Raw genomic sequence first — 55,584 nt, forward strand, 5'->3', positions numbered from 1 at the left:
AGAAACGCTATTTCCTGAGCTTGGAGAGTGTCTAGGAAACCAGGGGCGATTCACCACTGAGTGTAAGGGTTTATTCATGTCGGACCGGTTGGGCTCTTCTTCTGAAAGACCAACAATATTTGGGTCAATCTGAATAGGGGTGGGGAAGCATTCATAAAAAGCTAACAATGCTTTCTCAACTACAGCATCAAAGGTCTTCAGTTCCATTGTTCACAGTACCGCAGTTCAGTGGGAGTTCGGATGGTAGCATGTGGCTAGCAATAGGTTTAGTCATCATGGCTAATCCCAAGAAAGACAAAGCTGCTGGGCGCGCTTGTACCCTTTCAGCCAGGAGGCCAGCATGGCGGGGTGCTTGTACGGGCAGACGTACACGGGAAGCCCTTTCTCGGCGGCCTCCACCCCTGCTGCCTCCACCGTAGGGTGGGGGTTGTTGAAATGGCGCCTATCCGCTTTTCGCCCCTGGGCAATTCCGCTCTGCATCGAATGGTCCTCACCAACGCCCCTGTTCCTGCCGGGCAAGTCACGCCTCAAACGATCCTGTGTCCGGTAATCCTACGATGATGCGCTTTTTACCGCCGTGGCAGCTCAGTTCGGTACAAGTTAGCAGTTGTAAGGCGGAGATGCCGTCAGGAAATGGTAATTTGCCAATGCAATGATTTCATCGTTGCCCCTGACCTGGGCAAGCGCTGCTTGCAGCGCCCCTTCGGAAACGACTTCCCGACCTGGACTCGGGAGCTTCACGAGGCGGGCCGCCCTGGGCAGCGGAAGTCGCCTTGCATCAGACGCTGCGTCCAGAGTGGGCGGTTGCGACGATCTGTCCTTGCTCCCAGTAACTTCACGAACGGCGCCTGAATAAACGCCTGCCAAGCTGTGGTCAGATGAAATGGAGAGGATTCACCAGAGGGCGGGGAAGCTCGAAGCAACATCCTTGTCACCAGGAGCTTCACGATGTGGCGCGCGAAATTAAGGGGGGGTCACAGGGGAATGTCGTCGTCAAAACTGTCGTAGTGGCGCATGTCTTCGGGGGTCGGCTGAGGAACGCTTTGAGCCTGGGCGCCGCTGGTCTGACTGCGTTGCTGCCCCTGTGGTTGATTGGCCGGGCGCTGACCTCCGCCATTCCCAGACAGCGATACGTGTTCGATCCGGTGCGGAAGAATCGCGACCCGGCTGGCTTCGACCTTGAGCGCTGACACTTCCTGGCCACTCTGCTTATCCGTCCACGTGTCCATGATCGCACGGCCAATCACCAGAACCCGCATGCCCTTCTGGAAGAGAGCGGCGAAACGCTCGGCATCCTGATGCCACCATTCGACGTTTGCCCAGAAACCGCCACGGTCCTTGTAGCCACCCTGGCCGTCAGGGATCGAGTTGTCGAACATTACGTTGAGTCGCAGCATGTGCCGCGGATCTTTGTTGCCGTTGGCGAACGACCGGTGCTCAGCAGCGTTGCCGATGTTGCCTTCCCAAACTACTGGTGTACCCATGGTGTATCTCCGTTCAGTGTTGAGGTGGGTTCATGACCTGCTGCAGTCGAGCTTGATATTCGGCTTCGGCCTGCCCCATCTTTTCTGCGCACTCGGCGGCCTGTTTGCCGATGAAGTGGATAAGGCTGATCTGCATGTTCAGGGTGATTCGGTGTTGCTCCAGGGCGAACAGGTCCTGCAGCAGGCTGACGGGTGTTTTGGGGGCGTGGACCAGTTGCGCCCAGACACCAAACCCCATGCGCCGACCTTGCACGCTTTGCCAGCGAAGAAAGGTTGTGCCAGCCGCTGTGTTTTGCTCGATGAGCCTGACGGGCAGCAGGGCGAATGGATGTTGACGGACCTGGGCCAGCACTTCCTGGGTAATGGCGCGCAACCCTGCCTCCAGCGATGCGCAATGCTCCGCCAACTGGATCAGCTCCCCCTTACCTTTAAAGGGCTTTAAAAGGCCTTTTAGTGAGGCACTCTGTTGCAGCGCCTGATAGGCACCCTGTTGCAGCGGTTTGAAGGCACCCTGTTGCAGGGCCTCCATGGGTTGGGGGTCCAAACGCATCAGGATCAGGCCTCGCCTTCGAGATCGTCATCCAGATCCTCGACCGGGTCTGCGGAACCACGGCGGATGGGCGGGGCAAAGTTCGACCTGCGGGTGCCTTCCAGGATGTCCTGGGGGATGTCGCCGTAGCGCTTGTACATCTCGCGCGCGTTTTCAGCCCGTGCATTGTTGGCGGCGAAGTCGTCACGCGATGCACCGGAGAATCGATGGAGCTGGGCCAGTCCAAAAAGACTGCGCAGCAGGTGAGCACCCTCGTCTATCCAGATCTCGCCATCGCGGCGGCCGATCATGGCGACGTGCTGAGCCAGCAGGATGCGGCGGACGACTTCGTCGTATTGAGTCAGTAGATGGACGCCCTTGAAGCCCAGCGGGTTGGAAATGAAGAGTGGCAGCTTCAGCGGTTGAATGGAGAGGTTCTCACCGATTTCGAGCGCCTTGGGCAACTGGGCCATCACTTCATCCAGGCGGCTGTCGATGGCCTTCAGGGCATCGTCCACTTCCTGAATCTTCTCTTCGATCCTGATCATCCACCAGTCCGAGTATGGGTCGTCCTGGGCCGCTCCACGGTCGATCTGGTTGATCTTGAGGCAGAAGCCCGCCAGCCCGAGGATGCTGTGTTTGTCATCGGTCTTCTGGCGGCCCAGCCAGATTCGGGCAGCATGGTGGGTGTGGAGAGTCAGCTGGACCTGGCTCCTGAGGGAGCCGATGTTGAGCTGATAGTTGTCAGCCATGGACATGGTTTCCTTATATAAGGTGGGTGAACGATGTCCATGCTGCTTTTAGGCTGTTGGGCGCGCAGTAATAAATGAAGAACCCGGGGTGCTGGATTTGTCATAGTCGGCGCACACCATCCTGGTGTTGCGGGCCGCAACACTCCCAGGTGGTGCCGGTGACAACACTCGATCGGGCTCACGGCGGTGCCGGTGCCGGTGAATGATGCGGGCCGCATCACTGTCAGGTGGTTCCAGTGGAACCACTCGACCTGGCTCGCGCCGGTGCCGGTGCCAGTGAATGATGCGGGCCGCATCACTATCAGGGGATTCTGGTGGAACCACTCGACCCGGCCTCGGCGCCGGTGTCGAATCAGGTGAGTGATGCGGGCCGCATCACTATCAGGCGATTCCAGTGGAATCACTCGACCTGGCTCACGGCGGTGCCGGTGCCGGTGAATGATGCGGGCCGCATCACTGTCAGGTGGTTCCAGTGGAACCACTCGACCTGGCTCGCGCCGGTGTCGGTGCCAGTGAATGATGCGGGCCTCACTATCAGGGGATTCCGGTGGAACCACTCGACCTGGCTCGCGCCGGTGTCGATGCCGGTGAATGATGCGGGCCGCATCACTCGACTAATGGTCCATGGGTTATTAATCAATGAGTTAGAATCACAAATGCGCTCCAGCCTGCGGCGGAGATGAACGGACCAAATGGAATTCTTGCGTCGGTAGATCGCTTTCCCAGGAGTATGAGAAGCATTGCGGCTAGACCTGCACCTAGCAGAGAGCAAACTACAGTCCAGCCAAGTACCTGTAGGCCACCCCACGCACCCATCAATGCCAACAGCTTAATGTCGCCTCTACCGATGCTTTCTCGGCCAGTGATTAGTCCGGTTAGTTGACTCACAGACCAGAAGAAGCCAAAGCCAACGACACACCCCCAAAGAGCGTCCTGCAGTACCGTGAACAGTCCGAAGGAGTTGAGGACTAAGCCGGCCCAGAGTCCTGGTATTACCAGCGAATCCGGCAGTAGGTGGTGCTCACTGTCGATCAAGCTCAAAGCCAGAAGCATCCAGGTAAACAGCAGGGCACAGAAGGCCTGCATAGTTGGCCCAAAATGCATTGTCACCACGAGTGACAACGCAGCGCAGCTAATCTGCGCGGTCCAGATTACTCGCGAAGGGGTTCTGGCCGGTTGAAGGTCGGAATGTTTCTCTGAATCCAGCCCCAGCAGTTCCCGTGCATCCCGCTGCCATTGGCGCTTGAGGAGTGCAGGTAGGCAGCAAGCGCCCCAGGTACAAACGCGGCCCGCCAGCATACCAATCACAACAGAGGCAAATCCCAGGGTGATCGTAGAACCCATCCAATCACTCATCGGTGGGCTCCACGCGGCGTCGAGGGTCAAGCAGGGCCTGCAGCGAGGTCAGCGCGGAATTTGCTGTCTGCATCGCAGTCGCTGTCGGTGCCGGCTTGGGAACGGCGGGCTGAGTGGGCCGTGCTACCACGCTGGCCGCTGGCGATGACGTCGGAGTTGCAGCAGGCGCTGTAGGGCTCCACTCTGCGTTGAAGTCACCCCGTATGGCCTTGCCTGCAAGGCTCGTCAGGTACGCGAGGGGCTTGGCGACACTCCCGCTAGTACAGCGATGCTTCCACTGGTTGATCACCGCCTCTCGGAGATTCTCCGGTACCGGCCCCATGATCTCACGTGCCTTCACACGGTCCTCTGGCTTGAGGAGATCTAGGGCAAGTAACCAGTTCACACCTGCACTCTCGCGCGGTTGTACAGAGCTTTTAGATACAGACTTGTCTGTATTTGTATACGTACTAGCTGAGTTCGGAATCCGAACTGAGGGTGAACTCAGTGGTTTCAGGCTGAGTTCGGAATCCGAACTGAGGGGGAGGGCCCCCTGTTTCGCTGAGTTCGTACTGAGTTCGGATTCCGAACTCAGTCCATCCACGGCTAAGTCTTGCTGAGTTCGGATTCCGAACTCAGGCGCAGGCAGTGCATTTTGTTTGGTTTCAACTGCCCAGGTCTGGGCGTTCAGTCGATCGCTAATCGTGTCAATGCGCGAGGGAAGTCGTCGCCCAACGTCTGGATCGCTGGTGAATTCTCTCCAGGTAATTGCCGCGATGTCCTTGATCGCTTTGTTCTGGTGCTCCGTGGACTGCATGAGCAACGTCATGTAGTCCTTGTCGAACTCAAGTGCCTCGGCCGGCGTTACCGGCTCATCGTGGAGGAGGTAGACGTTGCCCTGCACTTGACCGTTGATTTCATTGCGTACGGTCCGGCCCAGGCTCAACCAGCGCGTCAGGCGAAGCACGGTCAAGGCTTTGGCCACGGTTTCTCTGGATGCATGCTTGCCCGGGTTCATGCCCAGGTATGGCCGCAGCTGATCGTAGGTGGGGAAGGCTGTGATGCCATCTTCATTCACAAGCAGCCGGAAGACTTGCCAGCAGTTGCGTTCCAATGGAGTAAGCCGATTGTCGAGCAGGAGCTTACGCGGGACCGTTTCATGCGGATTGCCGCTGAAAATGATCCCGGAATAAGGTGTGGCAGGCCTGGCAGTAGGGGCGGTGTCCTCAGCTCTCTTTTTCTGAACATGGGCCTCGAGTTGCCCCGAGGCCGAATCCAGGAGCGTGGAAATCGGGAACCGTGCGAGCTTCATCGTCTGTGATCGCCTTCTCCAGAGTGGGAAGAGGCGATACAGCTGTCATCGGTACGGCGTGTCCCGCTCTCTTCCCGCAGCGTGAGCTGCCGACGCTCGGCGGTCTGGGGCTTGTCCTTGCTGCCGGGATACAAACCCTGCTCAATCCACAGGGTTATCCGTGACCAGATTTGCGCAAGCGTCAAACCGTCGGTACTCAGTTCTTCTGCCACCAGCATGGCCACGTCAAGCATGGCCAAGCTGTCCTCGAGCTCTACTCGGTTCTCATCCATCAACTTGGTCCAGCGATGCCAAATATGGTGATCCTGATCTTCAGAGAGCTCTGGCCATCGACCGCGTGGGGCACGCACCCCAATGACGGTACGCTGCAAGGCTATCTCTTGAGGTGTGAGCCCGAAGAACTTGCCGAGCAAGCTGGTCGTGGCCCCCAGCCGGATCGCGCGCTCGATAAGCCGAGTTTCCTCTTCTGTACGCGCGGCGCCGGTCAGCAGCTTGAGGATCATTGAGCTGTTGATTGACACGTTGACCCATGAAACAGGGGTATTGCGGAGCAAACTGAGGACTGTTGGGTGCTGGATCTGGCCCAGCACCTCTGGTTCAACTCCCATCTCTACACAGCGCTGAAGTTGACCGTTACGCATGAGGTCAAGCAGCTGTGAGAGAACCGCTTCGTTAAGTGTTGACTTGGACATTGAGACTCCCTCCCATTCATCTCATCTAGGGTTCAGCTGTCCTGGTCTTGAGAGGACCGCTTGAACGCTTCGATTTCCAAGTCGATCAGGCGTCGAGCCAGCCGAATGATGCGGAATAACTTGACCAGCGCACCGTCACTCAAACGACCTTCGTCACCTGGTGCCTGCTCAGCACCCAGAGGTTGGCCCAGCAGCAGTTGGCCCAGGCCGGCAGCAAACTCAAATTCGCCCAATGCACTGGCAGGGTTTGGTTGCTCGTTCAGCATCTTGAGTGCGATAGCCATCGCACCGCTCAATGACTGAAGCAGTGTCAGCGTATGTTGAGCTGTTGCAGTGACTTCAACTTCGGTCTCCGGCTGTTTGTACTTGAACCCGATCCCTCCATCGATTACCTGGATATCGCCAGGGCCGTTGACAGATTCGAGGATCTCCACGGCCAGTTGGGCTACCTGGTTGCGCAACTCGCCAGGTTGGTCAATCTGACGCTCGATGTACCAGAGGTCGGTAATGGGGTGCAGTCCGCCGGCTTGCACGGGGATGGCGACCAGGCAGTTCGAGTTGAAATCGGGCAGCGTTTCCCCGCTGAGGGCGGCAACCTTCGCTTTTGTCTCGATCACCCGCTGGCTGAGGTTCGTTGGGGACGCGATATGCCCTGCAATCCGTTCCTGCTCTTGCTCTGGTGTGAGCGAAGCTCCCGGCATTGGAGCAGCTGGCTGGTGGGGAGGCTGAGAAGGCTTCGGCGAACTCCCAGTAGCTTCAGGTAGCTGTTGCGATGCCGGTACCGGTACCGGTGAAGCTGTACCAGTACCCAAAAGACTGGCGGGATGATTACTGGACTTGCCGGTACTCGGCACTTCTACCACTGGCGTTGAGCGACGGAGCTTATCCTGCTGCTGGGTAATCTCCAGCAGAATGTCCTCGTAGCCGAGCTGCAGCGATTTTTTCATCGTGCCGATGAGCTCGTCCTGGAAGCGCTGGAACAGGAATTCTTCCGCTTCTCCCTCGAACTGGGCAAGGACGTCCTGGAACAGCATTTCGAAGTCAACGCCTTCATTGCTGTAATGCTTGTCCCAGCAAGCCAATGCAGATTTTCTCAGCGCGATTATTTTCGTGATCCGGTCGATACCGAGACCGGAGTAGAGCAAACCAGGCACTGCAGGCAGCAAAAATTGCAGGGTATCCAGCATCCTGCTGATATGGGACTGAGAAATAGGGTACCCATCTTTAGATAGGCGTCGAGCGAGCTCGCGCTGGGAAATGGTCTCGCCGCTTTCCTCCTCATAAAGCGCCTTCGCTCGACCCACCGCGACAGCTCTCTCGATGAATTTGAGCTCACCTTTGAGATCCTCGGCCAGGTGACCGGTGAGCATCACGATCTCGCCTCGGATCTGATCCCATGGGCGGAACAGAACATTAATCCTCTGAAACCTTTCGTCGCCAGTTTCCTGGAACAGCTCCTTCAGAATTGTGATTCGCGTGTTCCCACCGTTGCGGATCCGGTATTTTTCCTCTCCAGGTCTGCGTGTTACAGGCGGAGGGGTGTCGAGGCCACGGTGGCGGATCGACTCCTTGAGTTCATCGTATCGTGGGTTGCGAGTGGTACGAGGGTTATCCTCCCAAGGGAGGACCTGCTCGACAGTCAGCACCAATGGGGTGTCCGCGATAGGGTCACTCATGGCCGCGGTGGTGCCTGTAGGGGTGAAGCCTGGAGCGAGAAGCTTGGCTTTGAGGTCTGTAGCGGCCATCTCAAGCTCCTACCGCAGCAACGTGCGGGTGAGCCAGAGGAGAGTGGCGAACCAGGTGCAGCACTTCCTGAATGTCGTCTTGAGTTGGAACAGCATTTTGCAACAGGCGATCGATGATCCGGTATGCGCGGGTCAGCTCGGATCTCAACTCCTCTGCGTTGGCGCCGTCGCCCTGGGCTTTCTGCGCCGGCTCAAATTGACCGTTGAGTAGCGATTGCTCGAGGCGATCGATGATTTCGCTGTTCATGGAACGATGGTTCTTGCGGGCGACTTCTGCCACTTGTTCACGCATGCCATTCGGCAGGCGAACCACGAACTTGTCAGCGGTACGGGAATTGGTTGCGTTCATGGTGGTTCTCCTTACTGGCGGCGTTTGAGTTGGTCGGTGAGCTGAGTGGGCAGGTTCTTGATCGTCAGCGAGCCGGTGTCGGCGTCGTAGGTGACGTTGGAACCGAGCAGGTGCGCCTCAAAGCTGATCGACAGACCTTCGGCGCGGCCGGTGAAACGGCGGAACTGGTTGAGTGTGCGCTTATCGGCCGGGATCTCAGGGGATAGGCCGTAGTCGCTATTGCGGATGTGGTCGTAAAACGCCTGAGGGCGGTCTTCATCGAGAGTCTGGGACAGCTCTTGAAGAGAGAGGGGCTGCCCCAGCTTCGTTTGGGTGGTGGCATAGTCGAGCAGCGCGTGGGTTTTCTCCCGGGCGCTTTCTTCTGGGAGATCCTCTTTCTCGACGTAGTCGGTGAATGCCTTGAGAAGCGTGCGGGTTTCACCTGGCCCGTCGACGCCTTCTTGGCACCCGATGAAGTCGCGGAAGTAGTCCGAACTCTTCCTGCCGTTTTTGCCTTTAACGAAGGAAATGTACTGCTTCGAGTTAGGGTTGTTGCGCCACTCGCTCAGGTTGATCCGGGCCGCGCAGGAGAAGTTGCTGGTGTCCAGGTAGCGAGAGGCTACAACATTAAGATCACCGTCCAGGCTGACGGTTTCGACCTGCTGGAGGACAGCGATCATCAAGTACTCAGTCAAGCCTTGTTGGTAATGGCTGAAGAACACGTGGCCACCGGTGGACAGGTTGACCTCTTCAAGCAGTTTCTGCAGGTGTTCGACAGACACACGGCTGAAGCTGGTGAAGTCTTGCTGCTCCTCCAGGTACTGTTTCAGCCAACCGCTGAATGGGTACGCACCCGACTCCCCATGGAAGAAGCCCCACGCTTTGCCTTGCTTGGCGTTGTAGCTGTCGTTCAGGTCGCCCTGGAGACTCACGATAGCATCGGACGGTGGGAGCTCAGTGTCACGGGCATGAAGGACGGCGGGGCTGCCGTCGGGCTGCTTGTCGAGCTGGTGAATAATTACGTGTCGGATCGGCATTATTGAATCCCCCGCGAGGAGCTGTTTTGGACTTCCGCACGTCGAAGCAACGCCCGGGTGTTGCGCTCGGAATGGTGGTCGCTAGGTGTGCAGGAAGTGAAAATCGGTGCGAAGCCGGACTTGCTGAACTTCAGGTGGCCGCTATTGGACCTGGAGAGAGTCCAGCCCTCGGAGAGGGCAAACTCAGCAAGCCGGCGGACACTGTCGTGGGCGCCGCGAAGAAGGTTACGCATTGGATCCGGCCTCCTTCGGGCAAAGTGCATCACCCGCTTGGATGGCCACGATTTCCGGGGTGCAGCCCGGATATTGGGTGGCCAGGTCGGTGAGGAACTCACGTGCAGTCTCGCGCGATCCAGGAATCCGGAAGACCACGGTGCAGTGATGAGCCTCGTCCACGGAGCTGGTCAGATGGGGGGTTACTGCAACCTTCAGACCGCAGCTCAGGAGGTGCCTTGGTACCCATACTGACCAGAAGTAATTGGTCAGCAGGGCTGGTTGGCCAAGGAGGGTCGCTGCCAGCGTTCCAGCATCATGGCTTTCCAGCTCGACGTACTGCAGCTGTGCAAGCTCTTGCAGAGCCTCATTCAGCTCAACAGGCACCGTGGTTTCACCGAACTGGGTGAGCCGTGAGACAACCTGGCTGAGAGCATCCAGCCAAACCGCGTTTACGCCAGACTGGTGCGCGAATGCCAAGGCCGATTGGTCGGTGTTTGCGATTGCAGGGATCGAAGGGTAGATCTGCTCAGCCTGCATTGGGCACCTCCGAGAGAGGAACGGGGTCATAGCTGCCGCAGACCGGGCATACCAGAACCTCTGCCTCACCTTCAGGGGTATGCTCAGCAGGATGCACCTGCCGTACCTGATGAAGCGCGAAGTGCCGGCCACAGTTAAGGCAGCCATGCGTAATCAGATGGGATTCTGTGAGCGTCATGCGGCAGCTCCTTGCCAATGGTCAGCAGTGAGGTTTGCGAAGCGAGTTTGGTTGGCGATAAAGGCTGCGCGTACATAGCCCGTAGGCCCTTGGCGTTGTTTGCCGATAATCAGCTCGGCAATCCCCTTGAACTCGGTGTTTTCGTTGTACACCTCGTCTCGGTACACGAAGAGGATGATGTCGGCGTCTTGCTCGATCGCTCCGCTGTCGCGCAGATCGGCGTTGACTGGTCGTTTGTTCTGACGTTGCTCCAGAGCCCGGTTGAGCTGAGAAAGAGCTACGAAGGGGCAGTTGAATTCCTTCGCGATTCCCTTGAGGGAACGAGATATCTCGCTGATCTCATTGGCCCGGTTCTCTTGCCCAGGGCAGCGCATGAGTTGCAGGTAATCCGCCATGATCAAGCAGGGCCTCCCAAAGCGCCGGCTAGCGCGTCGAACCTTGGCGCGCATCGCAGCAGGAGTGAGGTTTGCACTGTCATCGATGACCAGACGGTTGCCGTATGCGCTCATGCGATGCACGGCGGCGGAGAGTTTGGGCCAGTCCTCGTCCTGCAACTGACCGGACAGGAGCCTGCTCAGGTCGATGTGGCCCAAAATTGCCAGCATTCGGTAGATGAGGGCCTCGGTAGGCATCTCCATGCTGAAAACCAGCACGATCTCGTCAGGCTTACTGTTCAGCGCGGCATCTACGATGCTCAAGCAGAACGAGGTCTTGCCCATGGATGGGCGCGCGCCGACGATGATCAGGTCTGCTGGCTGCAGGCCGCGCGTCATTTCATCGAGATCGGTGATGCCTGTTGGCACCCCCGTTACGGTCACATGACCGTTGAAATTCGCGTCGATCTTGTCGACGACAGAGAGCAGTGCCTCGTTCATGTTGGCGAATTCACGTACAACGCGACCTTCGCCCAGCGCGAACAGCTTCTGCTCGAGCGTGTCCTGAACCTCCGCCGCGTCAGCAGCAAGTTCAGCTGCATCCCGTGTCCCCTGGAAACACAGGGACATGATGCGACGAAGGTGTGCGCGATTACGCACGATCTCCGCATACGATTGGATATTCGCTACAGACGGGGTGTTCTTGGCCAGCTCTGCCAGGTAGGAAAGTCCTCCAACCTCCTCGGGGACGGCCATCTGCTCGAAAATCGTGACCACGTCGAAAGGGCTGTTTTTCTCTGACAGTTCTTGGATAGCGGTGAAAATCAGCCTGTGTTCGCCCCGAAAGAAGTCATCTGCCTGCAGTAGGTCACCGACGAGATCCCAGGCTTCGTTGTCCAGCATCAGCCCGCCCAGGACGCCCTGTTCCGCCTCCATGGAGTGAGGAGGTGAATAGCTCAGGTCGGTCATCTGGCACCCCCGTGGGAAATGCCAGGCTGTTCGGTGCGGCCAACTCCGTGGTGGAGCTGAGCATGCCGGCCTTGCCGAATACCTGCGTACAGAGAGCTACGATCGTGGCCTTTGGCTTCGCTTGGCGTGATGTCGCTTTGCTTCAAGTCAGGGTGATGCACGGTCAAGTAGGCCGTGATCTCAGCCTTGATCTCCGGAGCCAGGTCACCCGCGAACTCTCGAACTTTGTAGGCCACTGCTCCAATCCAACCCTCCGCAAACAGTTGGCCGCGGCGTCGTTTGGTCTTCAGCTGGCACCGTTTCTGCTGCGAGACATGCTCGCGACGTGCTTTCTGTAACTGCAGGACGAGGCTGCTGTAGGCATAGGCAGCCAGATCCGGACCGATACCCTTGCCCAGGAACTTGAAGCAGTAACCCTTCAATGGGTGGTAGTAAGAGAGGTGGCTGCAGTCGAATGCGGCTGCACATGTTCCGGCGAGGGCATGCAACCAATCCGCTGGGGATCGACGTGTGCCCGTGGGGATACTTGCTTCAAGAACTTGGCTGGCCCGCAGTTCGTCTGCGTCGATGTTGTACTGGGCCATGAGCGAGCGGGCCTGGCGCAATGCGATTGCTGCCTCGTTCGTGTTTGCCCCTGGGCTGTTGGCCAAGGCCATCAGCTTGGTGACTTTGTCGAGGATCTTCTGCTTGTCCATCAGGAGCCCTCCCCAAGTTGGCGAGGTTGTCCACGCATAGCTGATGCGATCAGCACCAGGAGATTCAGCGTCCCGACCGTGCCGAGCGCATAGGCCGAGTAGACCGAACCCTGCAGAGCGATTTCGGCGAGCGGGGCTTTGAAGATCGAACCCAAGCCATAGGCGGTCGCCAGTGCCACAGAGCAGTTCATGAGGTACAGGCAAAGCGTGCCAGCGAACTGGGAAATAGAGGCAGGATTCATCATGCAGCCTCCGCGCGATGAGCCTTCGAAGCCGCTAAGGCCGCTTTGTAACTGGCCTTGGCGTCTTTCTTGGTCTTGCACCACTCGCCCGTAGCACGGCTTGAGCTCATGCGACAGCCGGACTCTATAGAGATCAGGCTGCCCACTTCGCTGTAGCCGAATGACTTACAACGATGCTCAATCGTGGGTTTTTCGATCCCGAGCCATTCGTGAAACTCAAGCCCGCTGTCTGCATCCAGAAACTCGTCATACCGAGTGAGTTTTGGTAGCGGAGGGAGGCTGGTCTCTGCGAAGTGCTGGCCCTGACTCGTAGCGCGATAAACAACTTCATCCTGGGGACAAAAAGCTGGAGGCTTTCCGCACGACATGAGCCCTGCTGCGACGAGCACGTCGAGCTGTCGTGCATCGCTGCAACCTGGGCTTGTGAGAAAGTAATTGCGGCTAACTGTGCGCCGGTGTCTGTTTTCGGCGGACAGACCCAAGGTGTGCCAGAGAAGGTCGAGCTGCTGTTGGCTGACGTTGTTCATGCTTGGCCCTCCTGCTTCGCCCCATCGGGGGAGAGAGCCTCTTTCCACAGGCGCAGGGTCTCGCGTTCGTCTGCTGTCAAGGCAGCCAGGCCAACAGCTTCGGCCACTTTCTCCTGCAGGAGTCGCAGACGTTCCTCAACCGACGAACCATCGTCATAAGCAAGGTGGCTGGTCAGGTCGCTGATCATGAAGTAACGGAGTGTTTGGATATTCCCGACCCGGTGTTGCTCAGGTGAGGCCCCGTAGAGTCGATCAGGCGTCTTCAGATCGCTCCTGACGTAGAGGTTGAATTCAGATGGGTTGTAGGAGGTATGGAACTGTCGTGCACGATTCAGGATGAGTGCAGCCTTGATCGTCTCGAGCCGTTCTTCATGGGTTTCGGTGGGCAAGGGGAATGTACGCGCAACGAGCTGCTTCGCCAGTGCATCACGGGCATCTTGCCGGCGTTTCGTGTCCTTCTCGGTCCGAACAAGTTTTTCCTTGGCATGAGTAACGTTGTTGCCGATGGATTCAACCAGGCGCGATGCGTCGAGCAGAAGCTGCCGTTGAGCATCGGTCAGGTGCTCTCCGAGTTTTCCGAGTAGCCCAGACTCTTTATTCCAGTGATACCCGAACTTGCGCAGATCACCTGCGATGGAGGTGAGCCGGGTTTGGACGCTGCGAAGGTCCTTGGCGGAGTGCGTTCTCCCGAGTTGCAGAACCAGTTCGGTAGTGATGTCGCTGGCATCGGTGATGACGATGGGTCTCTTGGCCATCTCAGCGCCCTTCTTTGACGATTTGGGCTACACGCTCTTCGGTCATTGCCTCGAAGCGGTCCGTCCACTCAGGGAAGGCCTCGATCGCCAAGCTGCGGATGATGTTCAGCGCCGCCGGCGACTTACGGTTCGAAGGTTGACGATATTCAAGCCGATGCGCCGGCACGCCTTGGCTCGCGGCTTTCTTGAAGATGACGGCATCTGGAATGATCGATTGCAGGACGGTGTAGTCTGGGTTCCCGTCGAAGATTTCACGGACGGTGCGGTGGATCTCGCGCGCGTCAGCAGTTTCATCCAGGCCGTTGATGATGATGTTGATGTGGGGAATGGTGAGGCCGAGACGAGCGTAACTGCGCAGGCCATCCATCATATGGATGGTTCCACGGCTGAATTCGCGCGCGGCCAACATGTTCGGGGGGAGGGGGGAGAGGATGATATCAGATGCAAGAACGACCATCTCCAGCATCGCAGAGCGGGCGCCCTGGGTGTCAAAGAGGATGAGATCGTAATCGGCATCGAAAGCCGACATCAGGTTGGCTAGTCGCAGTCTGCCATCAGGCGCCTGCAGTATGAGGTTGTTGAGCTGGTTGTTGGCATCGTTCGAAATGATGACGTCGAGATTCTTGATCGACGTGCGGGAGATGATCTTGGCCGGGTCGGTCTCGTTGTACGACAGCAGCTCGAAAATGCCGCCCGGGGCAGTGTACTCCAGGGGGAAATAGGAGGATGCGGAAGGCTGGACGGGGTCCAGATCGATGAGGAGGGTGCGCAACCCAGCGTCTGCTGTGAATGCCCCCAGATTGGTGGAGCCGGTGGATTTACCGGTGCCGCCTTTGGTTGAAACCTTACCTGCTCGTTTTGCTTTCTTCGGATGTGTCATTGCCATGCCTCTAATGTGGATTTCATTAGAGGCTGCGTGCCTAGGCGCGGAATGGTGCTGAAAACCCCTCCCTAGGTGGAATTATCGGCCTAGATCCCAATTGTCTTTTAACCAATTGGTCGTAGGTTCGAATCCTACACGACCCACCATATGCAGTACGTCAAAGCCCGCTACCGGCAACGGTGGCGGGCTTTTTCGTTTTCGGCTGCTTGTACTGGCCTCATCGCAGGCAAGGCAGCTCCCACAGGGCTTGCGCATGACTTGAGGCTAATGCGGTCGAGGTGGGAGCTGGCTTGCCGGCGAAAGGGGCGCAAAGCGCCCCCAGCTTACTCAGCCCACTCCGGATCCCCGGTAAACACCACCGTCAGCCAGCGGTCTGGCCCTTCACCACCCACGGCATCACCGATCTCGTTGCGCCACGCATCCCATTCATCGATGGTCTTCGCGGCCATGGCCTTCGGCACGATGAAATACAGTTCGATCTCCCGCGAGCGCCCGACCTTGGCCACATAGGCGCGGTACGACTGCAACCCATGGCGTGCGACGAAGGCCTTGGCGACTTCATCCACGTGCAGCTTGAGGTCGCCAGGGGTCACCAGGAAAATTTCCGACAGGGCCTGGCGCACCACCGACATCGGCAACGGCACGATCACCAGGCAGACCAGCGCCAGCACCGCCGGGTCGATATACGGCGACACCCACTCCAGCGATGTGCCTTGCACCGCATAGCCAAAGCAGAAGGCGATCAGCAGCGCGGCGGTGATGCTGGCCGACATCACCCAGCCCTTGACGTCCATGCGCACGAAGTCCGAGCCCAGCTTGCGGTTGGCGCGGGCCTCGACAACAGCGATGGTCACGCAGGCGATCACGGTCAGCACCGCGTAGACCATGGCGATGCCGAACTCCAGGTGGCGCCCTCCTTGCAGCAGGCTGCTGACGGCGTTGATCAGCGCATAGATGGCCACGCCGCTGAGCAGGATGCCGTTGAGCGCCAGCACCATCGGCTCCAGGTGCCAGAAGCCCATGGTGAAGCGCTCGCGCAACTTGCGTGACATCTGCACGCTGGTGGTATGCGCGGTAATCAGCCTGACCACCACCAGCGACAGCCCGCTCATGCTGGCATCGACCAGCGAATAAACGCCGTCGAACACGATGGAGAACGAGCCGGAGGCCAGGCCGAAGGCGATGCCGATGACGGCGATGAACAGGGTGACGGCGATCGAGGTGCGTAACAGGCCCTGTTCGCTGCTGATGTCGAAGAAGGTGGATCTGGTTGCGGTTTGCATAAGATGTGCTCTAGAAGAAACGGTGATGCTGTGTTGCCTGCCTGGGCCTCTTCGCGGGTAAACCCGCTCCCACAACTTGGTACCGCCTTCGAGATTGGCGCAAAACCCTGTGGGAGCGGGTTCACCCGCGAAGAAGGCGCACTGGTCCTGACAGGTTAGACGCGGAACTGCTCCATCAGCGCCTGCTGCTGGTTGGCCAGCCGGTTCAGGGCCTGGCTGATCCGCGCTGACTCATCGGCCTGGCCTGCCAGCGATTCGGTCACATCGCGAATGCCAGCCACATTGCGGTTCACCTCTTCGGCTACGGCGCTCTGCTCTTCAGCCGCCGAGGCAATCTGCAGGTTCATGTCGCTGATCACTGCCACTGCCTCGCCAATACGTTGTAGCGCCGGCAGCGCCTGTTCCATCCGCGCGGCGCTGTCCTGGGCCTGGCGCTGGCCTTGCTGCATCGCGCCCACCACATCCTGGGTGCCTTGCTGCAAGCCTTCGATGACCTGGCGAATTTCCTCCACCGACAACTGGGTACGCTGGGCCAGACCACGCACTTCATCTGCCACCACGGCAAAACCACGCCCGGCTTCGCCTGCACGGGCGGCTTCGATGGCGGCGTTGAGCGCCAGCAGGTTGGTTTGCTCGGCAATGGTGCGGATCACTTCCAGCACCGATCCGATCTGCCCGCTGCGGCCTTCCAGCGCGCGCGCCTCGTCCATGGCGGTGTTCATGCCAGCGGCCAGGCGGTCGATGCCCTCTCGGGTGCTGTCGATCAACTGCAGGCCCTCGCGGCTGGCTTGGTCGGCAGCGCGTGCGGCCTGGGCCGCCTGCGAGGCGTTATGGGCGACATCCAGGGCGGTGGCGCTCATTTCATTGGCGGCGGTGGCCACCTGTTCGATTTCGCGGTGCTGTTGCTGCATGCCGCTGCTGGTCTGGCTGGCGATGGCTGCCGACTGGTCAGCGGTTCCGCGGGCTTCCTGCAGTGAGCCTTTGACCTGGGCTATGACTGGCTGCAGCTTGTCGAGAAAGCGGTTGAACCAACCGGTAAGCTGGCCCAGTTCGTCCTGGCGGGCATACTCCAGGCGGCGGGTAAGGTCGCCTTCGCCGCTGGCGATGTCTTCCAGGCGCGCGGCCACGGCCAGGATTGGCCGGGTCACCCCGCGTGCAGTCAGCCACACCAGCAGCAAACCGACTACCGCAGCGCCCAGGCCAACCAGCAGGCTGGTTAGGTTGGCGCTGTGGTTATGCGCATCCAGGCGCTGGTTGAGGGCGACGGCAGGCGCCTGCAGCACGCTTTCCGGCAGTTCCAGCAATACCTGCCAAGGGGCTGCATCAGGGATTGGCGTGAACGGGTGGGCAACACGTAGCAGGCCGTCGGCTACCGCCTTGTCCATCGGCTCGCCGAGCTTGCTGTCGTCGCGGCTGTTGCCGGCCAGCAAACCGGCCGCGCTGGCGATACTGACCTGGCCCTGGCCGTCGAACAGCTCCCGGCGGCCGTCCACGCTCAACTGCTGCAGGTTGGCCAGGCCGATGTCCAGACCGACCACGCCGACCACCTTGCCGTGCTCCAGCAGCGGCAGGGCGATGCTGGTCATCAGTACCTGGCGGCCATTCACCTCGTCGAGATATGGCTCGAGCATGCAGGTTCTGGCGGTGTCCAGCGGGCAGGTCAGCCAGCGGTTCTTCGCTACCCCGTTGCTGCCGATGCTGGCGTCTCCGAGCATCGATTCCGGCATGGCTTCAAGCTCCAGGGTGCCGGGGCTGGGTTGTGACCAGTACAGCGAGAAGCGCCCGCTCTCATTGCTGCCCATTGCATCCTGGCCGAGGTACTGGCTGTCCGGGTCCAGGGCGTTGGGCTGGAACACCAGGTACAGGCCGATCACATCCGGGTTGCCGGCCAGGCTGGCGCGGGCCTGGCGCGTCAGTTCGGCGCGCAGGTCGTTGCCGCCACGGGCCTTGAGCACCTGCACCAGGCGGGCAAAGCCATTGCCGTACTGGTAGGCGTCCATGAAATAGCGCTGGATGCGCAGTGCCTGGGTTTCGGCATGGGCCTGCAGGCGCAGGCGTGCGCTGCTGTCGAGCATTTCGGTATTGGCCTGGTTGACCAATGCCGCGCTGCGCCGCGCCTGGGCCAGCGATGTGGTTACCAGCAGGGCGACGATGGCCAGCAGGCACAGGCCGGTGAGCAGGGTGATCTTCCACTGGATGGAGAGGCGACGCAGCGGCATGAGGGCTTTCCTTTTCGAGCAAATGCAACGCCCGCGATCAGGCGCGGGCGTTGTCGGCAGCATGGGTCATTCAGCGATGTAGTTGGGTGGGGAGTCCCTGAAGGCTTTGGTCAGCCAGGCCAGGTACAGCAGGCCGAGCAGTGCCCAGACGCCACCGAACAGCAGCGAATGTGCGTTCAGGTCCAGCCACAGCGAGACGATGATGCAAAAGCCGATGGTCGGGGCCACCAGGTACGTCAGCTGGTTGGCAAGTCCCTGGCGCCTGCCTTCACGCAGATAGCAGTGGTTGATCACCGACAGGTTGACGAAGCTGAACGCGACCAGTGCACCGAAGTTGATGATCGAGGTGGCGGTAACCAGGTCGAAGAAGATCGCCGACAGCGAAATCAGCCCCACCACCGCAATATTCAGCACTGGCGTCTTGTAACGCGAGTGCAGGCGGGCGAACAGGCTGGCCGGGATCACATTGTCGCGGCCCATCACGTACAGCAGGCGCGACACGCTGGTCTGCGAGGCCAGGCCCGAGGCGATGGTGTTGATCACGGTGCAGGCGATGAAGATCGACTGGAACAGCTTGCCGCCGACGTACAGGGCGATTTCCGGCAGTGCCGCTTCCTGGTCGTGGAAGCGGGACATGGTCGGGAAGTAGGCCTGGATGAAGTACGACACGGTGATGAACACCAGGCCGCCAATCAGGGCGGTGAGGAAGATCGCGCGAGGGATGGTCTTGCCCGGGTCGCGGGTTTCTTCGGACAGGCAGGTCACCGCGTCGAAGCCGAGGAACGAGAAGCACAGGATAGTCGCACCGGCGGCCAGGGCGCTGAGCTGGGTCTGATTGTCGGCGAACGGCAGCAGGCTCCAGGCGGTACCTAGCCCTTCACCCTGGTCCAGGCCGCGCACGCACAGGTAGATGAACACGGCGATGATCGCCACCTGCACGGCCACGAACAGCAGGTTGAAGTGCGCCACCAGGTTCACGCTGCGCATGTTGATCAGGCTGATCAGGGTGACGAAGCCAGCCACCCACATCCACTCCGGTACTTCCGGGAACATGGCTGAAAGGTACAGCTTGGCCAGCAAGGCGTTGACCATTGGCAGCAGCAGGTAGTCCAGCAACGACGACCAGCCGACCAGGAAGCCGACGTGCGGGTTGATCGCGCGCTGGGTGTAGGTATAGGCCGAGCCCGACTGCGGGAAGCGCCTTACCAAGGTGCCGTAGCTCACGGCGGTGAACAGGATCCCGGCCAGTGCCAGGATGTAGGCGCTGGGTACGTGGCCGGCAGTAATCCCGGAAACGATACCGAAGGTGTCGAACACGGTCATCGGGGTCAGGTAGGCCAGACCGATGATGATCACGTGCCAGAGACGCAGGGTTTTACGGAGTTGGCCGTTGCCGGAAGCGCTGTGGTCAGGCTGCATGCTGGCATGGCTCCTGCGGCTGGGCGTAAACGGCGGGCACGGTGTACTGCGCATGCGGCAAGGGCGAGCGGGTGGGCTCCATGTTGTTCACCTTTATTGTTGGAGCAGCGGGGGGCGCGGGGAGCGCGCAAAGTGGTGAAAATAAAAAACGATGGGTAGCTTAGTGTCAAGTTAAACATGACAAGATGTTGCTGGATTGAAATATTTATCGATTAAAGTGGGGTTTTGTTCGGTTTTTGCGCGTTTTTTTGCGGTTATGATCAATTCTGGTGTTCGCAAAAATTAACGTGTGCCGGTCTCCCTTGGCAGGTCTGTCAGGCGTTTCCCAAAAACCGGATTTCTCGAGCCTGGCCAGCGCCAGGGCTGGGCGGCAGTGGTACTCTTGGCGTCCTGTGTGGCCCTTGGCCGCCTACGAAGCCCATATGGACAGCAATCGGTTCTATTCATGAAGAAATCAGTTGGCATCCTTTCCGGCCTGGCTATCGCCATCGCCGTCGCAACCACCGCTGGCGCCTGGTACACCGGCAAGCAGCTGCCTGCGGAGCTGGACAACGCCCTGGTCCGCAGCAACGCGGAACTCAAGAAGGCCCTGGTGAGCACCGGTGGCAGCATGAGCATCGAACGGGTGTCGCTGGAGCAGCATTTCTTCAGCAGTACCGCCCAGTACCGGCTCAAGGCCCGCGATATCAACCTGGGCGAAGGCGAAGTGGTGAATTTCGACGTTGGCGTGACCGACCAGATCGAGCACGGCCCGTTCCCCTGGTCGCGGGTAAAGGCACTGAAGCTGATGCCGGTGCTGGCAGTCAGCAACAGCACGCTGCAGAAGGACGACGCCACCGCGCCGTGGTTCGCCGCAGCGGGCGAGCAGGCCCCGGTCAGCGCACAGACCAGCCTGGGCTATGACGGCAATGTGGTCAGCCAGGTGCAGCTGGCCCCGGTCAAGCTCGACGAAGCGGATGGTAACAGCCTCGACTTCTCGGGCATGCAATTGCAAGTCAGTGGTGACCAGAAAGGCAAGGCCTCGAGCTTCCACGGCCAGGCCGATCGGTTCGTGATGAAACTGGTACGCGATGACCAGCCGCCTGCCACCTTCGAGCTCAATGGTCTGAAGGTCGGCGGCCAGCTGGCGGCCACCGCGCACGAGGCCATCTACGTTGGCAACGTCGACCTGGCACTGGCCGAAACCAAGGTCACCCTGGGGCCGAAACAGCAGGTGCTGGTGGTCAAGGGGCTGGAGCAGAACGCCCTGCAAACCCTTGAGGGCCCGGATACCGTGGGTGGCCGCGTGGAGTACAAGGTCGGGGATATCACCTGGGATGGCCGTGCGGTGGGCAAGGCGCAGATGGCGGTGAGCATCACGTCGGTCAACGCGCCGGCGCTACAGGCGTTGTCGACGTGGTACCAGGCGCACCTGCCGGAATTCGAGGCCGCAGCTGCCGCTGGCCAGCCGGTGCCGGAAATCCAGATGGACGATGAGGAGAAGGCCAGGTTCCAGGGCGAGCTGCAGAAACTGCTGGCTGCCAAGCCCCGGGTGGCGGTGGAAAACCTGTCGTTCAGGACTGCCAATGGTGAAAGCCGCTTCGACCTGTCGATGGGCTTCGCCGCCCCGGCCAGCTTCGACCTGCCGCCTGACCAGTTGAGCAAGCAACTGATCACCGAGGTGAAGAGCAAGCTGTCGTTGTCCAAGCCGATGATCGGTGACCTGGCAACCTTGCAGGCACTGCTGGATGGCCAGACCGACGCCCAGGCCATTGCCATGCAATCGAGCCAGGCCGGGGAAATGGTCGGCATGATGGCGCTGCAGAGCGGCATGGCCACGGTGCAGGGCAATGATGTGGTGAGCAGCCTGCACTATGCCGACGGCATGGTCGACTTCAACGGCAAGAAGATGACCGTGGAAGAGTTCGCGATGCTCATGGCCTCGCACCTGGCGGCCCTGTCGCCGCAGGGCTGATCGAAAGCCTGTACCGGCCTCTTCGCGGGTAAACACGCTCCCACAGGAGTTTGGCAGACTCTGTGGGAGCGGGTTCACCCGCGAAAGGGCCAGTGCAGGCAACACAAAAACCACTTTAGAATTCGCTGGATTGTCTGTAGCCTTCGGCCTCCGATAATAATCCGCGCCCGCAGAGGGCCGTGGCGGCCTTTGTGCCGTCCGGCACCCTTAGCCGATCTGTCAGGGCCGGGTGATACACTCGATTTGACGCGCGCACGCGCCTGCAGGTCCAGCGATCATGACCCAGATTTCCGAACGCCTGTTGGTTCAGGCCCACCTCGACGCCAAGCAGCCAAACCCGCTGACAGCCGAGCAGGAGGCCGAATACCGTGCGGCCATCGCTGCCGAGCTCAAGGCCCAGAACGCCGTGCTGGTCGCCCACTATTACTGCGACCCGGTCATCCAGGCGCTGGCCGAAGAAACCGGCGGCTGCGTGTCCGACTCGCTGGAAATGGCCCGCTTCGGCAAGAACCACCCGGCCGAAACCGTAATCGTTGCCGGCGTGCGCTTCATGGGCGAGACGGCGAAAATCCTCACTCCCGAAAAACGCGTGCTGATGCCTACCCTGGAGGCCACCTGCTCGCTCGACCTGGGCTGCCCGGTAGAAGAGTTCTCAGCCTTCTGCGACCAGCACCCCGAGCGCACCGTGGTGGTCTACGCCAACACTTCTGCAGCGGTGAAGGCCCGTGCCGACTGGGTGGTGACCTCGAGCTGCGCGCTGGAAATCGTCGAAAGCCTGATGGACAACGGCGAAACCATCATCTGGGGCCCGGACCAGCACCTGGGGCGCTACATCCAGAAGCAAACCGGTGCCGACATGCTGCTGTGGGACGGTGCCTGCATCGTTCACGAAGAGTTCAAGTCACGCCAGTTGGCCGACATGAAGGCGCTGTACCCGGATGCGGCGATTCTGGTGCACCCCGAGTCGCCTGAAGCGGTGATCGAGCTGGCCGACGCGGTGGGCTCCACCAGCCAGCTGATCAAGGCTGCCCAGACCCTGCCGAACAAGACCTTCATCGTCGCTACCGACCGCGGCATCTTCTACAAGATGCAGCAGCTGTGCCCGGACAAGGAGTTCGTCGAAGCCCCCACCGCCGGTAACGGCGCGGCATGCCGCAGTTGCGCGCACTGCCCGTGGATGGCGATGAACACCCTGGAGCGTGTGCTGGATTGCCTGCGTAATGGCACGAACGAGATCTTTGTCGACCCGGCGCTGGTACCGAAGGCGATCAAGCCGTTGAACCGGATGCTGGACTTTACCCAGGCAGCGCGCCTGAAGTTGTCCGGTAACGCCTGACGCCAGACCGCGTCGCTTTCTTCGCGGGTAAACCCGCTCCCACAGGTACAGCGCAGCGCTCACGGGCGGTGCGGTCCCTGTGGGAGCGGGTTTACCCGCGAAAGGGCTCTCAACGCCCCATCATTTCCTGAACCATGCGCTTCTGCTCCATGATCTCGCGCTGGCGCTGGTCAATCTGTGCTGCCAGCGGGAAGTTCCCGCCCGACCGGCGCTTGGCGTAATCCAGCTGCTGGATGGCCTGGTCGAAATCGCCCACCAGGGTGAAGTACTCGGCCCGTGCCCGGTGCAAGCCAATGGTATTGCCCGAAAGGCCCCGCACTTCGGCCATGTCGTACCACACGTCCGGGTCATCCGGCCGGCTCTTCACCAGTTCGTTCAGCACCTTTTCCGCCTCGGCGGGCTTGTTCAGTTTCACCAGCAGATCGGCACGCACCTGCTTCAGCGGGTAGTTGCCTGGGTACAGCCCCTGCATGCGTTCAGCACGCTGCTGCGCATCCGCCAGGCGGTTGTTGGTGATGTCCAGGTCGATCTGCGCCAGGTTGTAGGTAATGTCGTTGGGGGCCTTGGCCAGCAGCGGCTTGAGCAGCTCGCGCGCCTCGTTCAGCTGGCCGCCCTTGATCTGCGCCAGGGCCAGGCCGTAACGCGCGGCGTCCAGCTTGGGGTCTTCGTCCAGTTGGGCGCGGAAGCGTTTGGCCGCCAGCCCCGGGGTGCCTTCGTAGGTAAGCGCCACCCGGGCACGGATCAACTGGTAGCGCATGCTGTCCTCGACGCCGCCCTTGGGGGCCTGCTCGGCACGGTTGCGGGTGTCGGCGATACGCGACTCGGTTACCGGGTGGGTCAGCAGGAATTCCGGCGGCTTGGCGTCGTAGCGGTACTGCCGGGCCAGGCGCTCGAACATGGTCGGCATGTTGCGCGGGTCGTAGCCGGCCTTTTCCAGGTTCTGGATGCCGATCCGGTCGGCTTCCTGTTCGTTCTGCCGCGAGAAGCGCCGCTGTTCCTGGATCGCCGCCGCCTGGGTGCCGGCGATCACACCGATACCGGCATCACCGCCGCCACCGGCCGCCAGCACGATACCGGCCAGCAGCGCCGCCATCATCGGCAGTTGCATGCGCTGCTGGGCCTCGACGCCGCGGGCGAAGTGGCGCTGCGACAAGTGCGCCAGTTCGTGGGCCAGTACCGAGGCGTACTCGCCTTCGGTCTGGGCGTTGAGGAACAGCCCGCCGTTGACCCCGACGATGCCGCCGGGGGCGGCAAAGGCGTTGAGCTCACGGCTATCGATGAGGATGAATTCCAGGCGGCGGTCCTGCAACTGGCTGGTTTCGGCCAGGCGGTACACGCTGGTCTCGACGTAGTCCTTCAGCTGCGGGTCGTTGAGCTGGTTGACCTGGCCGCGCAGCAGGCTCAGCCAGGCACGGCCGAGCTGGTGCTCCTGTTGCGGCGAGACGATCGCGGAACTGGCATCACCCAGTGATGGCAGGTCGTCAGCATGGCCGGGAAGGGCCAACAGGCAGGCCAGCGTCAGCAGGGTAGGGCGCAGTAGATTCATGCATGAAGCTCGCGTCGGTCAAAGATACCTACTGTAGCGGGCTCACACGTTGGCGACCAGTGGCGCTATCCTAGCCGGCCAAATCCAGATACAGCCTGGCAATGCCTTTGGAGAGTTCCGCAATGAGTGAAACCCTGACCTGTGACGCCGAACTGGACGCCAGCGGGCTGAATTGCCCTTTGCCGCTGCTGAAGGCCAAGATGGAGCTCAACCGCCTGGCCAGCGGCGCGGTGCTCAAGGTAATCGCCACCGACGCCGGCTCCCAGCGCGACTTCCGCACTTTCGCCCAGTTGGCCGGTCATACCCTGCTGCGGGAAACGGCCGAGGCCGGTACCTACACTTACTGGCTACGCAAGGCCTGAGTCTTTCCAAGGATCGTCAATGTTCAAAGTGCTTCGCAACTGGATGCAGCGCTACTTCTCCGATGAGGAAGCGGTGGTGCTGGCGGTCCTGTTGTTCCTGGCTTTTACTGCGGTACTCACCCTGGGTGGCATGCTTGCGCCGGTGCTGGCGGGCATGGTGCTGGCGTTTCTGATGCAGGGGCTGGTCAATGCCCTGGAGCGCTTGCGGGTACCCACCCGGTTGGCGGTGATGCTGGTGTTCGCCCTGTTCATGGGCGCGCTGGCGGTGTTCATGCTGGTGCTGGTGCCACTGCTTTGGCACCAGTTGATCACCCTGTTCAACGAGCTGCCGGGCATGCTCGGCAAGTGGCAGTCGCTGCTGTTGCTGTTGCCCGAGCGCTATCCGCACCTGGTGTCGGACGAGCAGGTGCTGCATGCCATCGAGTCGGTGCGCGGAGAAATCGGCAAATTCGGCCAGTGGGCACTGACCTTCTCGCTATCGAGCCTGCCGCTTCTGGTCAACGCCATGATCTATCTGGTGCTGGTGCCGATCCTGGTGTTTTTCTTTCTCAAGGACCGCGAACTGATCGGCCGTTGGGTCAGCGGCTACCTGCCACGTCAGCGCAGCCTGCTGAACCGGGTGGGCAGCGAGATGAACCGGCAGATCGCAAACTACATCCGCGGCAAGGGCATCGAGATCCTGATCTGCGGCATTGCCACCTACATCGCCTTCATCAGCCTGGGGCTCAACTACGCCGCGTTGCTGGCGCTGCTGGTGGGGCTGTCGGTGGTGGTGCCTTACGTGGGCGCGGTTGTGGTGACCGTGCCGGTGACGTTGATCGCACTGTTCCAGTGGGGCTGGGGTGACCAGTTCATCTACCTGATGACGGTGTACGCGATCATCCAGGCGCTGGACGGCAACGTGCTGGTGCCGCTGCTGTTCTCCGAGGCGGTGAGCCTGCACCCGGTGGCGATCATTTGCGCGGTGTTGCTGTTTGGCGGGTTGTGGGGGTTCTGGGGGATCTTCTTTGCCATCCCGCTGGCGACCTTGATCAAGGCCGTGCTGGATGCCTGGCCACGGCAGGAGCCTAGTGTGTCACCGATGCTGTAATTTTGGGGCTGCTTTGCAGCCCATCGCGACACAAGGCCGCTCCTACAGGGATACGCGATTTCCTGTAGGAGCGGCCTTGTGTCGCGAAAGGGGCGCAAAGCGCCCCCAACGATCTCAAGCCTTGTTCAGGGCCTGGGCGGCAGCCAGTACTGCATCCACATGCCCGGGCACCTTCACCCCGCGCCATTCCTGGCGCAGCACACCGTCCTTGTCGATCAGGAAGGTGCTGCGGTCAACGCCCATGTATTCCTTGCCATACAGCTTCTTCAGCTTGATCACATCGAACAGCTGGCACAGGGCTTCGTCCTTGTCGCTGATCAGTTCGAACGGGAAGCCTTGCTTGGCCTTGAAGTTCTCGTGCGACTTGATGCCATCGCGCGACACGCCGAACACCACGGTGTTGGCTGCGGCAAAGGCATCGTGCTGGTCACGGAAACCCTGGCCCTCGGTGGTGCAGCCCGGGGTGCTGTCCTTCGGGTAGAAGTACACCACCACCTGTCGGCCCTTGAGCTCGGCCAGGCTGACGGTTTGCCCGCTGGTGGCCTGGGCCTGGAAGTCGGCAACGGGTTGGTCGAGTGCTACGGCCATGGTCGGTTTCCTTACATTGGGTTCTGTGGACGCCATGGCTCGATCAGCGCATCGAGGTTCAGGGCATCGGCAAAGTCCAGGAACTGGTCACGCAGCCAGCTGATCTGGGTGCCGGCCGGCAGAATCACGGTGAACTGGGCGTTGAGCATGCTGCTGCCGGTCTGCGGTGCCAGGTAGGTATCGCAGGTCATGGCTTCCAGCTCGACGCGGTGGTCGAGGAAGAACTGGCACAGCTCGTTGATGATGTCCGGCCGGTAGGCGGCGCTGACGTAGGCCACGTAGGGCAGGGCCTGCGGGCGCACTTCCTGGTCGGCGCTGCGCACCACGTCCAGGGTCAGGCCGTGCTTCTTGCCCAGGCCCGGCAGCATGGCTTCGAGGCGCGCCAGGGCGTCCCAGCTGCCACCTACCTGCAGTACCAGGGCGCTGGTCTCGCCGTGGCGGCTCAGGCGCGAGGTGACCACCGCGCAGCGGTTCTCGAACGCAGCGCGGCTGAGGACGTTGGCCAGCTCCATGGGGTTCGGGCCCAAGGCACTGATGACAAGGAATTGTTCGCGGACGGTGGGGGTGGACATGCAGCATTCCTAAAGCGATGAGCGGTCGGCACAGGACGGGCGAAAGCCTCCTGTCGGCAGGGCCCGGGGCTCGCATGCGAGGTCGTGGACGCTGGCGGGGAGCAAGGTCGACGGCCCGGCGGGCCGCGCTGCACCGATCAAAGCATCAAGGGTAGCGAAATAAGGCGCCGAGGGGAATGCTCCGCCCGCCTGCTTCGCTTGTGCAAGGCCGATGCCCCCAGTACCATTACCGCTCTCTTTTTCCGGCAGGAGCAGTTACATGATTGCGGGCAGTATGGTGGCATTGGTCACTCCCATGGATGCACAAGGGCGTCTTGACTGGGACAGCCTCGACAAACTTGTAGACTTCCACCTGGAAAACGGCACCCATGCGATCGTCGCTGTCGGCACCACCGGTGAGTCCGCCACGCTGGATGTCGAAGAACACATCCTGGTCATCAAGCACGTGGTTGAGCGCGTCAAGCGCAGCAGCCGCCGCATCCCGGTCATCGCCGGCACCGGTGCCAACTCCACTGCCGAAGCCGTGCACCTGACCCAGAACGCCAAGAATGCCGGCGCCGACGCCTGCCTGCTGGTGGTACCGTACTACAACAAGCCGACGCAAGAAGGCCTGTACCAGCACTTCAAGCACATCGCCGAAGCCGTCGACATCCCGCAGATTCTCTACAACGTACCCGGCCGCACCTCCTGCGACATGCAGGCCGATACCGTGATCCGCCTGTCGAAGGTCAAGAACATCATCGGCATCAAGGAAGCCACCGGCGACCTCGTACGCGCCAAGGCCATCCTTGATGGCGTCGACAAAGACTTCATCGTCATGTCCGGCGACGACCCGACCGCCGTCGAGCTGATCCTGATGGGCGGCAAAGGCAACATCTCCGTCACCGCCAACGTCGCCCCTCGCGAAATGGCCGACCTGTGCGAGGCCGCCCTTGAGGGCAATGCCGAGAAGGCCCGCGCAATCAACGAAAAACTCATGCCGCTGCACAAAGACCTGTTCTGCGAGTCCAACCCGATCCCGGTGAAATGGGCACTCGTCGAAATGGGCCTGATGCACAAAGGCATTCGCCTGCCGCTGACCTGGCTGAGCGAAGGCTGCCACGAAAAAGTCCGTACTGCCTTGCGCCAGTCCGGCGTACTGGTTTAAGAGGAAGTACACCGCATGAAGCGACTGGCTGGTCTTTCCGCCCTTGCCCTGATCATTTCCAGCACCAGTGGGTGTGGCTGGCTGTGGGGCGAGGATGGCTATTTCCGCGACCGCGGCAGCGATTACCTGCAGGCGCGCCCGACTGCGCCGATGCAGCTGCCGCCGGACGCCAGCAACGTCAAGCGCCTTGACCCGCTGCTGCCGATCCCACGCAACGTCGCCGACGACAGCGCCACCGGCGAATTCGAGGTGCCTCGCCCGCAACCGATGACCGGTGGCGCCGCCCAGGTTACCGACTACAGCCTGCAGCGCAGCGGCAGCAGCCGTTGGGTGCTGGCTCAGCATTCGCCGGCCGAAGTATGGCCGGTGGCTCGCCAGTTCTTCGAGGACAACGGCTTCCGCATCGCCGAAGAGCGTCCGCAGACCGGCGAATTCAACACCACCTGGCAGCGTTTCGACGAACTGTCGGCATCGCTCGGCCAGCGCCTGGCCAGCACTGCCAGCAGCGCTGACAGTGAAGTGCGCGTGCGTGTGCGCATGGAGCCTGGCGTGCAGCGCAACACCTCCGAGGTGTATGTGGTCAGCGTCGAGCGCCCGGCTGGCAGCACTGCCGAGCCCGATTTCCCGTCCACCTCCAGCAACACCGGTGCCGATGCCCTGCTGGTCGACGAAATGCTTGCCAGCATGAACCGCAGCGCCGAGAAGGGCGGTTCGGTATCGCTGCTGGCCGCGCGCGATTTCGACGCGCCAAGCCGGGTCAGCCTGAGCGAAGACGGCAGCGGCAACCCGGTGCTGTACCTGGGCGCCGACCTGGATCGCGCCTGGTCCAGCGTGGGCCGTGCCCTGGAGCAAGGTGGCGAGTGGCGTGTCGAGGACATCAACCGCAGCCTGGGCCTGTACTACATCAACCTGTCTGAAAAGCCTGAAGACAAGCAGAACCAGCCTGGCTTCTTCGGCCGCATGTTCGGCAGCGAGCCGACCAAGGAAGAGCGTGAAGCCCGTGCCGAGCGCTACCAGGTTCGCTTGAGCAAGGTGGGTGAGAGCGTGCAGGTCACGGTCGAGAAGAACATCAACACCGTGGCCCCGGCCGATGTCGCCCGCCGCGTGCTGAGCGCCATTCAGGACCACCTGGGCTAAGTGCGCTTCGCGGTACTCGGAAGCGGCAGCCAGGGAAACGGCACGCTGATCGCCAGTGGTGGCACGTTCATCCTGGTCGATTGCGGGTTCTCCCTGCGCGAGACCGAGCGGCGCCTGGCGCTGCTCGGCGTGTCGGCGGCACAGCTCAGTGCGGTACTGGTCACCCACGAACATGCCGACCACGTGCATGGGGTCGGCTTGCTGTCACGGCGCTACAATGTACCGGTCTACCTCAGCCAGGGGACCTTGCGCGGCATGCGCAAGCCGGTGGAGGTGGCCGGTTTTCTCGCTTGTGGCCAAAGCCTGCGTATCGGCAGCCTGGAAGTGACCGCGGCGCGGGTCGAGCACGACGCCTACGAGCCGCTGCAGTACGTGGTCAGCGACGGCCAGCGGCGCTTCGGCATGCTGACCGACCTGGGCTCGTACGACGCGCTGCTGTTGGAGCGTTACCAGGGCCTGGATGCGCTGCTGATCGAGGCCAACCACTGCCGCGACCTGCTGGCACGCGGTCACTACCCGGCCTTCCTGAAGCAGCGGGTGGGTGGCATGCAAGGACATTTGAACAATCACCAGGCCGCGCGCCTGGTGCACGAGTTGGGCTGGAGCAACCTGCAACACCTGGTGCTGGCCCACCTCAGCAGCAAGAACAACCTGCCACACTTGGCTCGCCAGTGCTTCGTCGACACCCTTGGGTGCGACCCGGACTGGCTCCAGGTGGCGAATCAGGAACACGGGCTCGACTGGCGTGAAATCGCCTAGCCCAACACCTCAAGCAAGCGGAGCCCAATCATGGAAAAACGCGACGAACTCTACCGCGGCAAGGCCAAATCGGTTTACAAGACCGACGACGCCGACCGCTTGATCCTGCTGTTCCGTAACGACACTTCGGCGTTCGACGGCAAGCGCATCGAACAGCTCGACCGCAAAGGCATGGTGAACAACAAGTTCAACGCCTTCATCATGCAGAAACTGGAAGAAGCCGGTGTGCCGACCCAGTTCGACAAGCTGCTGGGCGACAACGAGTGCCTGGTGAAGAAGCTGGACATGATTCCGGTCGAGTGCGTGGTGCGCAACTACGCCGCCGGCAGCCTGGTCAAGCGCCTGGGCGTGGAGGAGGGCATCAAGCTGGAGCCGTCCACCTTCGAGCTGTTCCTGAAGAACGACGAGAAGGGCGACCCCTTCATCAACGAATCCCACGTTGTCGCGTTCGGCTGGGGCACTGCCGAGCAGCTGGCCGAAATGAAAAAGCTGTCGTTGAAAGTCAACGAAGTGCTGAGCAAGCTGTTCGATGACGCCGGCCTGCTGCTGGTCGACTTCAAGCTGGAATTCGGCGTATTCCATGGCCAGATCGTGCTGGGCGACGAGTTCAGCCCGGACGGCTGCCGCCTGTGGGACAAAGAGACCCGCAAGAAGATGGACAAGGACCGCTTCCGTCAGGGGCTGGGCGACGTTATCGAAGCCTACGAAGAAGTTGCCAAGCGCCTGGGCGTGCCGCTGTAAGCGGTGCGTTCACGCAAGCGCCTGATACCACGCGATTTTTTTTAAAAAAAGGTTTGCGTTTTAAAAGAACGCTGGTATGATGCGCGGCATTGGAGAGATGCCGGAGTGGTCGAACGGGACGGATTCGAAATCCGTTGTACTGGCAACAGTACCTAGGGTTCAAATCCCTATCTCTCCGCCATACGCGAAGTAAGCGAAGCCCCCGAAAACGTTAAAGTTTTCGGGGGCTTCGTCGTTTCTGGCCATTGGGTTAGGGCAAATTCAGGCCAGAAATTGAACATGCGAGGCCGTGTCCGGCACAGCTTTCGGCAAAGAGCACCGGCGTTGCTCGAACGTGCGGCTTGGTTACTCGATGGCAAACACCATACCGGCCAGAGGCGCGTTTAAGGCCGCCGCAATGCCCACTGCGCCCCCGGCAAGTATCGAACCCCACTTGCGTGATAGAAGTGGGTCACCAGTCAGGTTTTCTAGGTCATCGAACTTGCTTTGGTCATGGCAGATGCTTTACGGATGCTGTATGCACCCCAGGCCAGGCCAAGCAATGCTGCAATCACCGATGCCGAAAGCACGCCAAGTTTCGCCGCCCCCAGCGCGCCAGGATCGACGAAGGCGAGATTGGCAATGAAGATCGACATGGTGAAACCGATGCCGGCCAGCAGCCCGACCAAGGTGATGCTGCGCCAGCTCACCTCGGCGGGAAGCGCGCACCAGCCCAAGCGGACCATCAGCCAACTGACGCTGACGATGCCCAAGGGTTTGCCAACTACCAGAGCGACAGCGACGGCGATCATCACCCACTGCGGGGCCTCGGCTGACAAATCGACACCCGAAAGATTTACCCCGGCATTGGCCAAGGCAAACACCGGCATGATGCCGAAGGCTACCCAAGGGTGCAGGGTGCCTTGCATGCGCACCACTGGCGGCACCAGTTCGCGCTGGGCCAGGCGCAGGCGCTTCAACGGGTCCATGAGGTCGCTGGCATCGCGCTCGGGCGCCCTGGCGCGTCCCAGCAGCTCTCCGGTGAATCGGCTGATTGCATCCAGTGGTCGCTCGCGCATCGGCATTGCGGCCACTGGCGTCATCAGGCCCAGCACAACGCCTGCGAGGGTGGGGTGGGCTCCGGTCAGCAAGATGCCCAGCCAGGTGACAAAGCCGGGAATGATATACGCGTAGGCCGAACCCACTCCGATCTTCTGCAGCCCGATCACCATCAGCAGGCCGATCAGCGCAACCCCGAAACCGCTGTAATCGAGGCCGCCCGAATAGAAGAACGCGATGATCAGCACCGCGATGATGTCATCGATGATGGCCAGGGCCAGCAGAAACACGCGGACGTTGGACGGGATCGACTTGCCGAGCAGCGCCAGGACACCTACCGCAAAGGCGATATCCGTAGCCGTCGGTACGGCCCAGCCTTGTTGTTCCGCCGCAGCGTGACCAAAACCCAAATAGAAGAGCGCGGGTACGGCTACACCGCCAATGGCGGCCGCCATGGGCAGCATGGCCTGCCGAAGGCTGGACAGTGCGCCCTCGTGGATCTCGCGACGGATCTCCATGCCCACGACAAGGAAGAAGATGGTCATCAAGCCATCATTGATCCAGAAATGCAGCGACTGTGAATAGATCAGCGAACCCACGCCGATCGTCAACGGTGTGTGCCAAAGGGCGTCGTAGCTTTCGGCGGCCGGGGAGTTGGCCCAGATCAGCGCAGCAATAGCTGCAACCAGTAGAACGATGCCGCTGACCGCTTCAATGTGCAGAAAGCGTTCAAGGTTGGCGAAGGCACGCTCGGCCAATTCCTGGGCGCGAGACAATTCCTTTTTTTGCATAGGCGCAAGTACTCCCGCATGGCGGCCCGACCTGCGCTGTTCTTTAACCTGCCCCACTGCACCGTGCAGCTGGCACCCGTGCAGTAGTCTACCGAACAACCGCTACTCACGGCTATGACGTGACCGTGAATGAGCGTGAAGATGGGCGGGTAACCTCTGGCCTAGAATCGCCAGAAAGCTGGAGAGACGAGTACCAGTACGGTCAGGATTTCGAGCCGTCCAAGCAGCATGCCGACAGTCAGCAGCCATTTGGCAGCGTCCGATAACGAGGCGAAATTACCTGCAGGACCGATAAGCGTTCCCAGCCCCGGGCCGACGTTGCACACGGCGGTAGCGGCCCCGCTCAATGCCGTTGTCCAGTCGAGCCCTAGCAGCGAGAGGCCAAGGGCGATGACCGCGATGGTGACTGAGAAGAAGAACGAAAACGTCAGCAGTGAGCGCACGATCTCTTCATCGATCGGGTGCCCATTGTATTTCTTCGAGATCGTTGCCCTTGGATGGATCAACTGTTTCAGGCTGCTGACAAGCAAGGCCGCGGCCACCTGGAAACGGAATATCTTCAGGCCTCCAGCGGTAGACCCCGAGCAGCCACCGACGAACGTCAGGTAAAAGAACAGCATGATGGCGAAGCTGCCCCAGAGCGTGTAGTCGCCCACGGCAATACCCGTGGTGGTCACCACGGAGGTGACGTTGACAGCCACGATACGGAACGCATCCCACCATGACAGATCGCTGTGCAAGCAGAGCCAGGTTCCGACCGTGAGCCAGATGAAGACGAGAAAGCCAATGAAACCGCGGACTTGATGGTCATCGAACAGGATGCGCCGATGGCCACGCAGCGTGGCCACATACAGGGTGAAGGGGAGGCTGCCGAGGATCATGATGACAACGGCTACCCAATGCACCGCAGGCTGCCCCCAGTGGCCCAGCGAGGCATCGGAGGTAGAGAAACCACCGGTTGAAATCAGTGCCATCGAATGATTGATGGCTTCGAACGGGGTCATGCCGGCAGCCCACAACGCCCATGTTCCCAAGACTGTCAGGCCCACATAGATGATCAGGATCATCTTGGCCGCAACATGCGAGCGGGGTGTCACTTTGTCTGACCAATCCGAAGATTCGGTCTGGAACAGGCGCATGCCACCTACGCGCAGCAGGGGCAGGATCGCGACAGCCATGCCGATAAAGCCGATGCCTCCCAGCCAGTGCAGCAAAGACCGCCAGATAAGCAACCCGGGCGATGCATTGTCCAGCCCGGTCAGTACCGTCGAGCCGGTGGTGGTGATCCCTGACATGGTTTCGAAGAACGCGTCCGTGTAACTGATGTGCCGGATGAACACCATCGGCAAGGCCGCAAATGCGCAAACGATGACCCAGCTTGCCGTTGTGAGCAGGTACATGTCCCTGGCGCGCAGTTGCGGTGCGCCGGGAGCGCCTCGGGCCACCATGACCAGGCCTGCGCAGAGGACGATAAGGCTTGACCAGACGAAAGCGCCGAGATCATCGCTGCGGTCGTACAGCAGCAGTGTCAGCATCGGGATTACCATGCTGACGGCCAAGGTGATCAGGAATACACCAATAATGAAGGCTATGAAGCGCAACGCTGGAAGCGGCATTAGTTGAGCTCGTGCGGACAATGCCGGCAGTATTGCCTGCCGTACAGCAATGTCGAGTAAAAAAGCCGTAATGTCTTAGGACAGTTCATACAGAGCCACTCGATTGTTGCACAGGTGCAACTAGCCAGTGCACCTTGCGGCTTGGATCCGATGCCTGGGTTCTGTATCATCCCGGCGCCATCAGACGATGGCCGAAGATGATTCATTTAAAGGACTTAGTATGAAAAAGCTGTTCAAGGCTACTGTAGCCGTTGCTGTCGTTTCGGGTGTTGCCATGCTGTCGGGTTGCACTGGTCAGGTTTACAACCAGCCAAAAAACTGCACCTACGACTACCTGTTCCACCCTTCGGTTTCCATCTCCAAGATCATCGGTGGCTGCGGCCCGATCGATAAACTGCCTCAGCAGCAGTAATCTTGGCGGTACCCTGATCGCGACGCTTGCGGCGTGATCCAAGGCCCCCGGTCATGTACATGGTCGGGGGTTTTTGTTTGTGGGCTCTTCAGATGAAGGTCTTGCCAGAAGGCCCGGCTCGCGGATACCAGTGCATTGAACGCTGCCTGGGCTCAGGCCCAGATATCACCGATGGTAAAGCCTTCGGGGAACGGGTCGTCGTGGTCGAGCACGAAGGTGTTCAGGCCGTAGATCCAGCTTTTGCCGGTGATGGTTGGTACCACGGCCTCGTTGCCGCCGATGCTGGTTTCATTGATCAGGCGGCCGGTGTAGATGTTGCCGAGCAGGCCCTGATGGCGGAAGTCCTGGTGCAATGGCAGCTCGCCCTTGGCGTGCAGGGTGGCCATCTTCGCCGAGGTGCCGGTACCGCACGGGGAGCGGTCCAGCGCCCCGGTCCAGGTGGCCGGGTCGTCCCACGAGAACTCGCCGCAGGTCATGGTCACCGCGTTCTTCCAGTCGGCGTTGGGGTCTTCGCTGGGGCCGGATAGCTGCGAGATGGTAATGCCGATGCCCGGGTAGTCGGGGTGTGCCACCGGCAGTTGCTCGATAGCCGCCTGGCGGATCATCGACGATACCCGGGCGATTTCGGCGCCGTGCTGCGGGATCAGTTGCAGGCCTTTGAACTGGCGCACATCGGCGATCACATAGAACATGCCGCCCCAGCCCACGTCCACGCGCACCTTGCCCAGGTGCGGTACGTCGATTTCGGTATCCAAGTGTGCGGCGAACGCCGGTACGTTCTGGAAGGTGACGGCCTTGACCTTGCCGCCCTCGCATCGGGCCTTGATGCGGATCAGCCCGGCCGGGGCCTCCAGCACCAGCTCGGTGAGCGGCTCCTGCATCGGCAGCATGCCCATCTCCAAAAGCACGGTGGCCACCGAGATGGTATTGCTGCCGGACATCACCGGGTACTCGATCTGCTCCATGATGATGTAGCCGGCGTCGGCCTTGGGGTGGCTTGGCGGGACGATGATGTTGCAGCAGTGCGCCGGATAGCCGCGCGGTTCACGCAGCATCAGCTTGCGCAACTGATCGTCGTTGGTTTCGAGCCATTTCATCTTGGCGTGTACGCTGTCACCGGGGATGTGCGGTACACCGCCTGTGATGACGCGCATGGGGATGCCGGCGTGGGTGTCGACGGCGTGGATGGTTCGTTTGAATGACATATGGGCGGCCCTGTTCTGATCGGATTGAGGCGGGGTCTGGAGCGCAGGATAAAAGCGGTAGGGCGGGGCTGTAAGTCGAATAATTCCGATCGGGTGACCGGTTTTTTGAATGGCATTTGCGCAGGCCTGTGCCGGCCCTTTCGCGGGCAAGCCCGCTCCCACACGGGCGCACAGGCCTGAGACAACCCGCCACCTTGACTCCCGGGCCGGCAATTTGTTTGTGCTGGCATTTAAGTTACAATCGGAAAAACGATTCAGCCTTGTCGGTCAATTCGACAAAAGGCCGAGTCGTTTTCTGGTTCTCTGGCTGCTGAACAATGATCAACAACAAGCCTGCGCTGCAGAACATGCTTTACCTGGGCCAGCCACAGGCCCGCCCTCTGTTCTCCTGACTGGAATCGATCAATGTTCAAGAAAGCTGGCAAGACCTTGCTGGGTCTGGCTGTCGCTGCAAGCGTCATGCAAGCGCACGCCGCAGAAACCAAGAAAGTAGATGTGCTGCTGGTCGGCGGCGGCATCATGAGCTCGACCCTGGCCGTGTGGCTGCACGAGCTGGAGCCAAGCTGGTCGATGGAAATGGTCGAACGCCTGGATGGCGTGGCCGAAGAAAGCTCCAACGGCTGGAACAACGCCGGTACCGGCCACTCCGCGCTGGCCGAGCTGAACTACACCCCGGAAGACAAGGACGGCAACGTCAACATCGCCAAGGCCATCGAAATCAACGAGGCCTTCCAGATCTCCCGCCAGTTCTGGTCGTGGCAGGTCCGCCAGGGCGTGCTGAAGAACCCGCACTCGTTCATCAACACCACGCCGCACATGAGCTTCGTGTGGGGCGATGACAACATCAAGTTCCTGAAGAAGCGTTACGACGCGCTGCAGGCCAGCCCGCTGTTCCGCCCGATGCAGTACTCCGAGGACCACGCGCAGATCGCCAAGTGGGTCCCGCTGATGATGGAAGGCCGCGACCCGAACCAGAAGCTGGCCGTGACCTGGACGCCAATCGGCACCGACGTCAACTTCGGCGAGATCACCCGCCAGTTCGTCGGCCACCTGAAAACCCAGGAAAACTTCGACCTGAAGCTGTCCAGCGAAGTGCAGGACATCACCCGCAACAAGGACGGCTCGTGGCACGTTGAGTACAAGAACCTGAAGGACGGTAGCGAATCGGCTACCGACGCCAAGTTCCTGTTCATCGGTGCTGGTGGCGGCGCGCTGAAGCTGCTGCAGAAGTCGGGCATTCCTGAAGCCAAGGAGTACGCAGGCTTCCCGGTAGGCGGCTCGTTCCTGGTGACCGAGAACCCGACCGTGGCCATGCAGCACATGGCCAAGGCCTACGGCATCGCCTCCACCGGTGCGCCACCCATGTCGGTTCCGCACCTGGACACCCGCGTGCTGGATGGCAAGCGCGTGATCCTGTTCGGCCCATTCGCCACCTTCTCGACCAAGTTCCTGAAGAACGGCTCGTACCTGGACCTGCTGAGCAGCACCACCACCCACAACGTGTGGCCGATGACCAAGGTCGGCATCGAGCAGTACCCGCTGGTGGAATACCTCGCTGGCCAGCTGATGCTGTCTGACGACGACCGCTTCGAAGCCCTGCGTACCTACTTCCCGAACGCCAAGAAGGAAGACTGGCGCCTGTGGCAGGCCGGCCAGCGCGTGCAGATCATCAAGCGTGATGCCGAGAAGGGCGGCGTGCTGAAGCTGGGCACCGAAGTGGTCGCTTCCGAAGACCGCACCATCGCCGGCCTGCTGGGTGCATCGCCAGGTGCTTCGACTGCGGCCCCGATCATGCTGAACGTGCTGGAAACCGTGTTCAAGGAGAAGGTCGCTACCCCAGAGTGGCAGGCCAAGATCAAGCAGATCGTGCCAAGCTACGGCACCAAGCTGAACGACTCGGCGGCAGCCACCCAGAAAGAGTGGAACTACACCGCTGAAGTGCTGCAGCTGGAGAAACCACCGGTAATCGACGAGAGCGTCGGCACTACGGTTGCACCTAGCCAGCCGGTTGAAAGCAAGCCTGAGAATGACATGGCACTGTAAACGGCCATTGTTGTGACAGAAGCCACGGGGGAGACCTCGTGGCTTTTTTGTTGCCTGTTCCGGCCCTTTCGCGGGTAAACCCGCTCCCACAGGGACCGCGCTGGCCACAGGCTTGGCGCTATCCCTGTGGGAGCGGGTTTACCCGCGAAGAGGCCAGCTCAGGAAACCACTGATCGGAAACCCAGCTCAGCCCCAATAAAAACATATTTTGATGCTTAAATTAATCTTGTCAGTCGATCCCCCTCCAGGAGGGTGCCGTCATGAACATCAAGATTGCCGCCTTACTGCTGCTCGCCCTGTGCGCCCAGCCGGCATGGAGCCAAAGCTACTCCTACTCCAGCGAAACCCCTGCCGCCAAACCTGCCGAATCTGCTGCAATGACCACGCGCATGGCCCTGCGCGACCTGTGGGTCGAGCACATCTTCTGGGTGCGCAACTATGCCGTGGCCAATCAAGCCGGCAATGCCAAGGAGGCCGAAGTCGCTGCCAAGGAAGTGGTCACCGACGCCACCAGGATCGCCAACAGTATTGCCCCGCTGTACGGCCAGCCTGCCGCCGATCAGTTGCTGAAGCTGCTGGCCGGCCACTGGGGCGCCATAAAGCACTACAGCGACGCCACCGTGGCCAAGGACAAAAAAGGCCAGCAAGCCGCGGTCAACGAGCTGACCAGCAATGCCAAGGCCATCGCCGCGTTTCTGGCCAAGGCCAACCCGAACCTGCCCGAGCCGACCCTGCTGACGCTGCTCAGCGCCCACGGCGGGCACCACGTGGCCCAGATCGACCAGTTGGCGGCCGCTGACTACGTAGGCGAAGCGCGCACCTGGGCGATGATGCGCGAGCATATTCTGACCCTGTCCGACGCCCTGGCTGCGGCGTTGGTCAAACAGTTCCCGGACAAATTCTGATGCTCGAAGGCCTGGGCCGTACCCAACAGGACCTGCTCCATGCGTTGCTGCTCCAGCCGGCCGGCATGAGCATCGACGACCTGGCGCAGGCCCTGGCAATCACCCGCACGGCGGTGCGCCAGCACCTGGCAGCGCTGGAGCGCGACGGCCTGGTCAAGCGTGGCGCTACCCGGCCCACCGGGCGCCGCCCGGAGCAGTTGCACGAGCTGACCGAACAGGCCCGCGAATTGTTCCCGCGGCAGTACCCGTTGCTGGCCAACCTGCTGATTGCGGAAGTGGCCGGCTTGCTGGGGCAGGAGGCGTTGCTGGCGCTGATGCGCCAGCTGGGGCGCAAGCTGGCGGCGGACCTGGAGCATCAAGTCGTGGATGAAGCACGCATCGTCGAGCACATGAACAATGCCGGGTACGAGGCGCAGGTGTTCTTCCGCTCGGGGGGCGAGCCGCAGATCGTTGCGCACAATTGCGTGTTCCATCACCTGGCCAAGGCGCACCCGGTGGTGTGCGAGCTGGACCTGGCGCTGATCGGGGCCTTGGGTGGGGCCGAGGTGAGCCATGAGGAGTGCATGCTCAGGGGAGGGCAGGTATGCCGGTTTGCCCTGGGCAAGAAAGAAGATTGATTTTGCCTGTTCTGGCCCTTTCGCGGGTAAACCCGCTCCCACAGAGATCGCACAGGTCTTGAAGACAGTGATTACCCTGTAGGAGCGGGTTTACCCGCGAAGAGGCCGGCACAGGAAAATCACTGCTGCCGCAGAATGCAGTCCAGCAGCCCGGGAAACCGCTCCCCCAGCATCTCGCTACGCAACGAATTCATATGGGTAGTCCCCACATTGCGGGTATGCACCAACCCCGCATCACGCAGCACGCGAAAATGGTGGGACATGCTCGACTTCGGCCGGCCACCGTCCAGCTCGCCGCAGCTGGCTTCGGCCACGCCCGCCAGGTGGCGCACGATACCCAGGCGCACCGGGTCGCTCAGGGCATAGAGCAGGCGTTCCAGGGTGAGGTCTTCAGAATTGGGATGTTGATAGGCTCGCATGGTCGTCATGATAACGGGGCTATCATTAATTGCCATAGTTCGATTATGATCGAACTATCGTAATCAGATAGCCCGGGAGCTTGCCCATGTCCGCTTTGTTCGAACCGTATACCCTCAAGGACGTCACCCTGCGCAACCGCATTGCCATTCCGCCGATGTGCCAGTACATGGCCGAGGACGGCATGATCAACGACTGGCACCACGTGCACCTGGCCGGCCTGGCCCGTGGCGGTGCAGGCCTGTTGGTGGTCGAGGCCACTGCCGTGGCACCGGAAGGGCGCATCACCCCCGGTTGCGCCGGCATCTGGAGCGATGCCCACGCCCAGGCTTTCGTGCCGGTGGTGCAGGCAATCAAGGCCGCCGGTTCCGTGCCGGGTATCCAGATTGCCCACGCCGGGCGCAAGGCCAGCGCCAACCGCCCGTGGGAGGGTGACGACCACATTGCCGCCGACGACGCTCGCGGCTGGGAAACCATTGCCCCGTCCGCCATCGCCTTCGGCGCGCACCTGCCACGAGTGCCGCGCGAGATGACCCTGGACGACATTGCCCGGGTCAAACAGGACTTCGTCGATGCCGCCCGCCGTGCGCGCGATGCCGGTTTCGAGTGGATCGAGTTGCACTTTGCCCATGGTTACCTGGGCCAGAGCTTCTTCTCCGAACACTCCAACAAGCGTACCGACGCTTACGGTGGCAGCTTCGACAACCGCAGCCGCTTCCTGCTGGAAACCCTGGCAGCGGTACGTGAGGTATGGCCAGAGAACCTGCCCCTGACCGCACGTTTTGGTGTGCTGGAGTACGACGGCCGGGATGAGCAGACGCTGGAAGAGTCGATCGAACTGGCGCGCCGTTTCAAGGCTGGCGGCCTCGACCTGCTGAGCGTGAGTGTCGGCTTCACCATTCCCGACACCAATATCCCGTGGGGCCCGGCGTTCATGGGGCCGATTGCCGAGCGCGTGCGTCGTGAGGCGAAGCTGCCGGTAACCTCGGCGTGGGGTTTTGGTACGCCGAAACTGGCGGAAGCAGCGCTGCAAGCCAATCAGCTGGACCTGGTATCGGTAGGGCGTGCGCACCTGGCAGACCCGCACTGGGCTTACTTTGCGGCCAAGGAGTTGGGGGTGGAGAAAGCCTCCTGGACCTTGCCTGCACCGTATGCGCACTGGCTCGAGCGTTATCGCTGAGGCATGAAGGGGGCTGCTTTGCAGCCCATTCGCGGGTAAACCCGCTCCCACAGGATCTCCACTGCCCTCAAGGCCTGCGCGATCCCTGTGGGAGCGGGTTCACCCGCGAAGAGGCCAGCACAGGCTAAAACCGGTCCAACCGGTAAGCCGCCATATCAGCCCCACTCTCCCTGTCAGCCAACCGCCCCACCCATTCCGCTGTCACCGCCGCCTGGGTCAAACCCAGGTGCTGATGCCCGAACGCCAACAAAACCCGCCCATCACATACCCGGTCGATCACCGGTAACGAATCTGGCAATGAAGGCCGGAAGCCCATCCAGGGCGTCGCTCCCTCAACACTCAGGTCCCTCCTGAACAACCCTTTGCTCAACCGGTGCAACTGCCAAGCCCGCTGCATGCTCGGCGGCGCGTCCAGCCCGGCGAACTCCACCGTGCCGGCCAGGCGCAGGCCCTCGGCCATGGGCGTCATGATGAACTTGCGCTCCAGCGATGTGACTGCAAACGGCAAACGCTGATGCTCGCCAGGCAACATCAGGTGGTAGCCGCGCTCGGTGTCCAGCGGCACCTGCTTGCCGGTCAGTGTGGCGGTCAACCGCGCGGAATGCGCACCACAACTGATCAGCACCTGGCGGGCATCGAGCGTGCCCTGATCGCTGGCCAGCCTGACCCCGCCGCTGTGCAGCCGCCCGCCATCGACCTGCGCCTGGACAAAGCGCACGCCACTGGCCTTGGCCGCTTCGAACAATTCGCACACCACCCGGTAGGGGTCGATGAAGTGCCCGGTTCGCGGGAAGAACAGCCCACCCTGCAACGACGGGCTCAGTTGCGGCGCCGCCTCGCGCACGGTGTCGGCCGACCAGAAGTCCACCGCCACCGCCTGCTGTTGCATGCGTGCGCGCAAGGCCTCCAGGGCCTGGCGCGACTCTGGCCGCTCGAATACCAGCAACGAGCCATCTTCCTGAAACAGTTCGCCGCGCCCGATCGAGCCTAGCAGCCGCTGCCAGGCACCCAGGCTGCCTTCGTTCAACGAGCGGATGCCGGCCACGCTGCGCTGGAACGGGCCAGGGCGCAGGTTGAGCAGCAGGCGGGTGAACCACGGCATGGCCTTGGGCAGGTACTTCCAGTCCAGGCGCAACGGGCCCATCGGGTCCAGCAACATGCGCGGCAGGCGTTTGAGAATCGACAGGTCGGCAATCGGGAATACCTGCTCGGTGGCCAGGTGCCCGGCGTTGCCGTAGGACGCGCCTCGACCGGGTGCCTGGCGGTCGACCAGGGTTACCCGGCGGCCTTGGCGGGCCAGTTGCAGGGCACAGGTGACGCCGACTATGCCGGCGCCGACCACGGCGATATCGGTTTCAGCGCTTTCGACCATGCTCAGCCTTCCCGTTTACCGTCGAGCAGGCGCCGAAGCTGCAGCGGGTTGCCGTGTTTCAGTGCCTGCGGCAGCAGGGCATCGGGGAAGTCCTGGTAGCACACCGGGCGCAGGAAGCGCAGGATCGCCGCCGTGCCGACCGAAGTGGTGCGGGCATCGGAGGTGGCCGGGAACGGCCCGCCGTGGACCATCGCGTCGCATACCTCTACACCGGTCGGCCAGCCATTGACCAGGATGCGGCCAGCCTTGCGCTCAAGGGTCGGCAGCAGGGCGCGGGCGCTGTCGATGTCGGCATCGTCCAGTTGCAGGGTGGCGGTCAGTTGGCCTTCCAGATGCTCGGCCACCTGGCGCACTTGCTCATCGTTGGCGCAGGCCACCACCAGCGACGCCGCGCCGAAGACTTCGGCCTGCAACGCCGGGTCGGCGAGGAACGCTTCGGCCTGGGTCACGAACAGCTGCGCCTGGCACTGGTTGGGGCCTTGCCCGGCCTGGCCACTGGCGGCGGCCTGGGCATTGGCGTTTGCGGCCAGGGCGCCGACACCGGCCTGGTAGGCACTGAAAATGCCTGGGGTAAGCATGGTCTGCGCCGCAGCCTGGCGCACGTGTTCGCTGGCGGCGTCGATGAAACGCTGCAACGCCGGCCCTTGACGGGCAATCACCAGGCCGGGGTTGGTGCAGAACTGGCCGGCACCCTGGGTCAGCGAGGCGACGAAGCCTTGTGCCAGTGCCTCGGCGCGGGTCTGCAGGGCGGTGTCGAACAGGAACACCGGGTTGATCGAGCTCATTTCGGCGTACACCGGGATTGGCTCTGGGCGGGCCTGGGCCGCCTGGCACAGCGCAATGCCACCGCTGCGCGAGCCGGTAAAGCCAACGGCCTTGATGCGCGGGTCGCTGACCAGCGCAATGCCCACTTCACGACCGGAACCGTACAACAACGAAAACATTCCGGCCGGCAAGCCGCACTGCTTCACGGCCTTTGCCACTGCCTGGCCGACCAGCTCGCTGGTGCCCGGGTGGGCGCCGTGGGCCTTGACCACCACCGGGCAACCGGCGGCCAGGGCCGAGGCGGTGTCGCCACCGGCCACCGAGAAGGCCAATGGGAAATTGCTGGCGCCGAATACCGCCACTGGCCCCAGGGCCACCTGGCGCTGGCGCAGGTCGGCACGCGGCAGGGGCTGGCGCTCAGGCAGAGCATTGTCGACCCGCACGTCCAGCCATTCGCCAGCCCGCACCACACGTGCGAAAGTGCGCAACTGGGTGCAGGTGCGGCCACGTTCGCCCTGGATGCGCGCCTTTGGCAGGCCGCTTTCGGCCACGGCGCGATCGATCAGGGCATCACCCAGCGCTTCGATCTGCGTGGCGATGGTTTCGAGGAATTGTGCCCGTTGCTCGAGCGAGGTTTCGCGGTAGGCATCGAACGCCGCCCAGGCCAGGGCGCAGGCCTGGGCCACGTGTTCGCCGGTGCCGCCGAGGTAGGCCGGTTCCAGTGTCTGGCCGGTGGCCGGGTCGATGCCACGGATGGCTTCGCGGCTGCCGGTTACCGGCGTCTGGCCGATCAGCAGGTTGCCTGTGAGGGTCATGGAGCCTCCTTTGGAATCAATATCAAGAGAGAGCGCGGCCTTTGTAGGAGCGGGTTTACCCGCGAAGCAGGCGACTCGGTGCCTGGCACCGGCTTCGCCGGTGTTCGCGGGTGAACCCGCTCCCACAGGGGCTGCGGCTCGGCCTGGAATCAGGTGATCAGGCCAGGTTCTGCTCAGCCGACCAGCTGGCGTACCAGCTGCGGAACAGCGCGTACTGCTGCTCGGCATAGTTGCGCTGGGCGTCGGTCAGCACGTCGGTCTCGTTGAAGTGCAGGCTGTATTCGCTGTCACCGTTCAGCACCATCAGGTGCTTGTAGTAGAGCACCAGGTCGCAGCCTTCATCGAACGACGACAGCACCGCCAGCGCCGCCTCCAGTTCACGCGCCAGGCGGCGGGCCTTGGCATCACCTTTGGCCGCCTGTTTGCTCAGGCTCACCAGGTGCAGCACCTCACGCGGCAGGGCGTTGCCGATGCCGGTGATGGCACCGGTGGCGTTGCAGTTGACGAAACCATGTACCACCTGGGTGTCGACGCCGACCATCAGGGTCACGTCGTCATCCTTGGAGGTGATGTGTTCGGCGGCGTAGCGCAGGTCGGCGCCACCGCCGAACTCCTTGAAACCGATCAGGTTGGGGAACTCGCTGCGCAGTTCGAAGAACAGGTCGGCGCGGGTGGCGAAGCCATAGTAGGGGCTGTTGTAGATCACCGCCGGCAGCTTCGGTGCGGCTGCCAGGATGGCCGAGAAGTGGTGCTTCTGGGCAATCAGCGAGGCACCGCGGCTAAGCACGCGAGGGATGACCATGAGGCCGGCGGCACCAACCTTGGCCGCGTGGGCGGCGTGAGATACTGCTTCACGGGTGTTCACCGCGCCGGTACCGACGATGGTCGGGATGCCGGCGGCCACCAGGCGCGCCACGCCTTCCTGGCGCTCTGCTTCGGTCAGCAGCGGCCAGTCGCCCATCGAGCCGCAGTACACCACGGCGCTCATGCCGGCCTCGATCAGTTCGCGGCCCTTGCGTACCAAGGCGTCGAAGTCCGGCTTGCGCTCGGCGGTGCAGGGGGTCATCAGGGCGGGCATGGTGCCGGTGAAGATGTTGTTGGTCATTGTTGTCACTCCTCGCGATATTCGTTTTTTTGGAAATAGCCGGGGTCAGATGCCCCAGGCGAACGGGTCCTGTTCGTCGATCAGCAGGGTGCTGTCGGCGGTCATGTAGGCGCGGCCGGTGATGAACGGGCGAATGCGTTCGCCGTCGCGCTCGTAGCGGCCCTGGAACTGGCTGCCGGTGATACTGGCCTGTACCCAGGTCTGGCCTTCGTCGAGCTTGCCGTCGGCGGCCAGGCAGGCCAGCTTGGCGCTGGTGCCCGTGCCGCAGGGCGAGCGGTCGTAGGCCTTGCCGGGGCACATCACGAAGTTGCGGCTGTCGGCGTTGGCGTCGTCGGCGAACAGTTCGACGTGGTCGATGGGGGCACCGTTTTCACCGGTGATGCCCTGGGCTTCGAGGGCCTTGAGCATCGCCCAGGTGTATTCGGTCAGCGCCTCGCGGTTGCCCAGCTCGATGCGCTGGCCGTGTTCGGAGACGAGGAAAAACCAGTTGCCACCCCAGGCGATGTCGCCGCGCACCGGACCATGGCCGGGCACGTCCACCAGCACTTGCTGGCGGTAGCGGTAGGACGGCACGTTGCCGACGGTTATGGCGCCGTCTTCATGCAGGGTGGCGCTGACCTGGCCGACCGGGGTATCGATCTTGTGCACGCCCGGTGCGATCAGGCCCAGGTGCTGCAGCGAGGCGACCAGGCCGATGGTGCCGTGCCCGCACATGTTCAGGTAGCCAGCGTTGTTGAAGAAGATCACCCCGCACGTGGCGTCGGCCGATACCGGTGGGCAGTACAGCGCACCGACCAGCACGTCGTTGCCACGTGGTTCCAGCAGGCAGGCGCGGCGCCACTGGTCGTGCAGCTCTCGCAGTTCATCGCGCTGCTCGGCCATGCTGCGGCCATGCAGTTGCGGGAAGCCTTTCATCACCAGGCGGGTTGGTTCCCCGCCGGTGTGCGAGTCGATGACGTGAACGTGTTTCATGGGCATATCCATTCGAGAGTGGGTCAGGAGGCGACGGCGGCAGGGCGCTGGCCTGGGTAGCTTTCGGAGGAGGCTTCGCTTTCATCCTCGCCCTCAAGGCGCACCAGGTGGGCAGGCACGCCGGTGGCCGCGCCCCAGTAGTAGATGCCCAGCGCACAAGCGGCCACGACCACGGTGTCGAACGGGTGGCCGAGTACTCCCAGGCCGCCGAAGCTGCCCAGCCACGACAGCAGGATGGTCACCGCGTAGAAGCCGATCAGCCACGCCGACGAGCGCACTTGCTGGGCCAGCGACAGGTGCTGGGTCGGCACGAAGCGGCCGCACAGCAGGTACAGCACGAACATCACGATCTGCAGGGCCAGCAGCCACGACACGGTCTTCCAGCCCGACCAGTACACGATCAGCGCGGCGATGATGAATGACAGCGGGCCGAGCACGCCCATGCCCTTGACCCGGAACGGGCGCGGCATGTCGGGGGCGTTGCGGCGCAGGGCGGCGACGGTGACCGGGGCCACGGCGTAGCTCAGTACAAGGGCGGCGGAAACCACGTTGATCAGCGCTTCCCAGGACGGGAACGGCAGGGTCCAGAACACCGACAGGCCAAAGGTCAGCCACAGCGCCGGGCGCGGGATGCCGGACTCGGCGTCGATACGGGTGAAGTACTTGAAGAAGGTGCCGGTCTGCGCCCAGCCATAGACCACGCGCGGGGTGGCGTTCATGTAGATGTTGCCGCAGCCGCTGGGCGAGATCACCGCGTCGGCCACCACCAGATAGGCCAGCCAGCCCACACCCAAAGCCAGGGCAATGTCGCGGTAGGGCAGGGCCAGTTCCTTGGTCACTGCGGCCCAGCCGTTGCTCAGCATTTCGGTCGGCACGCTGCCGAGGAAGGCCAGTTGCAGCAGGGCGTAGATCGCGGTGGACAGCAGTACCGAGAGGATCAGCGCGATGGGGATGGTGCGTTGCGGGTTCTTCACCTCGCTGGCCACCGAAATGATCGGCGTCAGGCCCAGGTAGGCGAAGATGATGCCACCGGCCGATACCGCCATTTCAACGCCGGACAGACCGAACGGGGCAAAGCCTTGAACCTCGAAGTTTTCCGGTTTGAAGAAGGTGAACAGCACGCCGATCACCAGCAGCGGCACGATGAACTTGAACACACTGACCAGGTTGTTGGCCTTGGCGAAGGTTTTCACGCTGCGGTAGTTGAGGAAGAAGAACAGCCCCAGCAGGGCGAACTGTACCAGCCAGCCGAGCACGGTCGGGTCGCTGGAGCCGGCCTTGGTCAGCCCGGGGAACCAGGCGGCGGCGTATTGACGCGAAGCGACCACTTCGATGGCGATCAGGCTGGAAAAGGCGATCAGGGTGATAAAGCCCATCAAGTAGCCCAGCAGCGGGCCGTGGGAGTACACCGGGTAGCGCACCACGCCCCCGGCACGCGGCAGGGCAGCGCCCAGTTCGCAATAGACGATGCCCAGCAACAGTACGGCGAAGCCGCCAAGGAACCAGGACAGGATGCCGGCCGGGCCGGCGATGGCCGAGACGTGGCTGGCGGCGAACAGCCAGCCGGAGCCGAAGATGGCACCTAGGCCGATGAAGGTGAGGTCCAGCAATGACAACTGTTTTTTGAATTTGCCTGACATGGGTTCGCCTTTTTGTTGGTTATTGGATAGGCAGGTCTGATGTCAAGAGATGCGGCTTTTTGGGCCGCGCTCTTGTAGGACTTGGGGCGGCTTGCGTGGGGCATAGAGTGGACCGATCGGGGCGGCGGTTCTTGATGGTTTTCTGCAGGGGGGATGACGAAATCAGCACAGTTGCGAAAAAGCAGTGGTAGGAGGGAAGGGTGGTGGATAGGCTGTAAGCCTTAACACATAAGGGTTGTAGACATTTACTTGCTGTGCCGGCCTCTTCGCGGGTAAACCCGCTCCTACAGGTATCTCCGCAGCTTCGAGGGCTGCGCAGTACCTGTAGGAGCGGGTTTACCCGCGAAGAGGCCGGCACAGCAAACCGAGAGAGAGCAGATGACCGACACTCCCCTGGCAACCCTGTACCAGTCACTCGACCAGCACCGCCCCGCCAACCTCGAGGCCCTGCTCGCCGGTGTATCCCTGCTGCTGCCGATCCTCGACGCCATCCCCAACGCCGCGATCTTCATCAAGGACCCGGCCGCCCGCTATGTGCTGGCCAACAACACCCTGGTCCAGCGCTGTGGCCTCAAGCGCCTGCAACCGCTGCTGGGCAAGACCAGCGCCGAAGTGTTCCCGGCACAGCTGGGCCCCGGCTACACCGAGCAGGACCGTCGCGTTCTCAAGGAGGGTTTGGTGCTGGAAGACCAACTGGAGCTGCATCTTTACGGCAGCCGCGAGCCTGGCTGGTGCCTGACCCACAAGCGCCCGCTGTACAACCGTGCCGGCGAGATCATCGGCCTGGTCGGCATCTCGGTCGACTTGCAGTCAGCCGCCGACAGCCACCCCGCCTACCAGCGCCTGGCGGCGGTGGACGAGCATATCCGTCGGCATTTCCACCAGCCGATCAGCATGGGCGAGCTGACCCGTATCGCTGGCATTTCCGTGGCCCAGCTGGAGCGCTACTGCAAGCGGGTGTTCCACCTCACGCCACGGCAGATGATCCACAAGGCACGCCTGGAGCACGCCCACCGTTTGCTGCATTCGGAACTGCCGATCACTGAAGTGGCGATGTGCTGCGGCTATACCGACCACAGCGCCTTCAGCCGCCAGTTCAAGCAACTGACCGGCTTCACCCCGCGCCAGTACCGCCAGGCAACCAGCGCTCAGTTGGCCTGAAACAGCACCCGCGCCTCATCGAAGCACTGCTCGGCAATTGCCGAACGCGGTTCGCTGCGGCGCAGCAGCAGGCCGACCGGGCTGTGGATGGCGGCGTCGGCCACCGGCAGGATGCGCAGGTGCTCGCTCAGGTCTTCCAGGCCGCAGTCCAGTGGCATGACCGCACAGCACATGCCGGTGTTGATGGCCTGGATCAGCTGGAAGCTCGAGTCGCTTTCCAGTACCGCATTCGGCTCCAGGCCACGGCTGCGAAAACTCAGGTCCAGCGACTGGCGGTAGTGCATGCCCTTGCTCAGCAGGCCCAGCGGAATGTCGCCCAGCTCGTCCCAGCGCAGGGTGTCGCTGGCGAACTGGAAGTGCCGGGTATCGTGCAGCAGGCCCATGGTGGTGGTGCCCAGTTCGATCACTTCGAAGAAGCTGGTGTTGACCTGGTCCAGGTAGCAGATGCCCAGGTCGAGCTGGTTGCGGCTTAGCCCGTCGATGACCTGTTCCGAGCTGAGCGAGCTGATCTGGAAGTGCAGTTCGGGGTATTTTTCACGCAGCGGCAGCAGCAGGTGCATGGGGTTGAAGCTGGCCAGCGGCACCGTGCCCAGGCGCAGGCTGCCGACCACCTGGCCGCGGCAACTGGCGGCTTCGGCCTGCAAGCCATCGTGCGCGGCGAGCAGGGTACGGGCCCAGGCCAGGATTCGCTCGCCCGCTTCGGTGAAACCTTCGAAGCGCTGGCCGCGCTTGACCAGTACCAGGTCCAGCTCGTCCTCCAGGTTGCGCAGGCGCATGGACAGCGTCGGCTGGGTGATATGGCACAGCGCCGCCGCCTGGCCGAAGTGGCGGGTCTGGTCGAGGGCGATGAGGAATTTGAGCTGCTTGATGTCCATGGAGGTGCCTGGTATCGGGTTATGCAGACCTTAACCCACGTCTGCGATAGATGTCATTGATGAGTCGGTACGCCATATCGATTGGACGCCCCCAGGCCATGCCTCTAGCGTGGCGGCAATGCCACTCGAGGAGCCCCACCGTGCGCGTCCAACCCGATGCGGTCTTCGTACCGCTCAACATCGCCGTGCTGACAGTCAGCGATACCCGTACCTACGACAACGACACTTCCGGTGAGCTGCTGGCCAGCCGCTCGGTGGAGATCGGCCACCGCCTGGTGGCGCGGGCGTTGCTCAAGGACGACCTTTACAAGATCCGCGCCCAGGTCGCCACCTGGATTGCCGACGAACAGGTGCAGGTGGTGCTGATCACCGGCGGTACCGGTTTTACCGGGCGTGACAGCACGCCGGAAGCGGTCGAGTGCCTGCTGGACAAGCGCATCGATGGCTTTGGCGAACTGTTCCGGGCCCTGTCGATTCTCGATATCGGCACCTCGACCGTGCAGAGCCGGGCGCTGGCCGGGCTGTCCAACCGCACGTTGGTGTGCTGCCTGCCGGGCTCCACCGGGGCCTGCCGTACGGCGTGGGAGGGCATCCTGGCGGAGCAGCTGGATGCGCGGCACCGGCCGTGCAACTTCGTCAAGCACCTGAAACCGATCGAGGCCTGTGCAAGCCGGGGCTGAGTTTTCTCCTGTACCGGCCTCTTCGCGGGTAAACCCGCTCCCACAGGTATCGCGCAGGGTTCGAAACCTGTGGGGCCCTGTAGGAGCGGGTTTACCCGCGAAAGGGCCGGCACAGGCCACTGCATTCAGTCAGCTCAATACATGGTCCACCGGCAACAACGCCGGCGGTAGCTGTTGTTCCCCCAACCCCGCCAGCACATCGCGCTCCACGGTCCGCACCATGGCATCGGTCGGCAGATCGTTCTCATCGCGCCCGAACGGGTCTTCCAGTTCGTTGCCAATCGCATCCAGCCCGAAGAACGTGTACCCCACGATGGTGGTGAACAGCGGCGCCAGCCAGCCCAGCGGCTCGGCCAGGGCAAACGGTAGCAACAGGCAGAAGATGTAGATGGTGCGGTGCAGCAGCAGCGTGTAGGGGAACGGCAACGGCGTGCCCTTGATCCGCTCGCAGGTAGCCTGCACTTCGGTCAGCCCCACCAGCCGCTGCTCCAGCAGGCTGTAGCGCCAGTCACTGATCTGCTGCTGTGTTGCCAGCCGCGAGCAGTGCCCGCCGATTTCGCGCAGGATGGCGTCGCACACGTTGTGCGGGCTGATTGCATCGGGCCGGGCCAGCCAGGGCCGGGCGGCGGCCAGTTCGTCCTCGCTGCGCAGCCGAGCATTCAGCGCATGGGCAAAGCCGCACAGGCTGCGCAACAGTTCGGCACGCAGGGTTTCGTCGGTAATCACCAGGCTTTCGCGCACGAACGAACGGGTTTCGATGATCAGCTTGCCCCAGGCCTTGCGCCCCTCCCACCAGCGGTCATAGCAGGCGTTGTTGCGAAAACTCATGAAAATCGACAGTGACAGGCCCAGCAAGGTGAACGGGGTGGCGCTGACCGGGTAGAAAAACGCCGGGAAATGCCGCTCGACCAACACGATCAGCGCGGCCAGCAGGGTGATCGTCAGGCAACGCAGGGCGATGCGCTTGACGATCGAACCCTTGAGGGTGAACAGCACACGCAGCACATCGGGGGTGGGGTGGACGATCATGGAAATCCAGAGACGGCTGCCTAGCCGCCGGTCATGTTCATGAAACGCAGGATCTGCACGTCGCCACCGACTTCGAAATGATGGCGGTAGGGCTTGAGGTGCAAGGAATCACGAATGGCCTTTTCCAGGCGTTCGGGGTTGCCGGGGTGGGCGCGCAGAACCTGCTTCAGGTCCACCGAGTGTTCATTGCCCAGGCACAGCAGCAGGCGGCCTTCGACGGTGAGTCGCACGCGGTTGCAGGTGGCGCAGAAGTTGTGGCTGTGTGGCGAAATGAAGCCGACCCGAGTATTGGCGGCTTCGGCCAGGCGCCAGTAGCGGGCGGGGCCCTGGGACGACTCGGTCGATTCGACAAATGTGAACTGCTCGGCCAGCAGCGCACGTACTTCGTCACTGGAGCAGAACGACTCGCCGCGTTCATGTTCGCTGATCACGCCCAAGGGCATTTCTTCGATGAAGGTGATGTCCAGTTCGCGGTCGATGGCAAAGCGCACCAGGTCGACCAGTTCGTGGTCGTTGCGGCCTTTGAGGACTACGCAGTTGAGCTTGGTGCGCTTGAAACCGGCCTGGCGGGCGGCGTCGATGCCGGCGATCACCTGGTGCAGGTCGCCGGTGCGGGTCAGTTGCTTGAAGCGCTCGGCGTCCAGGCTGTCGAGGCTGATGTTCAGGCGCGTGACACCTGCGTCGAACAGCGGCTGGGCCAGGCGCCCGAGTTGCGAGCCGTTGCTGGTCAGGCACAACTCGCGCAGGCCGGGCAGGGCGGCGATGCGCCCGCACAGGTCGACGATGCCCTGGCGCACCAGCGGCTCGCCGCCGGTCAGGCGGATCTTGCGGGTGCCAAGGGCGACGAAGCGCTCGGCCACCTGGAGCAGTTCCTCAAGGCTGAGGATTTGCTGGCGCGGCAGGAACTGCATGTCTTCGGCCATGCAGTACACGCAACGGAAGTCGCAGCGGTCGGTGACCGACATCCGCAGGTAGTCGATTTTCCGGTTGAAGCCGTCGATCAGGGCCCGGCTGTTCTGTTCCACGTTCGCGCTCGAATGGGTAGGGACTCAATCCAAGCTATAACTTGGGCGCAGGGCCGTCAAATTGCTTTGTCCGACCGATTGATCGATGGTCTCTATCATGGCTGCAGGTCACGTATTTCAAAGTGTTGACCGCGTCGCCCAATTCGCGGGTAAACCCGCTCCCACAGGTAAAGCGCAGGGCTCGAAACCTGTGGGGGCCCTGTGGGAGCGGGTTCACCCGCGAAGGCCGTGGCGCGGTTCCAGCCCATGATCGAAACCGCCTATCACCCCGTAAGATCTTTCGATTGGACGGCTCTACCCCACGCTCCATAGGCTGAAAAAAAGCATCGAAGCGTGAGGATTCACCGCATGAGCCAGGACCAACATATCAGGGACTACAAAGGCGCCGCCGCCGGCTGGGGGGCGCTCAAGAGCGTGACCAAGAGCTGGCTGGGCAGCGACAATGCCTTCAAGAACCTGCGGGCCATGCTCAAGACCAACCAGAACGGCGGCTTCGACTGCCCCGGCTGCGCCTGGGGCGAGTCGCCGGAAAACGACATGGTCAAGTTCTGCGAGAACGGCGCCAAGGCGGTCAACTGGGAAGCCACCGGCCGCTCGGTGGACCCGGCATTCTTCGCCAGGTACAGCGTCAGTGCGCTGGCCGAGCAGACCGACTACTGGCTGGAGTACCAGGGCCGCCTGACCCACCCGATGCGCTACGACGCGGCCACCGACCACTATGTCGAAACCAGCTGGGAAGAAGCCTTTGCGCTGGTTGCGCAACACTTGCGCGCACTCGAATCGCCCGACCAGGCCGAGTTCTACACCTCGGGCCGGGCCAGCAACGAGGCGGCGTTCCTCTACCAGCTGTTCGTCCGCGCCTACGGCACCAACAACTTCCCCGACTGCTCGAACATGTGCCATGAAGCCAGCGGCGTGGGCATGTCGGAAACCCTCGGCGTGGGCAAGGGCACCGTGGTGTTCCACGACCTGGAACTGGCCGATGCCATCTTCGTCATCGGTCAGAACCCCGGCACCAACCACCCGCGGATGCTCGAACCGCTGCGTGAAGCGGTGAAGCGTGGTGCCCAGGTGGTCTGCTTCAACCCGCTCAAGGAGCGCGGCCTGGAGCGCTTCCAGCACCCGCAGCACCCGTTCGAGATGCTCAGCAATGGCTCCGAACCAACCAATACGGCCTACTTCCGCCCGGCCCTGGGCGGTGACATGGCAGTGATGCGTGGCATTGCCAAGTACCTGCTGCAGTGGGAACGCGAAGCCCAGGCCAATGGCGAACCGGCGGTGTTCGACCATGCCTTCATCGCCGAGCACACCAGTGGCATCGACGCATACCTGGAAACCGTGGATGCCACGCCCTGGGCGCACATCGTCGAGCAATCGGGCCTGACCCAGGCCGAGATCGAACTGGCCGCGCGCATGTACCGCAAGGCCGAACGGGTAATCATGTGCTGGGCCATGGGCGTCACCCAGCACCGCCACTCGGTGCCGACCGTTCAGGAAATCGTCAACCTGCAGCTGCTGCGCGGTAACGTCGGCAAGCCCGGTGCCGGCCTGTCACCGGTGCGCGGCCACAGCAACGTGCAGGGCGACCGCACCATGGGCATCGACGAGAAGCCCGGGGCGGCCCTGCTCGATGCCATCGAAGAACGCTTCCGGTTCCGCGTGCCGCGTGCCCACGGGCACAACGCCGTGCTGGCGATCAAGGCCATGGAAGAGGGGCGGGCCAAGGTGTTCATCGGCCTGGGTGGCAACTTTGCCCAGGCCACGCCGGATACGCCGCGCACCCATGCGGCCATGCGCAATTGCGCGCTGACCGTGCAGATTTCCACCAAGCTCAACCGCTCGCACCTGGTCACCGGCCGCGATGCGTTGATCCTGCCGTGCCTGGGCCGTACCGAAATCGACATGCAGGCCAGCGGGCCGCAAGGCGTGACCGTGGAGGACACCTTCAGCATGGTGCACATCTCCCACGGCCAGCTGCGCCCGCGCTCGCCGCACCTGCGCTCGGAGCCGTGGATCATCGCCGGCATGGCCCAGGCGACCTTGGGCAAACAGCCGATCGACTGGGAATACGCAGTTGCCGACTATGGCCGTATCCGCAGCATGATTGCCGATGTGATACCCGGCTTTACCGATTTCAACGAGCGCCTGCAGCACCCAGGTGGTTTCCACCTGGGCAACAATGCCGCCGACCGTACCTGGCGCACGGCCACAGGTAAGGCGCGCTTCAGCCCGCACCGGCTGCCGGAGCAACTGGTGAATGCCAAGGTGCTGGCGCGCGGTGACAAGCCCGACCTGATCCTGCAGACCCTGCGCTCGCACGACCAGTACAACACCACCCTGTATGGCCTGGACGACCGTTATCGCGGGGTGTTCGGCCTGCGTGAAGTGGTGTTCGTCAACGAGGTGGACATCCGCCGGATGGGCTTCGAGCCGGGCGAACATGTGGACCTGGTGTCGCTGTGGGAGGATGGCGTGGAGCGGCGCGTCTCGGGCTTCCGCCTGGTGGCGTATGACGTGCCCGAGGGGCAGGCGGCGGCCTATTACCCGGAGACCAACCCGCTGGTGCCGCTGGAAAGCTATGGCGAGGGGACCTATACCCCGACCTCGAAGTTCGTGGCGATCAAGGTCGAGAAGGCCAAGGCGGGGAACCGGATTGCGGCGGTGCTGGCCGCGGATTGATCGGTTGCCTGTGCTGGCCTCTTCGCGGGCTTGCCCGCTCCCACAGGAGTACCACAGGTGCTGAAAACTGTGGGGTCCCTGTGGGAGCGGGCAAGCCCGCGAAGAATCCAGCACCGATCAGGAACGGTTCACCGGGTAAGCCGTGGTGTACTTCATCTGCTCCATGGCAAAACTGGAAGTGATGTTCGACAGCCCGTCAGTACTGGTGATCAGCTTTTTATAAAACCGGTCATACGCCGCAATGTCCCCAACCACCACCCGCAGCATGTAATCCCAGTCCCCCGACATGCGGTAGAACTCCATCACTTCCTCGAACCCGGTCACGGTCGCGGCAAACTGCTCCAGCCAGGCGCTGTCGTGGCGCTGGGTCTTGAGCTGGACGAACACCGTCAGCCCCAGCCCCAGCCGTTCCGGGTCGAGCAGGGCGACACGGCCGACAATGTAGCCGTCTTCTTCCAGGCGCCTGACCCGCTTCCAGCACGGCGTGGTGGAGAGGTTG

General features: G+C 62.0%; 54 protein-coding genes, 1 tRNA gene and 1 pseudogene (1 of these 56 only partly in view). 18 read left to right on the top strand and 38 right to left on the bottom strand.

Annotated features, from left to right (window positions below; all coding sequences use genetic code 11):
* From MJ643_RS19710 to MJ643_RS19730, 5 genes are all read right to left on the bottom strand, one after another.
* Positions 1-207: hypothetical protein (locus tag MJ643_RS19710; RefSeq protein ID WP_247726987.1), on the bottom strand; the 207-nt coding region annotated here is incomplete at its 3' end.
* A gap of 72 nt (positions 208-279) precedes the next feature.
* Positions 280-480, bottom strand: a complete 201-nt coding sequence (locus tag MJ643_RS19715; RefSeq protein WP_247726988.1) for a CrpP family ICE-associated protein — start codon at positions 478-480, stop codon at positions 280-282.
* A gap of 494 nt (positions 481-974) precedes the next feature.
* Entirely contained in the window at positions 975-1,484 is a 510-nt protein-coding gene (locus tag MJ643_RS19720) for a single-stranded DNA-binding protein (protein ID WP_247726989.1), read from the bottom strand.
* Positions 1,485-1,497: 13 nt separating this feature from the next.
* On the bottom strand, positions 1,498-2,013 hold the full coding sequence (locus MJ643_RS19725) for a DUF3158 family protein (RefSeq protein ID WP_247726990.1): 516 nt from the start codon (positions 2,011-2,013) through the stop codon (positions 1,498-1,500).
* Positions 2,014-2,039: 26 nt separating this feature from the next.
* Positions 2,040-2,765: a PFL_4669 family integrating conjugative element protein gene (locus tag MJ643_RS19730; RefSeq protein ID WP_023628776.1), complete on the bottom strand. Its 726-nt coding sequence runs from the start codon at positions 2,763-2,765 to the stop codon at positions 2,040-2,042.
* 314 nt (positions 2,766-3,079) lie between these two features.
* Between MJ643_RS19730 and MJ643_RS19735 the strand changes: the two genes are divergently transcribed.
* Entirely contained in the window at positions 3,080-3,448 is a 369-nt protein-coding gene (locus MJ643_RS19735) for a hypothetical protein (RefSeq protein ID WP_143524245.1), read from the top strand.
* A 665-nt stretch (positions 3,449-4,113) separates the two neighbouring features.
* Here the strand turns inward: MJ643_RS19735 and MJ643_RS19740 are convergent.
* The 16 genes from MJ643_RS19740 to MJ643_RS19815 all read right to left on the bottom strand — a co-directional run bounded on the left by MJ643_RS19740 (position 4,114) and on the right by MJ643_RS19815 (position 19,511).
* Positions 4,114-5,412, bottom strand: coding sequence for an STY4528 family pathogenicity island replication protein (locus tag MJ643_RS19740; RefSeq protein WP_247726991.1), 1,299 nt, complete (start codon positions 5,410-5,412; stop codon positions 4,114-4,116).
* Positions 5,409-6,104 (bottom strand): DUF2857 domain-containing protein, encoded by a 696-nt coding sequence (locus MJ643_RS19745; RefSeq protein WP_247726992.1) that lies wholly within the window; start codon positions 6,102-6,104, stop codon positions 5,409-5,411. Before MJ643_RS19745 ends, MJ643_RS19740 begins: the two co-directional genes overlap by 4 nt.
* A gap of 32 nt (positions 6,105-6,136) precedes the next feature.
* Positions 6,137-7,849, bottom strand: a complete 1,713-nt coding sequence (locus MJ643_RS19750) for a ParB family protein (RefSeq protein WP_247726993.1) — start codon at positions 7,847-7,849, stop codon at positions 6,137-6,139.
* A 1-nt stretch (position 7,850) separates the two neighbouring features.
* Positions 7,851-8,198 (bottom strand): Arc family DNA-binding protein, encoded by a 348-nt coding sequence (locus tag MJ643_RS19755; protein WP_023628770.1) that lies wholly within the window; start codon positions 8,196-8,198, stop codon positions 7,851-7,853.
* Between the two features lie 11 nt (positions 8,199-8,209).
* On the bottom strand, positions 8,210-9,214 hold the full coding sequence (gene yejK / locus MJ643_RS19760) for a nucleoid-associated protein YejK (protein ID WP_023628769.1): 1,005 nt from the start codon (positions 9,212-9,214) through the stop codon (positions 8,210-8,212).
* Entirely contained in the window at positions 9,214-9,447 is a 234-nt protein-coding gene (locus MJ643_RS19765) for a hypothetical protein (RefSeq protein ID WP_070086903.1), read from the bottom strand. Before MJ643_RS19765 ends, yejK begins: the two co-directional genes overlap by 1 nt.
* Positions 9,440-9,967 carry a hypothetical protein gene (locus MJ643_RS19770; protein ID WP_028692975.1) on the bottom strand — a complete coding sequence of 176 codons (528 nt, stop codon included), beginning with the start codon at positions 9,965-9,967 and terminating at the stop codon, positions 9,440-9,442. The genes MJ643_RS19765 and MJ643_RS19770 overlap by 8 nt, the downstream gene beginning before the upstream one ends.
* Before the next feature lie 174 nt (positions 9,968-10,141).
* On the bottom strand, positions 10,142-11,488 hold the full coding sequence (dnaB, locus tag MJ643_RS19775; RefSeq protein WP_028692976.1) for a replicative DNA helicase: 1,347 nt from the start codon (positions 11,486-11,488) through the stop codon (positions 10,142-10,144).
* Positions 11,485-12,183: a DUF2786 domain-containing protein gene (locus MJ643_RS19780; RefSeq protein ID WP_023628766.1), complete on the bottom strand. Its 699-nt coding sequence runs from the start codon at positions 12,181-12,183 to the stop codon at positions 11,485-11,487. The genes dnaB and MJ643_RS19780 overlap by 4 nt, the downstream gene beginning before the upstream one ends.
* On the bottom strand, positions 12,183-12,428 hold the full coding sequence (locus MJ643_RS19785) for a hypothetical protein (protein ID WP_023628765.1): 246 nt from the start codon (positions 12,426-12,428) through the stop codon (positions 12,183-12,185). Before MJ643_RS19785 ends, MJ643_RS19780 begins: the two co-directional genes overlap by 1 nt.
* Complete coding sequence (locus tag MJ643_RS19790; protein WP_023628764.1) at positions 12,425-12,952, bottom strand: hypothetical protein; 528 nt, start codon at positions 12,950-12,952, stop codon at positions 12,425-12,427. Before MJ643_RS19790 ends, MJ643_RS19785 begins: the two co-directional genes overlap by 4 nt.
* Complete coding sequence (locus MJ643_RS19795) at positions 12,949-13,707, bottom strand: hypothetical protein (protein ID WP_023628763.1); 759 nt, start codon at positions 13,705-13,707, stop codon at positions 12,949-12,951. Before MJ643_RS19795 ends, MJ643_RS19790 begins: the two co-directional genes overlap by 4 nt.
* A gap of 1 nt (position 13,708) precedes the next feature.
* Positions 13,709-14,587 carry a ParA family protein gene (locus MJ643_RS19800; RefSeq protein WP_023628762.1) on the bottom strand — a complete coding sequence of 293 codons (879 nt, stop codon included), beginning with the start codon at positions 14,585-14,587 and terminating at the stop codon, positions 13,709-13,711.
* A gap of 326 nt (positions 14,588-14,913) precedes the next feature.
* A complete protein-coding gene (locus MJ643_RS19805; protein ID WP_013973800.1) occupies positions 14,914-15,873 on the bottom strand; it encodes a cation transporter in 960 nt (319 codons plus the stop codon).
* 155 nt (positions 15,874-16,028) lie between these two features.
* Positions 16,029-18,092: a methyl-accepting chemotaxis protein gene (locus MJ643_RS19810; RefSeq protein ID WP_013973799.1), complete on the bottom strand. Its 2,064-nt coding sequence runs from the start codon at positions 18,090-18,092 to the stop codon at positions 16,029-16,031.
* Positions 18,093-18,158: 66 nt separating this feature from the next.
* Positions 18,159-19,511, bottom strand: a complete 1,353-nt coding sequence (locus MJ643_RS19815) for an APC family permease (RefSeq protein ID WP_013973798.1) — start codon at positions 19,509-19,511, stop codon at positions 18,159-18,161.
* A 445-nt stretch (positions 19,512-19,956) separates the two neighbouring features.
* Here MJ643_RS19815 and MJ643_RS19820 point away from each other — a divergent pair, with 445 nt between their 5' ends.
* On the top strand, positions 19,957-21,465 hold the full coding sequence (locus MJ643_RS19820; protein WP_013973797.1) for a YdgA family protein: 1,509 nt from the start codon (positions 19,957-19,959) through the stop codon (positions 21,463-21,465).
* Between the two features lie 277 nt (positions 21,466-21,742).
* Positions 21,743-22,801 (top strand): quinolinate synthase NadA, encoded by a 1,059-nt coding sequence (gene nadA / locus MJ643_RS19825; protein ID WP_003254747.1) that lies wholly within the window; start codon positions 21,743-21,745, stop codon positions 22,799-22,801.
* 109 nt (positions 22,802-22,910) lie between these two features.
* On the opposite strand, the gene MJ643_RS19830 is transcribed toward nadA, so the two are convergent.
* The gene (locus MJ643_RS19830; protein WP_013973796.1) at positions 22,911-24,347 is read right to left on the bottom strand and encodes a M48 family metalloprotease; all 1,437 of its coding nucleotides are present in this window, start codon (positions 24,345-24,347) and stop codon (positions 22,911-22,913) included.
* A 122-nt stretch (positions 24,348-24,469) separates the two neighbouring features.
* On the opposite strand from MJ643_RS19830, the gene MJ643_RS19835 reads away from it, so the two are divergent.
* Positions 24,470-24,709, top strand: coding sequence for a sulfurtransferase TusA family protein (locus MJ643_RS19835; protein WP_004375233.1), 240 nt, complete (start codon positions 24,470-24,472; stop codon positions 24,707-24,709).
* 19 nt (positions 24,710-24,728) lie between these two features.
* Complete coding sequence (locus tag MJ643_RS19840; protein WP_013973795.1) at positions 24,729-25,799, top strand: AI-2E family transporter; 1,071 nt, start codon at positions 24,729-24,731, stop codon at positions 25,797-25,799.
* A 114-nt stretch (positions 25,800-25,913) separates the two neighbouring features.
* Here the strand turns inward: MJ643_RS19840 and MJ643_RS19845 are convergent, their stop codons facing one another.
* Both MJ643_RS19845 and MJ643_RS19850 read right to left on the bottom strand, forming a co-directional pair.
* A complete protein-coding gene (locus tag MJ643_RS19845; protein ID WP_013973794.1) occupies positions 25,914-26,387 on the bottom strand; it encodes a peroxiredoxin in 474 nt (157 codons plus the stop codon).
* 11 nt (positions 26,388-26,398) lie between these two features.
* Positions 26,399-26,959 carry a glycine cleavage system protein R gene (locus tag MJ643_RS19850; protein ID WP_013973793.1) on the bottom strand — a complete coding sequence of 187 codons (561 nt, stop codon included), beginning with the start codon at positions 26,957-26,959 and terminating at the stop codon, positions 26,399-26,401.
* Positions 26,960-27,218: 259 nt separating this feature from the next.
* Here MJ643_RS19850 and dapA point away from each other — a divergent pair, with 259 nt between their 5' ends.
* The 5 genes from dapA (at position 27,219) to MJ643_RS19875 (ending at position 30,924) form a co-directional block, all read left to right on the top strand.
* Positions 27,219-28,106, top strand: coding sequence for a 4-hydroxy-tetrahydrodipicolinate synthase (gene dapA, locus MJ643_RS19855; protein WP_023660687.1), 888 nt, complete (start codon positions 27,219-27,221; stop codon positions 28,104-28,106).
* Positions 28,107-28,121: 15 nt separating this feature from the next.
* Positions 28,122-29,243, top strand: a complete 1,122-nt coding sequence (gene bamC / locus MJ643_RS19860; protein WP_004375223.1) for an outer membrane protein assembly factor BamC — start codon at positions 28,122-28,124, stop codon at positions 29,241-29,243.
* Complete coding sequence (locus MJ643_RS19865) at positions 29,244-30,002, top strand: MBL fold metallo-hydrolase (protein ID WP_013973791.1); 759 nt, start codon at positions 29,244-29,246, stop codon at positions 30,000-30,002. It abuts the gene before it with no gap.
* A 30-nt stretch (positions 30,003-30,032) separates the two neighbouring features.
* Complete coding sequence (gene purC, locus MJ643_RS19870; protein ID WP_004375217.1) at positions 30,033-30,743, top strand: phosphoribosylaminoimidazolesuccinocarboxamide synthase; 711 nt, start codon at positions 30,033-30,035, stop codon at positions 30,741-30,743.
* Positions 30,744-30,834: 91 nt separating this feature from the next.
* Positions 30,835-30,924: transfer RNA gene (locus MJ643_RS19875), tRNA-Ser, on the top strand.
* Between the two features lie 167 nt (positions 30,925-31,091).
* On the opposite strand, the pseudogene MJ643_RS31585 reads toward MJ643_RS19875, so the two are convergent.
* The 3 genes and pseudogenes from MJ643_RS31585 to MJ643_RS19885 form a co-directional block, all read right to left on the bottom strand.
* Positions 31,092-31,172, bottom strand: a pseudogene (locus MJ643_RS31585) (hypothetical protein); the annotation flags it as partial.
* A 38-nt stretch (positions 31,173-31,210) separates the two neighbouring features.
* On the bottom strand, positions 31,211-32,572 hold the full coding sequence (nhaA, locus tag MJ643_RS19880; RefSeq protein WP_013973790.1) for a Na+/H+ antiporter NhaA: 1,362 nt from the start codon (positions 32,570-32,572) through the stop codon (positions 31,211-31,213).
* 161 nt (positions 32,573-32,733) lie between these two features.
* A complete protein-coding gene (locus MJ643_RS19885; RefSeq protein WP_023660685.1) occupies positions 32,734-34,188 on the bottom strand; it encodes a TrkH family potassium uptake protein in 1,455 nt (484 codons plus the stop codon).
* A 220-nt stretch (positions 34,189-34,408) separates the two neighbouring features.
* On the opposite strand from MJ643_RS19885, the gene MJ643_RS19890 reads away from it, so the two are divergent.
* Complete coding sequence (locus MJ643_RS19890; RefSeq protein WP_208209521.1) at positions 34,409-34,600, top strand: DUF4223 family protein; 192 nt, start codon at positions 34,409-34,411, stop codon at positions 34,598-34,600.
* A 152-nt stretch (positions 34,601-34,752) separates the two neighbouring features.
* Here the strand turns inward: MJ643_RS19890 and MJ643_RS19895 are convergent, their stop codons facing one another.
* The gene (locus MJ643_RS19895; protein WP_013973788.1) at positions 34,753-35,805 is read right to left on the bottom strand and encodes a proline racemase family protein; all 1,053 of its coding nucleotides are present in this window, start codon (positions 35,803-35,805) and stop codon (positions 34,753-34,755) included.
* A gap of 405 nt (positions 35,806-36,210) precedes the next feature.
* Between MJ643_RS19895 and mqo the strand changes: the two genes are divergently transcribed.
* The 3 genes from mqo to MJ643_RS19910 all read left to right on the top strand — a co-directional run bounded on the left by mqo (position 36,211) and on the right by MJ643_RS19910 (position 39,370).
* Positions 36,211-37,848, top strand: coding sequence for a malate dehydrogenase (quinone) (gene mqo / locus MJ643_RS19900; protein ID WP_013973787.1), 1,638 nt, complete (start codon positions 36,211-36,213; stop codon positions 37,846-37,848).
* 260 nt (positions 37,849-38,108) lie between these two features.
* The gene (locus tag MJ643_RS19905) at positions 38,109-38,753 is read left to right on the top strand and encodes a hypothetical protein (protein ID WP_013973786.1); all 645 of its coding nucleotides are present in this window, start codon (positions 38,109-38,111) and stop codon (positions 38,751-38,753) included.
* Complete coding sequence (locus MJ643_RS19910) at positions 38,753-39,370, top strand: MarR family transcriptional regulator (protein WP_013973785.1); 618 nt, start codon at positions 38,753-38,755, stop codon at positions 39,368-39,370. The genes MJ643_RS19905 and MJ643_RS19910 overlap by 1 nt, the downstream gene beginning before the upstream one ends.
* Before the next feature lie 119 nt (positions 39,371-39,489).
* On the opposite strand, the gene MJ643_RS19915 is transcribed toward MJ643_RS19910, so the two are convergent.
* The gene (locus tag MJ643_RS19915) at positions 39,490-39,825 is read right to left on the bottom strand and encodes a helix-turn-helix domain-containing protein (RefSeq protein ID WP_003259528.1); all 336 of its coding nucleotides are present in this window, start codon (positions 39,823-39,825) and stop codon (positions 39,490-39,492) included.
* Positions 39,826-39,875: 50 nt separating this feature from the next.
* On the opposite strand from MJ643_RS19915, the gene xenA reads away from it, so the two are divergent.
* The gene (gene xenA, locus MJ643_RS19920; RefSeq protein WP_024087583.1) at positions 39,876-40,967 is read left to right on the top strand and encodes a xenobiotic reductase XenA; all 1,092 of its coding nucleotides are present in this window, start codon (positions 39,876-39,878) and stop codon (positions 40,965-40,967) included.
* Between the two features lie 124 nt (positions 40,968-41,091).
* On the opposite strand, the gene MJ643_RS19925 is transcribed toward xenA, so the two are convergent.
* From MJ643_RS19925 to MJ643_RS19945, 5 genes are all read right to left on the bottom strand, one after another.
* On the bottom strand, positions 41,092-42,339 hold the full coding sequence (locus MJ643_RS19925) for an FAD-dependent oxidoreductase (protein ID WP_013973782.1): 1,248 nt from the start codon (positions 42,337-42,339) through the stop codon (positions 41,092-41,094).
* A gap of 2 nt (positions 42,340-42,341) precedes the next feature.
* Positions 42,342-43,919, bottom strand: a complete 1,578-nt coding sequence (locus MJ643_RS19930) for an aldehyde dehydrogenase (NADP(+)) (protein ID WP_208209697.1) — start codon at positions 43,917-43,919, stop codon at positions 42,342-42,344.
* A 157-nt stretch (positions 43,920-44,076) separates the two neighbouring features.
* Positions 44,077-45,024 (bottom strand): dihydrodipicolinate synthase family protein, encoded by a 948-nt coding sequence (locus tag MJ643_RS19935; RefSeq protein WP_013973780.1) that lies wholly within the window; start codon positions 45,022-45,024, stop codon positions 44,077-44,079.
* A 45-nt stretch (positions 45,025-45,069) separates the two neighbouring features.
* A complete protein-coding gene (locus MJ643_RS19940) occupies positions 45,070-45,996 on the bottom strand; it encodes a 4-hydroxyproline epimerase (RefSeq protein ID WP_024087580.1) in 927 nt (308 codons plus the stop codon).
* Between the two features lie 23 nt (positions 45,997-46,019).
* Positions 46,020-47,636, bottom strand: a complete 1,617-nt coding sequence (locus tag MJ643_RS19945; RefSeq protein WP_013973778.1) for an APC family permease — start codon at positions 47,634-47,636, stop codon at positions 46,020-46,022.
* A gap of 378 nt (positions 47,637-48,014) precedes the next feature.
* Here MJ643_RS19945 and MJ643_RS19950 point away from each other — a divergent pair, with 378 nt between their 5' ends.
* Positions 48,015-48,797 (top strand): AraC family transcriptional regulator, encoded by a 783-nt coding sequence (locus MJ643_RS19950; RefSeq protein ID WP_013973777.1) that lies wholly within the window; start codon positions 48,015-48,017, stop codon positions 48,795-48,797.
* Here the strand turns inward: MJ643_RS19950 and MJ643_RS19955 are convergent.
* Positions 48,785-49,672, bottom strand: a complete 888-nt coding sequence (locus MJ643_RS19955; RefSeq protein WP_013973776.1) for a LysR family transcriptional regulator — start codon at positions 49,670-49,672, stop codon at positions 48,785-48,787. The genes MJ643_RS19950 and MJ643_RS19955 overlap by 13 nt on opposite strands.
* Positions 49,673-49,812: 140 nt before the next feature.
* On the opposite strand from MJ643_RS19955, the gene moaB reads away from it, so the two are divergent.
* A complete protein-coding gene (moaB, locus tag MJ643_RS19960) occupies positions 49,813-50,352 on the top strand; it encodes a molybdenum cofactor biosynthesis protein B (RefSeq protein ID WP_003259533.1) in 540 nt (179 codons plus the stop codon).
* Positions 50,353-50,481: 129 nt separating this feature from the next.
* Here the strand turns inward: moaB and MJ643_RS19965 are convergent, their stop codons facing one another.
* Positions 50,482-51,381, bottom strand: a complete 900-nt coding sequence (locus MJ643_RS19965) for a bestrophin family protein (RefSeq protein ID WP_013973775.1) — start codon at positions 51,379-51,381, stop codon at positions 50,482-50,484.
* 20 nt (positions 51,382-51,401) lie between these two features.
* On the bottom strand, positions 51,402-52,406 hold the full coding sequence (gene moaA, locus MJ643_RS19970; RefSeq protein WP_013973774.1) for a GTP 3',8-cyclase MoaA: 1,005 nt from the start codon (positions 52,404-52,406) through the stop codon (positions 51,402-51,404).
* A 348-nt stretch (positions 52,407-52,754) separates the two neighbouring features.
* Here moaA and MJ643_RS19975 point away from each other — a divergent pair, with 348 nt between their 5' ends.
* On the top strand, positions 52,755-55,085 hold the full coding sequence (locus MJ643_RS19975) for an FdhF/YdeP family oxidoreductase (RefSeq protein WP_024087579.1): 2,331 nt from the start codon (positions 52,755-52,757) through the stop codon (positions 55,083-55,085).
* A 117-nt stretch (positions 55,086-55,202) separates the two neighbouring features.
* On the opposite strand, the gene MJ643_RS19980 is transcribed toward MJ643_RS19975, so the two are convergent.
* A protein-coding gene (locus tag MJ643_RS19980) for an Lrp/AsnC family transcriptional regulator (protein WP_013973772.1) crosses the window boundary here: on the bottom strand, positions 55,203-55,584 show its 3' portion. 80 nt of this gene lie beyond the right edge of the window; 382 of the gene's 462 nt are visible here — the last part of the coding sequence; its start codon lies beyond the right edge, outside the window; the stop codon is at positions 55,203-55,205.

Source organism: Pseudomonas sp. PNPG3, assembly GCF_023093815.1.
Taxonomy (GTDB): domain Bacteria; phylum Pseudomonadota; class Gammaproteobacteria; order Pseudomonadales; family Pseudomonadaceae; genus Aquipseudomonas; species Aquipseudomonas asiatica.

Excerpts from the sequence above, each read along its gene's own strand:
- MJ643_RS19940 (WP_024087580.1), bottom strand. The coding sequence starts at position 45,996 with ATGAAACACGTTCACGTCATCGACTCGCACACCGGCGGGGAACCAACC.
- MJ643_RS19895 (WP_013973788.1), bottom strand. The coding sequence starts at position 35,805 with ATGTCATTCAAACGAACCATCCACGCCGTCGACACCCACGCCGGCATC.
- MJ643_RS19945 (WP_013973778.1), bottom strand. The coding sequence starts at position 47,636 with ATGTCAGGCAAATTCAAAAAACAGTTGTCATTGCTGGACCTCACCTTC.
- MJ643_RS19915 (WP_003259528.1), bottom strand. The coding sequence starts at position 39,825 with ATGGCAATTAATGATAGCCCCGTTATCATGACGACCATGCGAGCCTAT.
- nadA (WP_003254747.1), top strand. The coding sequence starts at position 21,743 with ATGACCCAGATTTCCGAACGCCTGTTGGTTCAGGCCCACCTCGACGCC.
- MJ643_RS19815 (WP_013973798.1), bottom strand. The coding sequence starts at position 19,511 with ATGCAGCCTGACCACAGCGCTTCCGGCAACGGCCAACTCCGTAAAACC.
- MJ643_RS19955 (WP_013973776.1), bottom strand. The coding sequence starts at position 49,672 with ATGGACATCAAGCAGCTCAAATTCCTCATCGCCCTCGACCAGACCCGC.
- MJ643_RS19740 (WP_247726991.1), bottom strand. The coding sequence starts at position 5,412 with ATGAAGCTCGCACGGTTCCCGATTTCCACGCTCCTGGATTCGGCCTCG.
- MJ643_RS19925 (WP_013973782.1), bottom strand. The coding sequence starts at position 42,339 with ATGGTCGAAAGCGCTGAAACCGATATCGCCGTGGTCGGCGCCGGCATA.
- MJ643_RS19835 (WP_004375233.1), top strand. The coding sequence starts at position 24,470 with ATGAGTGAAACCCTGACCTGTGACGCCGAACTGGACGCCAGCGGGCTG.
- MJ643_RS19840 (WP_013973795.1), top strand. The coding sequence starts at position 24,729 with ATGTTCAAAGTGCTTCGCAACTGGATGCAGCGCTACTTCTCCGATGAG.
- MJ643_RS19890 (WP_208209521.1), top strand. The coding sequence starts at position 34,409 with ATGAAAAAGCTGTTCAAGGCTACTGTAGCCGTTGCTGTCGTTTCGGGT.
- purC (WP_004375217.1), top strand. The coding sequence starts at position 30,033 with ATGGAAAAACGCGACGAACTCTACCGCGGCAAGGCCAAATCGGTTTAC.
- MJ643_RS19765 (WP_070086903.1), bottom strand. The coding sequence starts at position 9,447 with ATGCGTAACCTTCTTCGCGGCGCCCACGACAGTGTCCGCCGGCTTGCT.
- MJ643_RS19905 (WP_013973786.1), top strand. The coding sequence starts at position 38,109 with ATGAACATCAAGATTGCCGCCTTACTGCTGCTCGCCCTGTGCGCCCAG.
- MJ643_RS19975 (WP_024087579.1), top strand. The coding sequence starts at position 52,755 with ATGAGCCAGGACCAACATATCAGGGACTACAAAGGCGCCGCCGCCGGC.
- MJ643_RS19965 (WP_013973775.1), bottom strand. The coding sequence starts at position 51,381 with ATGATCGTCCACCCCACCCCCGATGTGCTGCGTGTGCTGTTCACCCTC.
- yejK (WP_023628769.1), bottom strand. The coding sequence starts at position 9,214 with ATGCCGATCCGACACGTAATTATTCACCAGCTCGACAAGCAGCCCGAC.
- MJ643_RS19805 (WP_013973800.1), bottom strand. The coding sequence starts at position 15,873 with ATGCAAACCGCAACCAGATCCACCTTCTTCGACATCAGCAGCGAACAG.
- dnaB (WP_028692976.1), bottom strand. The coding sequence starts at position 11,488 with ATGACCGACCTGAGCTATTCACCTCCTCACTCCATGGAGGCGGAACAG.
- nhaA (WP_013973790.1), bottom strand. The coding sequence starts at position 32,572 with ATGCAAAAAAAGGAATTGTCTCGCGCCCAGGAATTGGCCGAGCGTGCC.
- dapA (WP_023660687.1), top strand. The coding sequence starts at position 27,219 with ATGATTGCGGGCAGTATGGTGGCATTGGTCACTCCCATGGATGCACAA.
- MJ643_RS19785 (WP_023628765.1), bottom strand. The coding sequence starts at position 12,428 with ATGATGAATCCTGCCTCTATTTCCCAGTTCGCTGGCACGCTTTGCCTG.
- MJ643_RS19820 (WP_013973797.1), top strand. The coding sequence starts at position 19,957 with ATGAAGAAATCAGTTGGCATCCTTTCCGGCCTGGCTATCGCCATCGCC.
- MJ643_RS19800 (WP_023628762.1), bottom strand. The coding sequence starts at position 14,587 with ATGACACATCCGAAGAAAGCAAAACGAGCAGGTAAGGTTTCAACCAAA.
- MJ643_RS19795 (WP_023628763.1), bottom strand. The coding sequence starts at position 13,707 with ATGGCCAAGAGACCCATCGTCATCACCGATGCCAGCGACATCACTACC.
- MJ643_RS19950 (WP_013973777.1), top strand. The coding sequence starts at position 48,015 with ATGACCGACACTCCCCTGGCAACCCTGTACCAGTCACTCGACCAGCAC.
- MJ643_RS19830 (WP_013973796.1), bottom strand. The coding sequence starts at position 24,347 with ATGAATCTACTGCGCCCTACCCTGCTGACGCTGGCCTGCCTGTTGGCC.
- MJ643_RS19885 (WP_023660685.1), bottom strand. The coding sequence starts at position 34,188 with ATGCCGCTTCCAGCGTTGCGCTTCATAGCCTTCATTATTGGTGTATTC.
- MJ643_RS19780 (WP_023628766.1), bottom strand. The coding sequence starts at position 12,183 with ATGGACAAGCAGAAGATCCTCGACAAAGTCACCAAGCTGATGGCCTTG.
- MJ643_RS19910 (WP_013973785.1), top strand. The coding sequence starts at position 38,753 with ATGCTCGAAGGCCTGGGCCGTACCCAACAGGACCTGCTCCATGCGTTG.
- MJ643_RS19850 (WP_013973793.1), bottom strand. The coding sequence starts at position 26,959 with ATGTCCACCCCCACCGTCCGCGAACAATTCCTTGTCATCAGTGCCTTG.
- MJ643_RS19935 (WP_013973780.1), bottom strand. The coding sequence starts at position 45,024 with ATGACCAACAACATCTTCACCGGCACCATGCCCGCCCTGATGACCCCC.
- MJ643_RS19730 (WP_023628776.1), bottom strand. The coding sequence starts at position 2,765 with ATGGCTGACAACTATCAGCTCAACATCGGCTCCCTCAGGAGCCAGGTC.
- MJ643_RS19790 (WP_023628764.1), bottom strand. The coding sequence starts at position 12,952 with ATGAACAACGTCAGCCAACAGCAGCTCGACCTTCTCTGGCACACCTTG.
- mqo (WP_013973787.1), top strand. The coding sequence starts at position 36,211 with ATGTTCAAGAAAGCTGGCAAGACCTTGCTGGGTCTGGCTGTCGCTGCA.
- MJ643_RS19755 (WP_023628770.1), bottom strand. The coding sequence starts at position 8,198 with ATGAACGCAACCAATTCCCGTACCGCTGACAAGTTCGTGGTTCGCCTG.
- MJ643_RS19725 (WP_247726990.1), bottom strand. The coding sequence starts at position 2,013 with ATGGAGGCCCTGCAACAGGGTGCCTTCAAACCGCTGCAACAGGGTGCC.
- MJ643_RS19810 (WP_013973799.1), bottom strand. The coding sequence starts at position 18,092 with ATGCCGCTGCGTCGCCTCTCCATCCAGTGGAAGATCACCCTGCTCACC.
- MJ643_RS19750 (WP_247726993.1), bottom strand. The coding sequence starts at position 7,849 with ATGGCCGCTACAGACCTCAAAGCCAAGCTTCTCGCTCCAGGCTTCACC.
- MJ643_RS19745 (WP_247726992.1), bottom strand. The coding sequence starts at position 6,104 with ATGTCCAAGTCAACACTTAACGAAGCGGTTCTCTCACAGCTGCTTGAC.
- xenA (WP_024087583.1), top strand. The coding sequence starts at position 39,876 with ATGTCCGCTTTGTTCGAACCGTATACCCTCAAGGACGTCACCCTGCGC.
- MJ643_RS19845 (WP_013973794.1), bottom strand. The coding sequence starts at position 26,387 with ATGGCCGTAGCACTCGACCAACCCGTTGCCGACTTCCAGGCCCAGGCC.
- MJ643_RS19720 (WP_247726989.1), bottom strand. The coding sequence starts at position 1,484 with ATGGGTACACCAGTAGTTTGGGAAGGCAACATCGGCAACGCTGCTGAG.
- MJ643_RS19930 (WP_208209697.1), bottom strand. The coding sequence starts at position 43,919 with ATGACCCTCACAGGCAACCTGCTGATCGGCCAGACGCCGGTAACCGGC.
- bamC (WP_004375223.1), top strand. The coding sequence starts at position 28,122 with ATGAAGCGACTGGCTGGTCTTTCCGCCCTTGCCCTGATCATTTCCAGC.
- MJ643_RS19770 (WP_028692975.1), bottom strand. The coding sequence starts at position 9,967 with ATGCAGGCTGAGCAGATCTACCCTTCGATCCCTGCAATCGCAAACACC.
- MJ643_RS19715 (WP_247726988.1), bottom strand. The coding sequence starts at position 480 with ATGCAGAGCGGAATTGCCCAGGGGCGAAAAGCGGATAGGCGCCATTTC.